Raw genomic sequence first — 44,019 nt, forward strand, 5'->3', positions numbered from 1 at the left:
CCCAGACCGCCCGCCATGCTGTCGGCGCCCAGACCGCCATCAAGTGTATCGTCACCGCCACCTCCGGCTAGCGTGTCGTTGCCCGCCATTCCTAGGATCGTATCATTACCGGCTAAACCATCTATGCTGTCGTTATTAGCGCTCCCAGCGAGGCTGTCATCCCCGCTGGTTGCTTGATTATCTTGATCATCGTTCGTGATGGTGCTCCAGGCGACATAGTTGGTGCCGCGGATGGCGCCGGTTGGTGGCTGCAGAACCACTGCAAACTCTTCATCAGTTTCCAGGACGGTGTCACCGGCCACATTGATCGTGATTGTCTTAGTGGTCTCTCCAGGGGCAAACTCCACAGTCCCTGAGGGCAGCCTGTTTTCGCTGAAATCAGATGCACTGGCTGCGTTTCCCCCAGTGCCGATTATGCTGTAAGAAACCGTCGATGTACCGGTGGTCGGGCCAGAACGTGTCACCGTGAAGGTGAACGGCGTCGTGCCGCTGTTGCCCTCCGCCTCGGCCGTGTAAGTTGCTGAAATGTTAATGACCGGTAATGTGCCAACTTCATCGTTCGTGATGGTGCTCCAGGCGACATAGTTGGTGCCGCGGATGGCGCCGGTTGGTGGCTGCAGAACCACTGCAAACTCTTCATCAGTTTCCAGGACGGTGTCACCGGCCACATTGATCGTGATTGTCTTAGTGGTCTCTCCAGGGGCAAACTCCACAGTCCCTGAGGGCAGCCTGTTTTCGCTGAAATCAGATGCACTGGCTGCGTTTCCCCCAGTGCCGATTATGCTGTAAGAAACCGTCGATGTACCGGTGGTCGGGCCAGAACGTGTCACCGTGAAGATGAACGGCGTCGTGCCGCTGTTGCCCTCCGCCTCGGCCGTGTCAGTTGCTGAAATGTTAATGACCGGTAATTGTTGGTCTGACATCGTTGTTTCCTGCAAATTATAAGGTTAGGACCGGCGATATATCTCATCATCGGTTAAAAATATGTGCCTATACACAGAGAAACGCTAAGAAACAGATGTCATAACGTTGACGTTCTTGTTGTTCTCCATGTTAACCATAAATCCTCCATACTACTAATGGCAAATATGATTAAATAATAGTAACGTGAAACCCGGCAACCTTAATCCTTAGCTCAAGACAGTGATAGTCATTGGACCTAAAGCAATTTCTCCAAACCTAATGGGTATGGTGACGACACAGCTGTACAAAACGGTTAGCTTCGCGACAAGCTTTGAGGAGTTGTTATTTCCGGCTTCAAGCCGAAAGGACTGTGAAATCACTAGACCTCTAGCTTACATTTGGAGTCGCTACCAATCAGGTTGGATAGTGCGAATGTCGGAAGAGGTTCCGGCACTCGGCTGGGCTGTAGAGCTTGGGCGGATTCAAGTTCCGTAGCGAACACCCTCCGCATTTGATGACGTGACGGCGTTGTCGGCGTTATCCACCAGCGCGGCGAACACCTCGTCGGGGGTCACGAAGCCGAGCGTCTTGCGCGGCCGACCATTGCGCCGGGCGGCGATCACGTCGAGTTAGGTCTGCGACCACACCGACAGGTTGGTGCCCTTGGGTAGGTACTGGCGCAATAGGCCGTTGGTGTTCTCGTTGGAGCCACGCTGCCAAGGGGCATGCGGGTCGGCGAAGTAAACGCGTAGGCCCGTGAGCGCGGCCAGTTCCTTGTGCCGCGCCATCTCCTTGCCCTGGTCGTAGGTCAGGGTGAGGCGCAGCGGTGTCGGCACCGCCAGCAGGCCGGCAGCGAAACCATTGCGTGCCGTCTCCGCCTTGGCGTCCGTCAGCTTGATCAGGACCAGCTTGCGGCTGGTGTGCTCGACCAGCGTACCGACCGAGGAACGGTTGCCGGCCCCCTTGATCACGTCGCCCTCCCAATACCCGGGCACCAGGCGTCCCTCCACCTCCGCCGGCCGTTCGCGGATGCTGGTCATGTCGCAGATCCGACCCCGCCGTTCACCATCCTTGGACCGCCGGCCGCGCTGCGGCTTGCCCTGACGCAGGCAGGCGAGCAACTCGCGCCGCAGCTCACCGCGCGGCACGGCGTAGATCGCCTCGTGCGACACTCGGAGTCCGGACGACACTTCCATTCCCTCCTCCAGGCGCTTGCGCCTCCCGGCGATCTGCTCCGGCGACCACTGCAGCCGCAGCAGATCGCCACCTCGGCAAACCGAGGGCTATCCAGTGCGAGCTTGGCCCGGCGTCTCGATCGGTCCCGCCGCGCTGCCGCCGCGATCTGCGCTGAGCCAGCAGCGTAGTTGCCGTCCTGTTCCCGGCCGCGCCCGATCGCCGTACTGATCACGCTGGGCGAGCGGCCAAGCTCCCGCGCGATTGCCCGCACGCCCCAGCCATCTTTCCGCCGCAGATCGATCGTCACCCGGTCTTCCATTGTCCAGCTTCCGTCGTTGCCTCTGCTCTCACCTCTCCTGCTCCCTGAGCAGAGGTGGTGTTCGCTATGATATTTGAATCCGCCCAGTTAGAGTGCACGGATCACAGCCACCTCGGTCAGCTTCTGACCTATGCCTCCGGTCTCGACCCGGTAACAATCGTCTGGATTGCCGCGCACTTTACTGAGGAGCACCGCGCAGCACTCGACTGGCTGAACAAGATCACCGATGAGAGCTTCCGCTTCTTCGGTCTGGAGGTCGAGTTGTGGCGGATCGGAGACTTGCCCGCCGCCCCAAAGTTCAACATCGTATCCAAGCAAACGACTGGTCACGCTCGGTCGCCCAGGCCGCGCGCGCGATTGACGACGCCGAGCTCTCCAAGACACGGATGACGCAACGGTCCTATTGGGGTGAGTACCATCTTGCGCTCGACAGAGCGGGCGGTCCGGTTTCGGGAAATCGCAAGCCGCAGCCGCAGCTTGGATGACCTATCCCATAGGCCGAAGCGGCTTCAACCTTGGAGCCGTGATGATCCGCCCAAAGAAACAGATCCAGGCGGAGCTACATATTTCGGGAGATTACGCGAAATCCTTCTTCGGTCTTCTGAGGCAGCAGAAAGAAACAGTCGAGCAGGAACTCGGCTATTGGTTAGAATGGGAGGAACTTACCTCCCGTCAAGGTAGTCGGATATCGGTATATCTGAATGACGTCGATCCCGAGGACGAGTCCGATTAGCCGCGCCAGCACGAATGGTTGGCCGTACGGCTGAATGACATGCATCGAGTTTTCGCATCTCGTGTCCGCGCTCTGAATGCAGATACCTGGCAGCCGGACAATGCCGAAAACATAACCATGCCTGTCGATCTTGTGCACGATCGCGGTGGATGACGATGGGAATCAACCTCGTCGCCGCCGTTGCCGATGGAGACTGCGCACCGGCTGCGGTCTCGGCTCAACAGGGGAAACCCATGGCAGAAGCAAAAAAAATGTGACTTTGCTTCTGGTGATTGCTACGTGATTGTTCTGCGATGCGATTGCAGCTAAACGCGCTGCTAAGTGCTTGAAAAAGTGGCGCGCCCGAAGAGATTCGAACTCCTAGCCTTCTGATCCGTAGTCAGATGCTCTATCCAGTTGAGCTACGGGCGCTTACCATTTTCTCGACACCCCTCGCGGGGCACCGCCTCTCGCGAGGCGTTGGACCGTGCGGTCCGTCGTGGAGCCGGAAACTAGCCAATGAGTTGGCGCCACGCAAGGCCCTTCTGCAAGAAATTTTGCCGCCTCCTCGGACAGGCCTCAGAACGCCGCGACCGCACCGTCGGAGCGGCAGTCGAAGGCGCCCTCGATCGTGCCGTTGGGGTGCAGCACCAAGGCGCCGGCGTGGCCCATCATGTCGCTGAAGGGGGCGACCACCTCAACGTCGTGGCCGGCGGCGCGTAGGGCCTCGATCACGGCGGGGTCGACGCGGGATTCCAGCTTCAGGTTGGTGCTGGCGGCTCCCCACGTCCGGCCCAGCAGCCAGCGCGGCGCCGTCACCGCCGTTTGCAGCGACTGGCCGAACAAGCCATAGCGGCTGAACACCGCCGCCTGGGTCTGCGGCTGCCCCTCGCCGCCCATCGTGCCATAGGGCATGACGCGGCCATCGTCGAACCGGGCCAGGGCCGGGTTCAGCGTGTGGAACGGGCGCATGCCGGGGACCAGCGCGTTGACGGCGGCCGGGTCGAGCGAGAAGCTGGAGCCGCGGTTCTGCCACAGCACGCCGGTGTCGCCCGCGATCACGCCGGAGCCGAATTCCCAGTAGGTGCTCTGGATGAAGCTGACCGCCCTGCCCTGTCCGTCGATCGCTCCCATCCAGATCGTGTCGGCCGGCGGGCCGGACTGGGGCCAGGGCAGCGCCCGCTCCGGGTCGATCCTGCCGGCCAGATCGGCCAGGGAGGCCTCCTCCAGGAAGTGGAAGGGATCGACCGCCATGCGCGCCGGATCGCTAACATGGCGGTCGCGCACCAGGAAGGCTTGCTTGGTCGCCTCGACCAAGCCGTGGACATGGGCGAAGCCCTCCGCCTCGGTCACGCCCAGCCGGTCGAACAGCGCCAGGATCATCAGCGAGGCCAGCCCCTGGGTCGGCGGCGTCATGTTGTACAGGCTGGCGTTCCGCAGGCGGACGCTCAGCGGCGTCACCTCGCGGGCGTGGTGGGCCTCCAGGTCGGCCAGCGCCACGGGGCTGCCGGCGGCCTGAAGCCCCGCCGCCAGGGCGCGGGCGAGATCGCCGCGGTAGAAGTCCTCGACGCCGGCGGCGGCGATCCGCTCCAGCGAGGCGGCCAAGGCCGGCTGGCGGAACCGGGCGCCTTGCGCCGGCACGGCGCCGCCGGGCAGGAAGATCGGCGCGAAGCCGGGCACGTCCTCCAGCTCGGGACGCTTGTCCGCCGTGAAGCGGGCTTGGCCGCCGGTCGCGGGCATGCCCTCGCGGGCGTAGTGGATGGCGTCCTCCAGCAGGCGGGACAGCGGCAACGCCGGCTTGCCGCCAGATCCCCCACCGGCCCAGCGCCGGCTGACCTCCAGGGCCTTGCCCCAGCCGGACACCGTGCCAGCGACCGTGTTGGCGGCCAGCGGGCCGCGGCTGGGGATGACCGCGTGGCCGTTGGCGCGGTAAAGCTCGGGAAGGGCCCCCGCCGCGGCGGCGCCGCAGGCGTCGATCGCGACGGGCGCTTGGCCGGGCTCGGCGATCAGCCAGAAGCCGTCGCCGCCGATGCCGTTCATGTGGGGATAGACCACCGCGACGGTGGAGGCCGCAGCGACCATCGCCTCGACCGCGTCACCGCCATCGCGCAGCACGGACAATCCCGCTTGCGCCGCCAGATGGTGGGGGGCCACAACCATGCCCCGGCGGGCGGACGACGTGTTCAGCATGCCTTGTTCTCCCAAGTCCTGCGCGGTGGAGCCGGTGTGCTGGCCGATCGCCCCGCGCGGCATAGTTCCCTGTGTGACCAATGCTTAGAAGGTTAAGGCATTGGGTGCAATCCCGCTTTGAAAACATGGGGAGCAGGTGGTCATGACGCGCTTACCGGTCGTTCTCGCCGTTCTGGTTCATCTGGTCCTGGTCCCCATCCTGGCCCCCATCTCGCCCTCCACCGCGGCCCTCGCGGCGGAGACGGCGCCGGCCAGCGCCGACGCGGCGGAGAAGCCGGCCATCGTCGCGGTGATCCAGGGACAGCTCGACGCGTTCCAGCGGGATGACGCCGATGCCGCCTTCGGCTACGCCAGCCCGATGATCCAGGGCATGTTCGGCTCGCCCGCCACCTTCATCGGCATGGTGCGGCAGGGCTATCCGCCGGTCTACCGGCCGCGCGGCGTCGATTTCCTGGATCTCGCGGTGGTCGACGGCCGGCTGACCCAGCGGGTGCTGCTGGTCGGGCCGGACGGGGCCGCCGTCGTGGCGCTCTATTTCATGGAGCGGCAGCCCGATGGCGCGTGGCGGATCGACGGCTGCGTGCTGCTCGAGGCTCCCGGCCGGAGCGCCTGATTGCCGCAGGGCGGCGGGTGCGTTATAAGCGGCCGATCACCTTGATCGGATCATCGCGATCAAGAAATCATGATCGACAGTCGTGCTGGAGAATGGCCGTGGCCGATAAGGACAGCGTCAAGCATTTCCCCGTGTCGTGGGAAGAGTTGCACCGCCACGCCAAGGCCTTGGCCTGGCGCATGGCCGAAAAGGGCCCCTGGCAGGGCATCGTCGCGGTCACCCGCGGCGGCTTGGTGCCGGCGGCGATCATCGCCCGCGAGCTGGATATCCGGCTGATCGACACCGTCTGCATCTCCAGCTACGACCACCAGAACCAGCGCGAGGCCCGCGTGCTCAAGGGCTTCGACGGCGATGGCGAGGGCTGGCTGATCATCGACGACCTGGTGGACACCGGCAAGACCGCCACCGTGCTGCGCAAGATGATCCCCAAGGCCCATTTCGCGACGATCTACGCCAAGCCCGCCGGGCGGCCGCTGGTCGACACCTTCATCACCGAGGTCAGCCAGGACACCTGGATCTACTTCCCCTGGGACGTCGAGCTTCAGTTCACCCAGCCGATCGCCCAGCAGCGCGGCGGCCTCTGAGCCACCGCGCCGAAGGCGTCCATCACTCGGCCATCGGTCGGGAAGGCGTCACGCGCTCTTCACGCGCGTGATGAACTCGCCGACTTCGCGGCGGAGCGTGTCGGCCTGATGGGCGACGCCCGCCGCGACCTCCAGCACCTGTGACGCCGTGCGGCCGGTCTCGCCGGCGGCGCCATGGACACCGTTGATGTTGGAGCTGACCTCGTCGGTGCCGCGCGACGCCTCCTGGATGTTGCGGGCGATCTCGCGGGTGGCGCTGCCCTGCTCCTCGACCGCCGCCGCGATCACGGTGACGATCTCGTCGATCCGGGTGATCGTGCCGCCGATCGCCTGGATGGCGCCGACCGCGCCCGACGTGGCGGCCTGCATGCCGGCGATCTGGGTCGCGATGTCCTCGGTCGCCTTGGCCGTCTGGTTGGCGAGGTTCTTGACCTCCGACGCGACGATGGCGAAGCCCTTGCCGGCCTCCCCCGCCCGCGCCGCCTCGATCGTCGCGTTCAGCGCCAGCAGGTTGGTCTGGCTGGCGATGTCGCTGATCAGGTTGACGACCTCGCCGATCTTGTCGGCCGCCGCCACCAGGCTGGCGACGCTGCCATTGGTGCGCGCCACCTCGGACACGGCGACGGTCGCCACCCGCGAGGATTCGCTGACCTGCCGGCTGATCTCGTTGATCGAGCTGCTCAGTTCCTCCGCCGCCGCGGCGACGGTCTGGACGTTGACGCGGGCCTGATCGGACGCGGCGGCCGCGGCGGAGGACTGGCGCGCGGTCTCCTCGGCGATGGCCGACATGGATTCCGACGACGACCGCATCTCGACCGCCTGGGCCGACACCGCCTTGACCACCTCGTCGATGCCGACGCCGAAGTCGTGGGTCAGCCTCTCCAGGCTCTGGCGGCGGCGCTCGCGGGCCTCCTCGTCGGTCCGGCGCTGGTCCTCCAGCGTGGCGGCCCGGATCATGTTGTCGCGGAAGACGCCGACGGTGCGGGCCATCTCGCCGATCTCGTCGCCACGCTCGACACCCTTGACCTCGACACCGCTGTTCCCCTCGGCCAAGCGCATCATGGTGCCGGTGATCTCGCCCAGCGGGCCGGTCACCGTCTTCCGCACGATCACGATGGCGAGCGCCGCGGCCGAGCCGACGCCCAGCACGGTCAGCAGCGCCAGCACCCTCAGCATGGTGGCGTAGAACTGGTCGAGTTCGGCCGACGCGGCGCCGATCATGGCGGCGTTCAACGCGGCGATCTCCTGAAGCTCCTTGTTGAGCGCCTGACGGTTCGACCGGTTGGCGTCGTTGTCGCCGAACAGCCTGGCGGCGGGGGCGCCGCTGGCGCGCCCGATCTCGACCAGCTTGGTCCGGAACGCCACGAAGTCGGCGGCGTTCTTCTCGGCCCGCGCGAACTGGGCCGCGTGCTCGGGCGGCACCAGCGCCTTCCATTCCGCCATCAGCGTCTCGATCGCCTTCAGGCTGCCCAGCAGCGGCTTGCCGAACTTGTCGATGCCCTCGGCGTTCTCGGCCATGTAGACGCCGCGCGAATCCATCACCACCGCGTTGACCAGCCCGTTGACGCGCTCGCCCAGCAGCGCCCGGGCCGATGCCGCCGTCATGGTTTCGACTTCGCTGTCATATGTCCGCATGGTCATGACGCCAGCCGTCCCGATCAGTGCGGCGACCAAGCCAAGGAACCCCACCAGGGCATATATCTTGGTCGAAATCTTCAACGCGTGGAGCCGTTTCATCGGATGTCCCCTCCGGTTTTCCTTCATTCCCGGCGCGTGGCGAGAGTGCTTTCAGGTTTGTCTCGAACCTTTGTAATCGACTTCACGCGCCTCAATCCGAGCCTAGAATTGACTCATCAGTGTTAATAATGATAAAATACTTTCTAAAGTATTTGTTCATATTGATTTCGCTAACACGCCAATCTGCGGCATATAACCTTTGGACGATCTTGGTTCTTCACCGCTTGGCTGACACCTTGCCAATACGCGGGTCGAGCAAGTCCCTGAGCCCGTCACCCAGCAGGTTCAGTCCCAGCACCGCCAGGGCGATGGCGGCTCCGGGAAAGATCGCCAGGGTCGGCCGCGGCGCCATGAAGGTCTGCGCCTCGTTCAGCATCTTGCCCCAGCTCGGCGCCGGCGGCTGGATGCCCAGGCCCAGATAGCTGAGCCCCGCCTCCGCCAGGATCGCCACCGCGAAGGAGATGGTCGCCTGCACCACCAGGGCACCGGCGACGTTGGGCAGGACATGGACCAGCGTGACCGACAGCGGGCCACGCCCCAACGCCGCGGCGGCCCGGACGAACGGCCGGGCCATCACGTGCAGGGCGGCGGCGCGGGTCACCCGGGCGAACACCGCGATGTTGAGGATGCCGATCGCCACGATGGCGTTGACGGCTCCCGGCCCCAGCAGCGCCGTGATCAGGATCGCCGACAGGATCGCGGGAAAGGCGAAGGTCAGGTCGGTCAGCCGGCCGACCGCCTCGTCCGTCCAGCCGCCCAGCGTGGCTGCCGCCAGCCCCAGCGGCACCCCCACCGCCATGCCCAGCCCGACCGCGACGGCACCGACCGAGATCGAGTTGCGGGCGCCGACCATGATCATCGACAGCATGTCCCGGCCGAAGTGATCGGTGCCGAGCCAATGCGCCCAAGTCGGTGGCTGGAGCCGCGCCGCGATCCGGATCGCGTCGGGCGGATAGGGTGTCCAGACCAGCGACAGCAGGGCCATCGCCGCGATCAGCAGCGTCAGCGTTCCGCCGATCAGGAGGCCCGGATGACCGAACCGGCTCATGCCATTCCCTTGGGCCGGGGGTCGATCGCGGCGTACAGGATGTCGACGATCAGGTTGACCGCCACCACCAGCGCCGCCAGCACCATCACCACGTCCTTGACCACGATCAGGTCGCGCTGGCTGATCGCCTGGAACAGCAGCCGCCCCAATCCCGGCAGGAAGAAGACGTTCTCGACCACGATGGCGCCTCCCAGCAGGAAGGCGAACTGAAGCCCGACGATGGTCGTGATCGGGATCAACGCGTTCCGCAGCACGTGCCGCCGCATCACCGCCCCGGCGCCCAGCCCCTTGGCCCGCGCGGTGCGGACGTAATCCTCGCCAAGGGTGTCGAGCACGGCGGCGCGGGTGATCCGCGCCAGGATCGCGGCCTCGGTCAGCCCCAGCGTGACGGCGGGCAGGATCAGCGACTTCAGTGCCGGTCCCAGCCCTTCGGACCAGCCGGGAAAGCCGCCCGCCTCGAACCAGCCCAGCCCGATCGACAGCCACAGCACCAGCAGGATGCCGAACCAGAAATTGGGGATCGCGACGCCGAGTTGGCTGAACGCCATGACGCCGTAATCCGCCACCCGGCCACGCCGCGACGCCGCCAGCACGCCCAGCGGCAGGGCCACCGCCGTGGACAGCAGGATCGCCAGCCCGGCCAGCGGCGCCGTCACCGCAAGCCGGTCGCGCACCAGATCGGCCACCGGCACCGCGTAGGTGTGGCTGATCCCCATGTCGCCGCTCAGCAACCCGCCGATCCAGCCGAGATAGCGGACCGGGACCGGCTGATCCAAGCCCATCTGCGCGCGCAGCGCCGCCAGCGTGTCGGGCCGGGCATCGACGCCCAGCATCAGCAGGGCGGGGTCGCCGGGAAGCACCTCCAGCACGACGAAGACGACCAAGGACGCCAGCCACAGCGTCAGCCCCAAGCCCAGCAGGCGCCGCGCGAGAAAGCCGATCATGAAAAGCGGATCATGGGCGCGGGGGACGGACGGCGATCGCCGTCACTTCCACGAGACCGCCGTCACGTCATTGGCCGGCACGGGGCTGTTCTCCCACAATCCCGTCAGGCCGGCGCGGTGGACGCCCGCCTTGGGCAGCTGGAACAGGAAGACATTGACGCTGTCCTCGGCGATGATCCGCTGGGCGTCGCCATACAGGGCGGCGCGGGCGTCAGGCTCGATCGCGCGGCTCAGCTTATCCATGACGGCCGCGAAACGGTCGCCGTGATAGCCGAAGTAATAGTCGGGCCGGTTGTAGATGTCGATGTCCAGCGGTTCGACATGGGAGATGATGGTCATGTCGAAGTCGCGGCCCTTGAACACCTGTTCCAGCCACGGAGCCCATTCCATCGGCTCGATCCTCAGCCGGACGCCGACCTCGGCCAGCTGCGCCGCGATGATCTCGCCGCCGCGCCGGGCGTAGATCGGCGGCGGCAGCTTGATCACCGCGTCGATGCCGTTGGGGTATCCCGCCTCCGCCAGCAGCGCCCGCGCCTTCGCGGGGTCGTGCGGGTACATCCCGGTCAGGTCGACATATCCGGCGCGGTGCGGGGCGAAATGGCTGCCGATCGGCGTGCCATAGCCGAACATGGCGCCGTCGATCACGTCCTGGCGGTTGACGGCGAAGGCGAGCGCCCGGCGCACCCGGACATCGTCGAACGGCTTGCGGGCGTTGTTCAGGGCCAACACCGTCTCGCCCTCGGTCGTGCCGACGGTGACGACGAAGTTCTTGTCTGCCTCCAGCACCGGCAGCGTCTCCGTGGCGCCGATGTTGGGGAAGGCGTCGACGTCGCCCGACCGCATGGCGTTGAGCTGGGCCGCCGGGTCGCTGATGAAGCGGAACACCACCTCCCTCAGCTTCGGCACCGTTGGATCGCGGAAATCGGGATTGCGCGCCAGCACGACCCGGTCACCCGACACCCAGCGGTCGAACTTGAACGGCCCGGTTCCGATCGGCTTCTGTTTGTTGGTCGCCGCCGATTCCGGCGCCACGATGGCGGCGTCATTGGAGCCCATGTTGAACAGGAACTGCCCGTCCGGCCGCGACAGGCCGACGATGACGGTCAGCGGATCGGGTGTCTCCACCGACGCGATGGCGGCGAAATAGGCCTTCTGGGCGTTGACCGAGTCGGGCCCCCGCGCGCGGTCCAGGGCGAACTTGACGTCGGCGGCATCGAAACCGGTGCCGTCGTGATACCTGACATTGGCGCGCAGCTTGAAGGTGTAGGTCAGGCCATCGGGCGAGACTTGCCAGCTTTCCGCCAGACCGGGGATCACCTCGCCCCGCGCGTCGATCCGGGTCAGGCTCTCGAACAGGTTGGCGTAGGTCACCTCGTCGATCGCGGCGGCCGCCCCGGCGGTCGGGTCCAGGTGCGGCGGCTCCAGATGCATGCCGATGACGAGGCGGTCGCGCGCTTGCGCCGAGGCCCCCGTCGGGGCCGGGACGCCCAGCGCCAGCAGGAGCGCGCCCACCGCCAGCGACAGGCGGGCGCCCAGCGCCAGCGACTGAGGGGCGAGCGACGGGGGTCGGAATATCATCGGCAAGTCTCCGCTGGCCTTGGTGCGGAGCGCATGATGGGGGGAGAGGGCGGCGGGATCAAGGTCGTGGTGCCAAAGGCGTTCCGCATGTTAAACACCGCTGGTGATCCGCTGGGAGAGATGGTCGATGTCGTTGAAGCGCCGCACCTATGTCGTCGGGGTCAGCCTGTCCCTGTCGTCCGAGGAGATCCAGGTCGAGGAGGAGATGTCGGTGGTCCATCTGGGCGACCCGCCGTTCACGCTGGCAGTGGCGGCACCCGGTGACCCGCGCGAGCCGATGCTGACGCTCAGCGATGGCAGCTTCCTGACCGACATCGCCTGGCTGACGCCGAAGCGCGCCAAGGGGCGCGTGCTGTTCAGCCTGCTCGAAGGGGCGGCCGAGGCGGTGGAGTTCCAGCTCGACATGACCGACGAGATGCTGAGCGAGCTGACCACCGAGGTCGATCGCGCCGAGAAACGGCTCTCGGGCAAGACGGGCGAGCCCGGTGAGACGGAGGCTGATGACGACGACGAGGTCGATCCGGTCGAGGACTTCATCGAGCGGGTCAACAACGGCGAGATCAGCGAGCTGGACGTGCTGGATTTCGACACGATCGAGGACTTCCGCCGCGTGCTCGGCGACGACATGACCGAGGATGATTTCCAATACCACCGCGCCACCATGGACGAGTTGGTCGAGGAGGCCCGGGTCAGGGGCCTGCCGGTGATCCGCACCACGGCGGACGCCCACGAGTTCCGCGACTGGCTGGCCCGGAACGAGGGGGTCGAGCCGGGACCGCACGCGATGATCGCCTTCGCCGAATATCTCCGGGCGCGGCAGTTGGAACGCGCCGCGTCGGCGGACGCCGCCGTCGACTCCTCAAACGACCCCTCCAACGATAACGCCGCGACCGGGAAGTGAGGACCGGCCCAGCGCCGGTCACGTCTTGTTAACCATGATTGGTCTAAACCGGCCTTTCATGAAATAGCCTCCTTTGCCAGATGGAGTTCCGCCCCCGTGGCCTCGTCGTCCTGGACCAGAGCCGCGTCGGTCTATCTGGACCGCCGTATCATCGCGATCATGTTCCTCGGCTTCTCCAGCGGGCTGCCGCTGGCGCTGACCGGGGCGACGCTCAGCGTCTGGCTGGTCGAGGGCGGGATCGCCAAGACCGCGATCGGCTTGTTCGCCCTGGTGGGACTGCCCTACACGCTCAAATTCGCCTGGGCTCCCCTGATCGACCGGCTGCGCCTGCCGCTGTTGACCGGGCTTCTGGGACGGCGGCGCGGTTGGGCGGTGCTGACCCAATTGGGGCTGATGCTGGCGTTGATCGGGCTGGGTTCGACCGATCCGGTGACCGAGCTGTGGTGGATGGCGCTGTTCGCGGTGCTGGTGTCCTTCTGCTCGGCCAGCCAGGACATCGTTCTGGACGCGTGGCGCGTCGAGATCCTGGACGAGGACCAGTATGGTGCCGGCGCCGCCGCCGTCGTGCTCGGCTACCGGATCGGCATGCTCACCTCGGGGGCCGGCGCCCTCTATCTGGCGAGCGCGCTGCCCTGGTCGATGGTCTACCTGATCATGGCGGGGCTGGTCGGCGTCGGGCTGATCACCATGCTGCTCAACCGCGAGCCGGACATCAGGGTCTCGCCCGAATCCGAACAGCGCGAGCGGGTGGTCGCCGAGTACCTGGAGCGGCGCCCCGGCCTGCGCGGCTGGCGCGCGGAGGCGCTGGCCTGGCTGTTCGGCGCCGTGGTGGCGCCCTTCGCCGATTTCATGACGCGGCGGTCCTGGCTGGCGGTCCTGCTGTTCATCGCGATCTACAAGCTGGGCGACGTCTACGCCGGCGCCATGGCGACGCCGTTCTACCTGGAGCTGGGCTTCACCAAGATCGAGATCGCCAACGTCACCAAGGCGTTCGGGCTGGGCGCCTCGATCATCGGCGGCTTGCTGGGCGGCGTCGTGGTCAGCCGGTTCGGCGTGACGCGCAGCCTGCTGGTCTGCGGCCTGCTCCAGATGGTGTCGAACCTGATGTTCGTCCTGCTAGCGCGGAGCGGCCACGACATTGGCATGATGACGGTCGTGATCGCGGTCGAGAACGTCACCGGCGGCATGGGCACCGCCGCGTTCGTGGCCTATCTCTCCAGCCTGTGCAACGTCGCCTACACCGCCACCCAATACGCCCTGCTGTCGTCCTTCTCGGCCCTGGGCCGCGACGTCCTGGCGGCGTCGAGCGGCTGGCTGGCTGACAGGATGGACTGGGTGTCGTACTACCTGCTCTCGACATCGGCGGCGCTGCCGGGGCTGCTGCTGCTGCTCTGGCTGATGCGCGGGACGGGCGCCCAGGCGCCGGCGCGGCGGCCGGCCGGCGAGGCGGAGCGGGCCTGAAGCCGCCTTCGATCGCATGAAGCGGGGCCGCCCGTTGCAACGGGCGGCCCGACGGGCGATATTCGCCCCATCATGATCCGGATCACCCACCGCATATCCCTCGACGACGACGAGATCGAGGAAACCTTCGTCCGCGCTTCCGGACCGGGAGGCCAGCACGTCAACAAGACCGAGACGGCGGTGCAGCTGCGCTTCAACGTGCGGCAATCGCCCAACCTGTCCGACGACGTCCGGCGGCGGCTGGAGCGGCTGGCGGGCAACCGGCTGACGCAGGACGGCGTGCTGATCCTGGTCGCCGACGGACACCGCAGCCAAAAGCGGAACCGGGAGGCGGTGCTGGAGCGGCTGATCGAGCTGATCCGCGAGGCGTCGATCCCGCCGACCCCCCGCCGCCCGACCAAGCCGACCTTCGGGTCCAAGCAGCGCCGGCTGGAGGCCAAGGGCCAGCGCTCCGACATCAAGCGCCTGCGGAGCGGCAAGCCGGATGTCTAGGGACGGGCGGCTGATATTGGTGCGGAAGCCGCGGCGGCTCCGTTGAGGCATCGCGGGAAACAAGGAAAGGGATCGACCCCATGGGGATGACGCTGACGGGCTTCGAGGCTGGCGAGGGTGAACCGCTGGTGGTGCTGCACGGGCTGTTCGGTTCGGCCCGGAACTGGAACACCGTCGCCAAGCGCCTGGGCGACAGCCACCGGGTCCACGCGCTCGACATGCGCAACCACGGCGGTTCGCCCTGGTCGTCCGACATGGGCTACGCCGACATGGCGGAGGACGTGGAGGACTACATCGAGGGCCGCCATCTCGGCCCGGTCTCGTTGCTCGGCCACAGCATGGGCGGCAAGGCGGCCATGGTGGTGGCTCTGACGCGGCCCGATCTGGTCGACAAGCTGATCGTCGCCGACATAGCGCCGGTGACATACCGGCACACGCTGATGCCCTATGTCGAGGCGATGCGGGCGGTCGACCTGTCGGGCGTCGGGCGGCGAGGCGAGGTCGACACCCAACTGGCGGCCTCGATCCCCGAGGCGCCGATCCGCGGCTTCCTGCTGCAAAACCTGGTGGCCGAGAACGGCGCCTTCTCCTGGCGGATCAACCTGGAGGCGCTGGGCGACAGGATGGACGAACTGACCGCCTTCCCGACCGCCGATCTGGCCGGCCTCCGTTTCGACAAGCCGACCCTGTTCCTGGCCGGCGAGCGCTCCGACTATGTCCGTCCCTCGGCCCACGACGAGATCAAGCGCCTGTTCCCCAACTCCCGCGTCGAAACCCTGGCCAACGCCGGCCATTGGCTGCACGCCGAACAACCCGACCGCTTCGTTGACAGCGTGCTGGCCTTCCTGGACGAGTAGAACGTTTCCCAAATGCCATCATCGACGCGCCAGCTTGTTGGGTGCCGCTTCGCTATGAAGAAACTGACCGGCGAAATACTGGCATAAACATAGCCGTAGGTCGGGTAGAGCGCAGCGGCACCCGACACCAACTCGCCTGCTTTGTCGGGTGCCGCTGCGCTCTACCCGACCTACGGTTGAGTGATCTGCGAATTAGTTTCATTCGCGGAGGATCGGCGCCCGGCGCCGGTGGCAACTCTACCCGACCTGCCACCCTAGAGAAGAAAACATGGAATATATTCTACCTTAGGTCTGCTATAGCGAAGCGGCAGCCGACGTGCATTCCGGCGGCTACCCACTCAAGCCGCTTCGGCGGTCAGGGTGAAGAAGCTGATCAGGCTGGTCAGTTCGCGGGCCTGGGACTCCAGCGACTCCGCGGCGGTCGAGCTTTCCTCGACCAGGGCGGCGTTTTGCTGCGCCATCGCGTCCATCGAAGCGATGGCTACGCCGACCTCGTCCAGGCCTTCCGCCTGTTTCGACGTGGCGCGGGCGATCACGCCGATCAGGTCGGCGACCTTGCCGACCGACGCGGTGATGTCGGTCAGCGCCGAACCGGCGGCGCGGACCAGCACGACGCCATCATGGACCTCCTCGCCGCTGGTATGGATCAGCCGCTTGATATCCTTCGGCGCGGCGGCCGAGCGCTGGGCCAGCGTGCGGACCTCGGTGGCGACCACCGCGAAGCCGCGTCCGGCGTCACCGGCCCGGGCGGCCTCGACGGCGGCGTTCAGCGCCAGCAGGTTGGTCTGGAAGGCGATCTCGTCGATCATGCTGACGATGTCGCCGATATGGGACGAGCTTTCCTCGATCCGCCGCATCGCGTCCACGGCGTCCTCGGCCACGCCGGCCCCCTTGTCGGCGGAACCATGGGCGGCGACCGCCGCCTCCTCGACCCGGACGGAGGTCCGCACATTGGCGCGGACGGTCCCGGTCAGCCCTTCCATGGTGGCGGTGGTCCGCCGCAGGCTGGACACCTGCTGCTCGGTCCGCTCCGCCAGATCGCGGCTTCCCGCCGAGATCCGGCCGACCACGTCCGCCAGCGTGTCGGCGGTGGCGTTGAAGTCGTTCCCGAGCCGCTGGAACACCCCGTCGTAATCCGTCCCGATCCGGCGCGTCAGATCGCCGGCGGCCAAACAGCCCAGCGCGTCCGCCAAGTCCTCCGACACGCCGGACACCGTCTCGGCCAGCCGGTTGATGCCTTCGCTGGTGGTCAGGAAGAAGCCGGCCTTGCCCGCCAGCGGTATGCGCGCCGACAGGTCGCCCCGCACCGCCGCCGCCACCATGCCGCTGATCTCCCCCTCGATCCGCAACTCGTCCGTCCGGTCGTTCCATTCCACCACGGTGCCGAGTGGCTGCCCGTGCCGGCCGGCGACGGGATGGGGAACCAGCAGGAAGGTCCTGCCGCCCAGATCGAGCCTGACTTCCGCCCCGCCCAGCAGGATGCGGCTCAGCGGACCGCCCCGATGCTCGCCGCCGGCGGCAACCGGAAAGCGGTCGATCGGCGTGCCGATCAGCCGCCCCGGCTCGAACCCCGGCACCGAGCGGCTGATTTCCGCCGACACCGAGGCGAACATCGCGGTGATCGCCTGATTGGCGTGGAACACCACGCCATCACCGTCGATCATCATGATCGGCGAACCGACCTGATCGAGCCCACTGCCCGAGCGCACCGCCGTCACGGCGACCTGCTTCAGGGCGTCGAGCGCGCGGGCCATGTCACCCAGCTCGTCGCCGGCTTCGGTGCCCGGCACGACGACGTCGAGGTGGCCGTCGGACAAATCCCCCATGGCCCGCCGCAAGGCCCGGACCGGCCGCACGATACCGCGGACGATGCGCGACGCCAGGACGACGGCCAGCGTGAAGATCACCGCCGCGATCCCGGCTGTGATGGTGGCTTGGCGGATGAAGATGGCATCCACGTCGTCGATGTAGATGCCCGATCCCACCACCCAGCCCCACGGCTGGTACCCCTTGACGTAGGAGAGCTTCGGCACCGGATCGGTGCCGCCCGGCTGCGGCCAGAGATAGTCGACGAAGCCGGCGCCGCCAGCCTCCACGGTCCGGACGAACTCGACGAACAGCGGTGTTCCCGCCGGATCCCGGGTGGTCGAGAGGTCCTGTCCCTCCAGATCGGGGCGGAGCGGATGCATCACCATCCTCGGCGCCATGTCGTTGATCCAGAAATACTCTTTCCCATCATAGCGCAGCCCGCGCAGCGTCTCCAGGGCGGCGGTCTGGGCGGCCTCGCGGCTCATGCCACCCCGCTCGGCGATGGCGCCGAACCGCTCGACGACGCCATGGGCGACCTCCACGAGGTTCCTCGTCTTGTCCTGCCGGTCGTGGAGCAGCGTCAGCCGCAGCTCGCGAAGGCCGAAACCGGCGATGCCGGCCGCCCCGATCACCATGATGACGATCAGGATGGTCAGTCTGGCGCCGATCGACGCGCCGGAATGGGGACGGGCGAAGGGAGGGTGGGGAGACATGGCGCGATCCGGCGAGAGCGGTGGATCGCTTCACCTATCACGAACGGCCTAGGCCACCAAAGCAAGCTTTGCGGTATTGCGATAAATTCATCTTAAATCCGAAGTTCGGTCCTAGCCGGGCCGATCCTCGCGGAGCCGATCACGCGCGACGCCGGCAAGCTGGCCGTCGCGGTGGTGCCGACGCCGACGCCGCTGTCCAGCTTCAGCGTCCCGCCATGCATCTCGACCAGCCGGCGGGCCAGCGGCAATCCCAGGCCGGTGCCCTGGTTCTGACGGTTGTAGGCGTTGTCGATCTGGCCGAACGGCAGCATCACCAAGGGCAGGTCGCTGGGCTGGATGCCACAGCCGGTATCTCGCACCACCAGTTCGACGCCACCCTCCGGCGGCACCCGCGTCACGATCGTCACGGAGCCGCCGGGGCGGGTGTACTTGATCGCGTTGGAAACTAGGTTCAGCAGCACCTGGAGCAGGCGGCGGTGCTCGCCCCGGACCAGCACGCCCTTGGGATCGACATGGGCCTCCAGCATCACGCCACCCTTGTCGGCCTGGGTCCGCGCCATCCGGACGCAGGCCGCCACGACGTCGTTCAGCTCGACCGTCTCCTCGTCCAATTCCATGTGGTCGGCCTCGATCTTGGACAGGTCGAGCACGTCGTTGATCAGGCTCAGCAGGTGATGCCCGCTGTCGTGGATGTCCTTGGCGTATTCGCGGTAGGTCGGGTTGCCGACCGGGCCCATGGTCTCGGTCCGGATCAGTTCGGCGAAGCCGATGATGGCGTTCAGCGGTGTCCTAAGCTCGTGGCTCATGTTGGCGAGGAAGCCGGATTTGGCCCGGTTGGCCGCCTCGGCCCGCGCGGTGGCGGCGGCGAGCCGCGCCTCCACCGCCTTCCGCTTGCTTATGTCGCGGGCGACGCTGACGACCTCGGCAAGGTCGTTCCACAAGGTGTCGGAGGAGGTCGCGGGGACCAGCCGGACCGTCACCTCGACCCAGACATGCCCGCCATCCGCGCGCCGCATCCGGCAGGTGAAGATCTGGCGCGGGGCGCCCGGCGTCAGCGTGGCCATGACGGCGGCGACCCCGTCCCTGTCATCCGGGTGGATCAGGGCGTCCATCAGGCTTCCGACCAGGTCGTCGGGGTCATGGCCAAGGATTTCGCGGCAGGCGGGGGAGACGAAGAGTTGCCGGCCCTGAAGGTCGGAGCGGATGATGATGTCGGTCGCGTAGGCCGCCAGCAGCCGCAGCTTGTCCTCTCCCAATTGGCGCCGCAGCTCGATCAGCAGCAGGCTGCCCAGCAGCATGATCCCGCCACCGGTCACGACCGCCAGGGGGAGCGCCGCCTCGGTCACGAAGGTCCAGAAGATCTCGCGCGTCGGCAGCAGCAGGACCGGCGCCTGACCGGCCACCGTCGCCACCAGCGCCAGCAGGACCAAATCGCCGAATCGCGCGCGCCGTCCACGCCGGGCGGCCAGCCACCACGCCGCGACGCCGCAGGACGCGCTGATCACGATGGCGGCGCACCCCGCGATCATGACCGGTCCCCCCAGCCAGATCCTGTAGGCCGCCGCGCCGATCGCCGCGATGATGGCGGAAACCGGTCCACCCAGCATGCCGGCCAGCGCCGTCATGACGTGGCGGCCATCCAGGATGATGGCCCCGGAGCCGGGGGCGGCCGTTCCGGGCGCGGCGATCGGGATGATCACCGGCATCATCATGCACAGGACGGCGAAGACGCCGAAGGTGGTTCCCAGCACGGCCGGCCGCCACCGGCTCCGGTGCAGGCGCGACGCGTGGATGATCCGCGAGAACGCCAAGGCCAGCAGCGCGAACAAACCCGTGTGCTGCGCCAGCTCGATCAGGATGTCACGCAGGGTGGGGTTGAGAACCAGCACTTGCTCATCGTGTCCGACGCCGGATGCCCGGCTGGGCGTCCTCATGACACCCTGCCTCACGCCGGGTTAAAATCACATTCAAAGCGAATATCGAGATCGCGCTACCGGCGGTTCAGTCGCGGCGCGTCGCCTCCAGGGCCACCGCGGCGGGCTCCAGCAGTTCGGCCGGGAAGTCGTCCTTCAGCCCGACACCCGACAGCTTCAGGCGCCGCGCCTCGGTCAGCAGGAAGGCCAGCTTGCGCGCCGCCAGCGGGATCGCCAAGCCATCGGGCCTGATGTTGGAGACGCAGTTGCGGTCGGCGTTCTGAAGGTTCGGGCGAGGCCGGAAGGTCAGATAGGCCCCCAGGCTGTCGGCGGCGCTCAGCCCCGGTCGCTCGCCGATCAGCATGACGACGGCGGCCGCCCCCAGGGTCATCGCGATGTCGTCGCCCAAGGCCACGCGGGCTTGGCGGGCCAGCACGACGGGGGCCACCCTCCAATCCGGCAGCAGGCCGAGCGTGGCGGTCAGCAGGGCCGCCGCGTGGTCGTGGACCGCCCGCGCCGACAACCCATCGGCCAGCACGAACACGACATCGTGCTCACCCCGCCGCAGCAGGGGCAGATCCTCCGGATCGAGCTTGCGGCCAAGATCGGGATACTGGAGATAGGCGGCGCGATCGCGCGCCCGGCTCCGCACGGTCACGCAGACGTGGCCCGGCAGGGCGGCGGCGATCGCCTCGGGCTCGAACGCGAGGTGGACGGCGTCCCGCGCGCGGGCATGGGCCAGTTGGAAGTCCAGCAGGTGCCGCGTCGGCAACCCATCACCGCTGCGCCCCAGCGCGATCCGCGCGGCGGTGTGGCGGCGCAGCGCGCTCCACGGATTGCCACCCGGATCCGCGGCGACGGCACCGTCCGGCTTGTCCTCGGTCCCGTCAGTCATGGCGGGCCGCCTCCGCGTGGCCCAGCAGCGCGCTGGCCCCGCTCCCCGCCAAGGCCGGCCGGACCCGGCCGGCACCGTCCAGGATCGACATGCGGATCAGCCACTCCTCGAACTCCGGTGCCGGCCGCAGCCCCAGAACCGAGCGGACGTAGAGCGCGTCGTGATAGGACGTGCTCTGGTAGTTCAGCATGATGTCGTCGGCGCCCGGTACCCCCATCACGAAATTGACCCCCGCCACCCCCAGCAGGGTCAGCAGGTTGTCCATGTCGTCCTGGTCGGCCTCGGCATGATTGGTGTGGCAGACGTCGACACCCATCGGCAGGCCGAGCAGCTTGCCGCAGAAGTGGTCCTCCAGCCCGGCGCGCAGGATCTGCTTGCCGTCGTACAGGTATTCCGGGCCGATGAAGCCCACGACGGTGTTGACCAGCAGCGGCTTGAACGGGCGGGCGACGGCGTAGGCCCTGCACTCCACGGTTTGCTGATCGACGCCGTGATGGGCGTCCGCCGACAGCGCGCTGCCCTGCCCCGTCTCGAAATACATCACGTTGTCGCCGACGGTGCCGCGCTTCAGCGCCAAGGTCGCGGCGTGGGCCTCGGCCAGCAGGTCGAGCGTGATGCCGAAGCTCTCGTTGGCCGCCTGGGTGCCGGCGATCGACTGGAACGCCAGATCGACCGGGGCACCGCGCCGGATCGCCTCCAGCGTGTTGGTGACATGGGCCAGGATGCAGGACTGCATGGGGATGTCGTGGCGGACGCGGAATTCATCCAGCATGTCGAGCAGCCGCATCGTCGTCGGGATGTTGTCGCTGGCCGGGTTGATGCCGACCACGGCGTCGCCGCAGCCATACAGCATGCCGTCGAGCATGGAGGCCGCGATCCCCTTGGCGTCGTCGTAGGGATGGTTCGGCTGGACCCGGATCGCCAGCCGCCCCGGCAGCCCGATCGTGGTCCGGAACGCGGTGACGACCCGGATCTTGCGGGCGACCGCGATCAGGTCCTGGTTCCGCATCAGCTTGGACACCGCCGCCGCCATCTCGGGCGTCACCCCGGGGGCCAGCGCCCTCAAGGTCTCGGTATCGGCCTCGTCGGACAGCAGCCAGTCGCGGAAACCTCCGACGGTCAGAGGGGCGATCCGCCGGAACGCGGCGGCGTCGTGGGTGTCGATGATCAGCCGGGTGACGTCATCCGATTCGTAGGGGACGACGGCCTCGGTCAGGAAGGTCGCCAGCGGCAGGTCCGCCAGCGCCAGACGCGCCGCGACCCGCTGTTCGGCGCTTTCCGCCGCCACCCCGGCCAGATGATCGCCCGAGCGCGCCGGCGAAGCCTTCGCCAGCAGATCCTTGAGGTCCGCGAAACGGTGCCGCGTGCCGCCGATGTCCTGATGATATGCCATGGCAGGCCCCATTTCCCAGCGATTGGCTCCTGAAGTCGATGGTGGTCAGCGTTGCAACAAATCACCGGTCTGGCAAGCCGTCGCGTCGGCCAACCAACTTGGAACCAGCCGACGAGCCCTGTTACCCCCGTCGCGTACTCCTGATAGACTTATCCGAAAGCGCACCCCAGCGGAGGAGATCCACGACCATGAACCACGCGATGACCCGTGCCGAACTGACCGAGAAGATCCTTCAGATCCGGCTTGACCGGGACCTGACCTGGAAGTGGATCGCCGAGAAGGCCGGACTCTCCAAGGAGTTCACGACCGCGGCGGTGCTGGGCCAGATGGCTCTGCCGGCCGAGGCGGCCCACAATGTCGGTGACGCGCTCGACCTCAACGACCACGAGGTCAAGCTGCTCCAGCAGATCCCGTCGCGCGGCTCGCTGGGACAGGCGGTCCCGACAGACCCGCTGATCTACCGCTTCTATGAGCTGGTGCAGGTCTACGGCACGACGTTCAAGGCGCTGATCGAGGAGGAGTTCGGCGACGGCATCATGAGCGCCATCGACTTCGACATGGATATCAGCCGACAGCCCGACCCGGCGGGCGACCGCGTCTCCATCACCCTCAGTGGCAAATTCCTGAAGTACCGCCAATATTGATCCGCATGAGACAGGCGGACGGAAGCGGAAAAGGCGGATTGCGGATCGGCGACCCGAACCTGCTGGCGATCAGCCAGCGGGGCCGGTGCTTCTATTGCGGCGAGGTGGTCGGGGCGAAAGCCACGGTCGACCACTTCATCCCCCAGTGCTACGGCGGCATCGACGACATCGCCAACACCGTGCTGGCCCACCGCCGCTGCAACATCGACAAAGGCGACCGCCTGCCCACCCCCGACGAGATCGAACGCCTGATCGAGATCCGGCGCCACGCCCGCCTACCCGTCTGGCCCCCCATCCTGGCGCTCAGGGACGCCGAGGACGGCGAGGAATGGATCGTCGTCGCCCGCGCGGTGGCGGCGCTACGCCCCAGCCAGTGACCGCGCCGTCTCGGCGCATGCCGCGCGGAGTTCCGGGACGGCGGTGATTTCCCAGAAGGTGCCGCGGGTCACCGGGCCCAGCGCGAACAAACCGTCGGTCGGGACGCCGTCGGCGCCGATCACCACGGCGTCGGGCGTCACGTCGAGGCCCAAGCCCAGCGGGTCGGGCCGCGCCAACCCGCCGTCGAGCAGACTGCGGACCAGGGGATGGCTGATGCGGGCGTAGTCGCAGGCCGGCCCCGAGCAGTTGATCACCCAGCCGGCCGGCAGCGGGATTTCCGCCGATCCTCCGCGCGGCGTCACGACAGCCGCCAAACCGTCGGTTTCCGGCGTCAGGGAACGCAGCCGGCCGGCCAGCACCGTCAGCCGCCCGCTGTCGCGCTCCCGCTCCAGGATGCCGGCGACCTGTGGCGCCATCCGATGGCGGTGGACGTCCCACCAGGGGCGGACGTGACGCAGGAAGCGGCGGCGCTCGTCGCGCGGCAGCCGGCTCCAGATCCGGCGCAGGTGCGGCCGCAAGGCGTCCAGGATGCTGCGCCAGTCGTAGCCATCCGCCGTGCCACGCCGGACCTCGTCGCGGATGCGCCGCGTCAGGGCGGTGATTCGGAGCGGGACCTCGGAATTGGCGGCGTCGTCGATGTAACTGGGATACGAGCGCGCCTCCTGGTGGACCGTCGGATGCAACCCGCGTCGGGACAGGGCGGTGATCGGGCCGCGATGGCCATTGTGGTTGAGCGAGATGATCAGGTCGGCGGTGGTCAGCCCCGTGCCCATGATCAGCACGGGGGCGTCCGGTGGGATCGCCGCCACGGCGGCGGCGTCCCAGGGGTCGGAGATGTGGAACGGGCTGGCCGCCGCCTCGGCGCCGACGCCAGACGCCGGGGCCGGTGGGAAATTGCCGATGCACAGGGCCACCGCGTCGACCTCGATCGCGCTGCCACAGGCGAGTCGCAGCGTGAACCCGCCGCCGTCGGTCCGCTTCAGGTCCACGACGTCATCGCCCAGGGTCGAGCAGGTGACGTGGTCGGCGGCCTCGCGCACCGCCTCGCCGAACTGCTCGTGGATGTAGCCGCCATAGAGCCCGCGCGAGACGAAGGCGTGGCCGCTGGGCGGGATCGCCTTGGCGGGGATGGACGGATCGTCGCGCGCCCACAGCCAGCGGATGAAGTGCTTCGGATCGTCCGGATAGGCGCTCATGTTGAACGCCCGGACGTTCAGCAGATGCGCGTCGTTACCGGTCGAATAGGCCACACCCCGGCCATAGTCGCCGCGCCGCTCCATCAGGAACAGGTGGGTCGGGGTCTTCGCCAGCCGCATCAGGTGGACCGCCAAGAGGGTGCCGGTGAACCCGGCCCCGATGATGCCGATGCGGCGTTCGCGTGGACCGGATGCCGTCGATGCTTCCATGGGCTCTGTTCCCGCGTCATGATGCCAGGATGTCCGCCACTTCCTCGTCATGACTGGCGCCGAGGGTTGGCGGGTCTTGGGATATCGGCGTCATGGTGCCCTGATTTTGTCCCGCCCGGCAAGCTCATGATGTCTATTGACGTAGTAGGAAATATCCGTGACGATCCGCTCCAGGCGCTGTTGAGCGACCTTGGATGGACGCGCGAAAGCGTCCACGACAATATTGGGGGAGGGATCAGAGCATGAATTCCGTGACTGAGACGGTCCGCCGTACCGCGATCTTCCTCTTCGGCGTCGGCGCCCTGTCCGCCGCCTTCATGATCGCCATGAGGATGGCTGGCTGAGGCTTGGCGGCTGATGGCTTGGAGGCCACCTAGACGGCGGCATTTCCCAGCCGAAACAAACCCTTGAACACCTTGAGGGTCGTGACGGCGGACAAGACGAGCCCGACCAACCCGATCACCGCCGAGGCGATCAAGGCCACCAGGGCCCAGACCGCCGCCACCGACCGGACGGCGACCTTCGAGACTGCGGTGAGAACCCGGCGGCCGGCCACCTTGAACAGGCCGGCCGTGGGTTTGCCCATCACCGCCGCGATACGCTCGGCCTTGGGCAGCTCATCGACATGGTCCAGGCTTCGGATCACCGTCAGGGCTCCGCGCGGCGAGGTCGCGCCGCCGATGGCCCCCACCGACCGCATGGCGTCCCGCAGCTTGGCGGTGTTCCCCAGCCGCGCCAATTCGACGATGGAGTGGGCGAACTCCTTGGACATCTTGCCGGTGCGGCGCGCCACCTTCGCGACCGAGACCCCCAGCTTGACCGGCAAGGCCACACCCGCGGTGGCGAGCGTCGCGGCGGTCAGGCCGATCCCGGCGGCGGACAGCGCCAGCATGACCTCGTCGACCTCCTCGCCCCTTAGATAGTGTCCGGTCTGGGCGGTCGCGTCGCGCAGGTCACCGATCACGGTCAGGTCGGACAGTACGGCCCCGACGGTCCCCGCCGTCCCCTCCCCGTCGCCCGTGACGAAGCCGCGGGTCCCCGCACCGGCCGAGCGCATCAATCCCGGCAGGAACGCCGTCTCCTCGGCGAACCGGTGCTTGAGGTCCGGGTCGATCTCCACGCCAGTCAGGTCGGCCAATTGGAAGTAGTCGGCGGCCCCCTCCGGATCGTCGCCCGCGAGACTCTCGGCGATCCGCCGCTCCAGCTCCACGCGGGGAGTCGTCTCGCGCGCCAGCGAGATAAGGCCTTCCCTGATCTCCGCGTCGGTCGGCTCGCGGTGTTCATCCGGATTGGCAACGAACACGGCGCCGGAGACGACCGCCACCACGACCGCCCCGCCAAACAGCCCGACGCCGATCCGCCTGATCAGTCCGACCGCCAAAGCCATCGCGATTTCCCCAGCTTGAAGACATGGTCATCCTAGCAGCACGGCCCACCGGCGCGGATAGTGGGAAAAAACAGGACAGTGTCTTCCGATTCGCACATCACGCTGGTTGATAACGCCGAGGCCACATACCATACGAGGAGTGCATGATAGGGAATGATGGTCGCGATATGGCGGAAATAACCGACAGCTTGGAACGGCGTGACGCGTTGCGCGCGATGGTCGCCGTCGTGCGGGGTGACGGCATCGAGGCGGATGTGGATGTCGTCCCGGCGCGTTGGTCGATCGCCGGAACCCACGACTTCGTCATTCCCGGCGCCGATGCCAAGCGGCGGCTCAAATCCCGTTTCCGCGCGACGGTCGGACCGGTCGAGGATGTCGAGCGCGAGCTGGTGGCCCTGCTGGAGACGCCGGAAGGCGTCGGCCGCAACGAGATCAAGGCGCTGGCCAGGCGGGTCAAGTCGGCGGTCAAGGAGTCCGGCCATGTCGCCGATGCCCAGGCCCGCATCGACGAATGGGTCGCCTCGGTCGCCGAGCGGGCCAAGGCGTTCGGCGGGACCTGGAAGCCGCAGGCGTTTTCCGACGATCTGGTCCGCGTGCTGGGCTTCGGCGGCCGGACCCCTCGGCTGGAGACGCTGCTCGACGCGTTGGAGGAATCCTTCGCCCAGACGGCGGGTAGGCTGGGTGTCCGCGTCCGCCGCGCCTCGCTGGAGACGGCATCGGGGCTGGGCGTCTATCTCGACAGCTTCGCCGCCGCCCGCGCCATGCTGCGGAAGCTCCGGCTGTTCGTCGGCCCGACCAATTCCGGCAAGACCCACGCCGCCATGGACCGGCTGGTCGAGGGCGGCAAGGGCGCCTACCTCGCCCCGCTCCGCCTGCTGGCGCTGGAGGGACAGGAGGCGATCGAGACGCGCGGCCGGGCGTGCAGCCTGATCACCGGCGAGGAGCGCGACGTGCGCCCCGGCGCCGACTTCGTCTCGTCCACCATCGAGATGGCCAACACCAGCCGCGTGATGGACACCGTCGTGATCGACGAGATCCAGATGATCGGTGACCATGACCGCGGCTGGGCCTGGACGGCGGCGGTCGCCGGCATGGCGGCGTCCGAGATCATCATGACCGGGTCCGCCGACGCCATCCCCTATATCCAGCGCCTCGCCGCCGCGACGGGGGAGGAGCTGGAGATCGTCGAGTTCACCCGCAAGTCGCCGCTCCGCGTCCAGGAGGGCGGCGTCACGCTGGACGACATCAAGCGCGCCGACGCCCTGGTGGCGTTCTCCCGCCGCGAGGTGCTGGGCCTGCGCGCCCAATTGCTGCAACGCGGCCATTCGGTCGCCGTGATCTATGGCGCCCTGTCGCCGGAGGTGCGCCGGGCCGAGGCCCGCCGGTTCCGCGAGGGCCAGGCCGACGTGCTGGTCGCGACCGACGCGATCGGCATGGGCCTGAACCTGCCGATCGCCCGCATCGTGCTGTCGACCACCCGGAAATACGATGGCCGCGAGGAGCGCGACCTGCTGCCGCCGGAGGTCCGCCAGATCGGCGGCCGGGCCGGCCGCTACGGCATGCACGAGGAGGGCCGGGTCGCCGTGCTGGAGGGCGAGAACATCAGCCCGGTGCGCCGGGCGCTGACCTCCAAGCCGGTCGATCCCGAGGATCCGCGTCCCTGGATCTCGCCCGCGACCTCCCACGTCAAGGCCATTGCCCAGGAACTGGCGACCGACAGCCTCGCCAAGGTGCTGCGCACGGCGGGCCAGGAACTGCTGCGCGCCCACCAGACCTTCCGCATGACCGACCTGGAGGGCCGCATCCAGGCGGCTCTGGCGGTCGATCACGCCAAGCTGCCGCTGGAGACCCGCGACTTGCTGTCGCGCTGCCCGATCGACGTGCGCGACCAGAACCAGCTGCGCCTGCTGCGCCAATGGGCGGTCAACCAGGGGCGCGGCGAGCCCAACCCCAGCCCTGGCGTGTCCGGGAAATACACCCACGACACCGGCACCGATGTCGAGCTGGAGGCGTCGGAGAAGGCGGTCAAGGACCTGACCTCCTATGCGTGGCTGGCCTACCGCTTCCCCGACGCCTATCCCGAGATGGACCTGTGCCTGGAGCGGCGGCAGGAGTTGAACGCCTTCATCGAGCGGACGTTGGCCGCCCGCAGCCTGCCGCGCGCCTGCCCCGTCTGCGGAACCACCCTGAAGGCGACCCACCGCTTCCGCATCTGCGACGCCTGCCACGCCGGCCAAGCGGCTGACCGCGCCGCCGGCCGCCCCGTCCAAGGCCAGCGGCACCGCTATCACCATCCCCAGCGCGGCGCCCAGGGGCCAGGCAAGGGACCGGGAACCAAAGGCCCGGCGCGAACCGGCGGCAAACCCCCGCGCCGGAAGGCAGCGGCCAAGACCTCCTAGGACTCACGTGGGCCGGACCTTCGGCGGGGCCGGCAGGATCATCAGCAGGCGGTCGCCGGGGCGGATGACGTAGCTGTCACGCTCGGCGAAGGGCACTTCCCGGTCACCGTCCGGACCGATGGCGTGGACATGCACGACCACGCCGCCCTTGATATCGGCCATGGTCTTGCCGATGTCGTCCGGCTCCGCCACCCGCTCGTCCATCACCATCTGGCCGCCGGTCGACATCAGGTCGCACAGGAACGGTGTCGCGTGCCGCGTCTCGACCGCGTCAGCCAATAGATAGCCGCCGATCCGGGTCGGCGTCACCACCAGATCGGCGCCGCTCAGCCGCGCCAGCTTGATGTTCTCGTCGTCCCGGATGCTGGCGACGATCTTGGTCTTGGGCGACAGGTGGCGCACGGTCAGGATCACCAGGATGTTGGTGTCGTCGCGCCGGGTGTTGACGATCACCGCCTTGGCGTTGCCGACGCAGGCCTTGCCCAGCAGCTCCTCGCTGGTGGCGTCGCCAAGCAAGCCGACGAAACCGCCCTCGGCCGCCGCCCGGACGCGGTCCTCCAGCAGGTCGATGGCGACCACCTTTTCACCCGGATGGCCCTTGGCGATCATCTCCTGGGCGGCGATCTGGGCGCTGTGGCCGAACCCGCACAGCACGACATGGCCGCGCAGGCTTTCCTGAAGCCGGTTCATGCGGAAATCCTCCACGATCTTCTGGATGACGAACTCGTAGGCGGTGCCGAGGAAGATGAACCAGATGAAGATCCGGATCGGCGTGACCGCGAAGGCGTCGATCATGCGCGCCGTGTCGGTCACCGGCACGATGTCGCCATAGCCGACCGTCGTGACGGTGACGGTCGCGAAATAGAGGATGTCGGTGAAGCTGATATGCCCGTCGATCTGGTCCTTCAGCCCATCCCGGTCGAACCAGAAGACGGCGATGACCGTTCCGATCAGGATGGCGATCAGAGCCGCCCGCACCACCAGCGTCCGCTCCGGCGACATGCCGGAATTCACGTGCAGGATCAGCTTGTGGGCCGCGGGCGGCCGTTTCCTTCCCCGCTTTGGAAGCCGCATCCTCATGGCTCGCGACGCGTCATCGCGCTCGCCAAGCCCGATCGGCGGAGAGGACGGCTGTGGGGTCGGTGGGCGTCACGAAGTCCATGGCGTCATTTCCAGTGGAGCGGTCGCGGGGGGCCTCCCCCGCGTGGGAGCGAGGATAGCGAAAACGCTCCAGAGGCGGCACACGGCGGCCCCGCGCAAAAGGATTACCCGATTCGTTGACGTCACGCCCGGCGTTTCCTAAAATGCCGCCATTCGGCCGTGACATGGTCCAGCGTTTCAGATCATCCGCTCAGATCATTTGCAGGGGCCGGCTACCGCATGGGCCTCATCGGGAACTGGGCGACGATATCGACATGGCTGACGCGGACCTGGACCTTCATTCCAAGATCATCCCACCCGGGATCCTTGACGCACCCTCGGCCAAGGACGGGGCGGCGGAGCGGGAGTCGCGAGAAACCCCGCGCGACGTGGCACCGCTCAAGGTCGCCCACGCCTTCAAGGTCTTCATCCCCGAGGTCAATGGCGGGATACCGGAGGTCATGCGCCTGCTGGCCCAGGGATTGGCCAAGCGCTGCCGCGCCGAGGTCCTGGTATCCCGCGTCCAGGGGTCCGGAGGGTCGGACATCGCCGAGGGCATCGAGGTCCACCGGACATCGGCTTTGCGCAGCGTCTGGTCGATGCCGATCTCCCCCGGCTATCCGCTGGCGTTCTGGCTGACCGCCCGCCGGGTCGACGTGATCGACCATCACGCCCCCTTTCCCCTGGTCGATCTGGCGGTCAGTCTGTGGTTCCCCAAAAAGACCGCGCTGATCGTCCATTGGCATTCGGAGATCGTGGCGCAGAAGCGGCTGTTGCCGCTGGTCGGGCCGTTCATCCGGCGCACGCTGCGGCGCGCCGACCGGATCATCGTCTCGACCCCCGCCATGATCGAGCGGTCGCCTTTCCTGAAGCCCTTCGCCGGCAAATGCGCCGTTATCCCCTACGGGATCGACATCGATGCCTGGACCCGGCTGACGGAGGGCCAGAGACGCCGGATCAAGGAGATCAAGGCGCTCCATCCCCGTCTGATCGTCGCCACCGGCAGGCTCGTGCCGTACAAGGGCTTCGGCGTGCTGATCGACGCGATGCGCGCGGTCGATGGGGACCTGATCATCGTCGGGACCGGTCCGTTGGAGGGCGCGTTGCGCCAGCGGATCGCCGAGGCCGGTCTGACCGACCGGGTGACCCTGGTGGGATACCTGGAGCGGCCGGAACTGCAATGCCTGCTCCACGCCTGCGATGTCTTCACCTTGCCGTCGGTGGAGGACAGCGAGACCTTCGGCATCGCCCAGGCCGAGGCGATGGCCTGCGGCAAGTCCATCGTCAACACGCGCCTGTCCACGGGGGTACCGTGGGTCGCCCGCGACGGCATCGAGGCGTTGACGGTCACTCCCGGTTCGGCTCCGGAACTGTCCCACGCGCTGGGTCACCTGCTGGACCATCCCGACGCGGCGGCGGCGATGGGACGGCGCGGGCGCGAGAGGGCGGAGGACCTGTTCGGCCTGAAGGGGTTCCTGGACCACACGTTCGACACGTACCGCAGGGCCCTGGAGGGCCGGCGGCATGGCGAACCGCGATGACTGGCGGGAAAAAACCCGCGACGAAACCCGCCTCGCGACTCATCGCCGGGAACATCCAGCGTGCTTGGCTGGCGACGCTGCCATCACTATCAACTTGACGCTGGGTTTGGGAGGCTGGCAAGGTCCGCGCGTTGACGCCAGACCCAGTCCGCTCAACCCAGATCGCTGGTGACCTGTTGTATCCGAGCATCCAACCCTGTGCGTCCAGACTTGAGCATCAAGCCATGCGTGCCGCCGCGCCGATCACCCGCGACGGAGCGGTGACTCCGATGCCGCGCCCCGCGCCACGCCAGATGGCATGCCAGATGCCATGCCCCACGCCATGAAGGTCATCCTCAACGTCGAGTCGATCGTCCCCCCGGTCACGGGCATAGGCCGCTACACCTCCGAGATCCTGGCCGGCCTGCTGGCCCGGGGCCACGGCGCCGAGGTGCATTGCTTCTCGCACTTCAATTGGGTGGACGCGCGGCGGGTGATCAACGCCTCCGGGGTGAGCGCGGGCGGCAACAGGGTCAGGCCGTTCCTGCGTTCCGTTCCCTACGCCTACGACCTGCGCTGCGTCGCGCGGAACGCGGTGTTCAAGCGGAGCGCCCGCAAGTTCACCGGCGCCGTCTATCACGAGCCCAACTACATCCTGAAGCCCTATGACGGCCCCTGCGTCGTCAACTGTCACGACCTGTCGTTCCTGCATTTTCCGGAGCATCACCCGGCCGAGCGCGTCCGCTACCTGGATCGCAACCTGGAAAAATCGCTGCGACGGGCCGACCGGATCATCACGCTCAGCGATTTTGTCCGCCGCGAGGTGATCGAGACCTTCTCCTTCGACCCCGCCACCGTGATCACGATACCTCTGGGGGTCGACGGCAGCTTCAGGCCCCAGGACGAGGACGAGACCCGGATCGTGATGGAGCGTCACGGGCTTCGCCATGGCCGCTATGTCCTGTCGGTCGCCACGATCGAGCCGCGCAAGAACCTCCATGGGCTGCTTCGAGCGTTCATGCGGCTGCCGGCCAGCCTCAGGAAGGAGTATCCGCTCGTACTGTGCGGGGCGGCCGGCTGGCGGGAGAGCAAGGTCGAGCAGTCGATCAACGAACTGGCGCGCGAGGGAAGCATCCTTCGCCTGGGCTACATTCCCGAAGCCGACCTGCCGCTCCTCTACGCCGGCGCCGCCGCCTTCGCCTTTCCCTCCTTCTACGAGGGCTTCGGGCTGCCGCCGCTGGAGGCGATGGCGAGTGGCACCCCCGTGCTGGCGTCGGCCACCGGCAGCATCCTGGAGGTGGTCGGCGACGCGGGACTGCTGGTCGATCCCCATGACGACGGCGCCATCACCGAGGGGTTGGAGCGGATCCTGACCGACGGGGCGCTCCGCCGATCCCGAATCGACGCCGGGATCGAACGGGCTGGTGGCTTCAGCTGGACAACCTGCGTCGACCGGACGGTGGCGCTCTATCGTGAGATGGTCAAGCCACACCATCGATGAATCGACGGTTCGTCGCCGGCCGAAATCTCCGCCAAACGCTTCCACCGAAGGATAGATGCCGATTTGCCATTGGACTCCGACTGGTTTCCTCCGTATCTTATCGATTGATTGTATTTTACGGATCTGGCGACGCCCATCCGGGCGCCGAGAGGTGTTAAGGTCACTTCGTCATGGCTGTCTCCGCTGTCGATACCTCCCTGATGCGGCCCGGGCCGAAGGTGGCGGCGCTTGTCCAGGAGATGAAGCGGAGCGTCCAGAAGTCGCAGGCGCTGATCGACCAGACAAACAACTCCACCAAGCCGGTTCCCAAGACGCAGGACCTCAGCAGCCAAGCCGCCGTGATCAGCCAGGGTTTCCGCCAGGCGATCGAGGAAGGCAAGCAGGCGGCCAAGCCCATCCCCAAGACACAGTCGCTGGTCAGCCAGGCCAGCGCCATCAGCCAGGCTTACCGCCAGTCGATCGAGGAGGGTAAGCAGGCCGCCAAGCCCATCCCCAAGACCGACGCGCTGACCCAGCAGGCCGGGGCGATCTCGCAGGGCTACAAGCAAGCGGTCCAGCAAGGCAACGACGCCAAGAAGCCGCTGGTCAAGACCGAGGCGCTCGCCAGCCAGGCGGCGGTGATCAGCCAGAACTACCGTCAGGCGGTCGAGCAGACCAAGAATTCCATGAAGGCGATCCCGAAGACAGAGGCGCTGACCCAGCAGACCGGCGCCGCCGTCGACAAGATCCAGCAGCAAGCCAAGCAGAGCGCCCAAGCCGCGGCGGCGGCGGGTGACAAGGCGCGGCCCTCGGCACCGCCCGGCGGCCACGTCAACATGAAGGCTTGAACGGGCCTATCGGGGAACATGACGGCCTGAATGGGCCTTCCGGGAACATAGGGGTTTCCAAGCGGTTTCAGGATGACCGGGGTGCGGCGCGCTCCGTCTGACAAGAAGGCGTTCCTTGAAAAAAAGCCACTCCACGACCCTGATCGTTTTTCTGGTGCTCGTCATCCTGATCGCCATGTTCGGCTTTTGGGACACGTTGAGCGCCCTGCTGGGCAGCTTGCTGATGATCGTGCTGTTCGCCGCCGTGACGGCGGGCCTCGTGGTCCTCGTCGGGTCGCTGGCGTGGCGCTGGTTCAAAGGGCGCGCCTGACACGGGTTTGTCACGCGGATTCCCGATCTGAACCCGATCCCGGGGACCACGGCTTTTCAACGCGGCCATCTCGCACCATATCCTCCTCTCGGGCCGATCAACGGCCTTGGAGCGATCCCTTGTTGAACCGAAGAAATCTGATTGGAGGCACCATGGCGATCCTTGGCGCGGGCGGACTGTTCAAATCGATCACCGGCGGCGGCGTCAAAGAGGCGTCGGCCAGCCAGTTTCCCGTCCAGAAAACGGACGCCGAGTGGCGCCAGCAGTTGACGGCGGAGCAGTATCACGTGTTGCGCGAGCATGGCACCGAGCGTGCCGGCACCAGCCCGCTCAACGCCGAGAAGCGTTCCGGCACCTTCATCTGCGCGGCCTGCGCCCAGGACCTGTTCCCCTCCGAGACCAAGTTCGAGAGCGGCACAGGTTGGCCCAGCTTCTACAAGCCGCTCGATGGCGCCATCGAAACCACCGAGGACCGGTCGTTCTTCATGACCCGCACGGAGGTTCATTGCTCCAATTGCGGTGGCCATCTGGGTCACGTGTTCGACGACGGACCGAAGCCGACCGGGCTCCGGTACTGCATGAATGGCGCCGCCATGGACTTCAAGCCAGAGTGACTGGCCCAAAGTGATGGTTCCAGGGTGTCAGGCGTGACACCCTGGATATGACGAGATTAACCATAATTAAATACAACATATGATACTAATCCAAGCCTCATGTCCCCGCCGCGGGACCTCCGGCTTGGGTTCGTTTCATGCGCCTCCGGCTATCCCACCCCTCCCATATTCCGCTCCTGGGCCTCGTCCTCATGGCGCTGACCGGCTGCGCCGGCGGTGCCGTGACCAGCGGAACGGCGGTGGCACCTCCCGCGGCGAAGCATCCGCGCGACATCCTGGTCTCCGGCATGATCACGCAGGCGACCGCCGATCGGGTGCTGGGAGAACTGGAGGCCTTCGACGGTCCCGCCGTCACGATCCGACTCGACAGTCCGGGCGGCGACGTCTCGGCGGCGCTCCAGATCCACGAGCGGCTGAGGTCGGGGGGCTGGGGGGTGGTCACCAGCGTCGCCGACGAATCGCGGTGCATGTCGGCCTGTACCCTGATCTTCGCGGCGGGTGACGACAGGGTGGCGGGACCACGCGCCCGGTTCCAGTTCCACGCGCCACGATATGTCGGGCGCGTGCCCCTACCCGGCCCGATCGTCGACCTGATCGAGGCGGTGACCCGCCGCGGCATCGCCAACACCTACGCGGCGGTGGCGCCCGACTTCGCCCGCCATCTGGCCGAACCCGGAGTGGACGCCTTGAACTCGCGGCGGGGACTGGCGCTCAGCGGCGCCCAGCTGGCGGAACGTGGTGACGGCTTCGTCACCGGGATCGAGCGCCCGGTCGCCCTTGGGCCGCCGATCGCGGTGGCCGAAGCGGATACGGTCAATCGTCGTCCATCACCCGCGCCACCGTGACGGCGTCCGATACCGAGACGCCCTTGCGGATGATGTTGTCGATGATGCGGCCCTGGACCAGATGGATGCCGACCCGGTGGGCGAACATCAAGCCGGCGACCGAACCGCACCGCGCCATGATGAACCGGCATTTGGCCTGATTGTTGATCCTCGTCTCCAGGCTGTCGTATTCGTCCCGCGGCATGTCCAGCATGCCGGGCGACCAAAACAGCTTGGCGTAGTCGCAATCCATGTATTCCAGGTCCATATGCGTGACCCAGAAGGGATTGAGGCCGTCGATGCAGATGGAATAGCCCCTGCTTCGGGCGAACTCGACAACTTCCTTGTAAAGGGTCTCGTTCTCGACCAGATCGGCCTTGTTGATCTCCAAGACCACTTTCCTCCGCAACTCATCCGTCAGGCGCTCATCGAACTTCACGAACGCCGATGACATCACGGTGGTCAGGTTGAGGTTCAATCCAATCTTGTGTCCCCGGATGAAATCGATGCCATAGTTCAGCGTCTTGAGGATCGAATTGTCGAGATTGGACGTGAAATAATTGAACAGCCATCGGTTGGCCGTGATGTCGAAATCGGGGCTCAGCCGGTCCTCGACGTTCTTGACCGCTATGTACAGCTCGAAATACTCGCGCTGGTTCTGCGCCGTTGGCCGGATATCCATGACCGGCTGGTTCAACATGAAGGGGGAGAGATCGAACACAGGCATCTGGCGCTCGATCTTGGCCAATTCCTCCAGCGTGATCGCCGGCTTCGTCCTGGCCTTGACGCCATCCGGTCCGCCGGTGGTGTCCAGGCTCTCGATGAATCGCATCACGTTGACGAAGTTGAGCGACAGCTCCATGATCGAGTAAAGGCTGTCCTCGCGATAGGGGTTGAGCCCGGTCATCTTGGTGCGGGACAACATCAGCCGTTCGATGCTTTGGCAGATATCCGTGATCGACGAGAACTTGATCCCCTTGTAGAGGATGATCATGTCGTCGTTCGACAGGTTGAACATCTGGAGAAACGCGGAATTCTCCGAAATCTCCTGAACCGTGCGCCGGATCGCCGATATGTCGTTGGCGTTCTTGTCCTTCAATAAGGACAAGTGCAGGTGGACGAGGCGCAATCCGTTCAGCTCGCGCTTGGCCGAATGCAGCAGGGACAGCAGCCTCGCGTCGTCATCGGGAGGCCTCACGGATGGGGCAGGCCTTTCGCCGACCTTCGGCCGGCTGGGATCCCGGGCGGGATTTTCCACCTTGGCGCGGTTCATCATGTCCCAAGCCCAAGCGCCGTCAGCGGCTGGATTCGGGATCGCGTCCCTATGGGGATGGAACCGAACAGGCACCGTTTCAACAAAACGCCTCCCAGCCGTGGCTCGCTCCGAAAGCCGCCGGGTCTCCCCAACGCCCTAGGCCATTAGAGTTAGCACCATAGCACGCGATCGGGGAATATCAGTCGGTTTCCGTCACGGTGGGATTCGAAATCCCACCGCGCTCACTCCCCATCGAGATGATCGGCCACGATCCGCTCGACCCGGTCGACCGTGAGCCCGGCCAGATCGGGGACCTCGACGCAGGTGACCCAGGGACGGTCGATGCCGGTCAGGCGCGCCGCCATGTGGCTGCCGAACAGGGCCACCGTCGGACGGCCGAGATGGGCGGCCAGATGCGTCGGGCCGCTGTCGTTGCCGATCACCAGCCGCGCCCCGGCCAGCACGCCGGCCAATTGGGTGAAGTTCAGCCAGCGGCCGGCGGTCAGCGTCTTGCCGGGGATCGTCCGGCACAGATCCAGTTCCTCCGGCCCGGGAACCGTGACGACCTCGACGCCGCGGGCGATCAGGCGCTCCGCCAGGGCGGCGTAGCCGGGCCAGCGCTTTTGGGGCAGGCGCGCCGAGGATCCCGGCAGCAGCACGACATAGGGCGCCACCACATCGGCGTCTGCGAGGATGCCCGAGACGTCCTCCGCCACCCAGCCAAGATCGGGCGCTGGCGTGTGGACCACGGGCACATCGGCGTCGGCCAATTGGCCGGCCAGGCGTTCCAGGCTGGGGATCCGCTTGGGGTTCGGCGCGCGGTGCGGGTGGCTGCACCCGGGTGCCGTCCCGGACCAGGGCGTTCGGGGCAGGAACCAGCGGCGATAGAAGGCGGTGCGCGCCACGTTCTGGAGATCGTAGACCATGGCGAACGGCACCGAGCGCAGCCGGTGCCGCAGGTCGAGCATCTTGTCCAGACGCCAGCGCGGCGCCCGCGGATCTGTCTCGATCCGGTCGATCCAGGGGCAGCGCTCCATCAGCCTCCGGTACGCCGGTCCTGTCAGCAGGGTGATCCTGGCGTCGGGATGGCGCAGCCGGATGTCGTGGATGGCGCCTTCGGCCTGGAAGAGATCCCCCAGCGCGCCCAGCTTGATGATCAGGATCTCTTCGGCCACCGTCACTCCCGCGCGTCCCCTCGTTCGGACCGGAAGCGGCGGCATCCGTCCCGGTCGAACGGGCGCACCATAGCGCCCGCCTTCCGGCGGCTCCAGGCTTGAAGTGGGTTCCGGCTGGCTCATCCCCTCATGTCGACGGCCATCGACAGCATGGGATCCTCCTGCCTGTGCAGCCGACCGCTCGCCGTCAGGGCCAGCCGCAGCACCACGGCGCGGCGGCGCGCGGCGTTCAGCTTGACCAGGGGTGCCTCGCGCGTCACCACCGCCCCGAAACCGTCGGCCACCATCAGGCCGCACTCCGGCGGGATCAGGTCGGCCGGGAAATCGGCGCCGACCGCGAAGTAGAAGGTGTCGCAGAACGCCTGGTACTCGGGCCATTTCTGGTCGGCCCGGAAATCCGCGACCGAACTCTTGACCTCGACGATGACGACCTCGCCGGCCTCGTTGACCGCGACCACGTCGGCCCGGCGTCCCGAGGCCAGCCGGAACTCCGTGAGGCTGTTGAAGCCACGCTCCGCCAGCGCCCGCCGCACGCCCCGCGTCAGCATCGCCGCCACGCCGGCGACGCCCGTCCGGGCGGCCTCCTCCAAAATCGGCCCGCCCAAATCCCGCCCGTCCAAATCTGGCCCGCCGTCCTCGTCATCCCCGTCGACCGTCCGCATCCAACCGCCCGTCACCAAATGTTCTCCGTCCAACTGGTACGGATCATGAACAACTTATGCCCTTTGGCCAAGTGTCAATTCGCCACTGGCGCCCCTTCCCGATCTCGACTTAAGTTGTGTGGTCGCCACCCAATTTCTCGCGTCACCTTCGCCGGACAGGTCTCCGATGGAACACGCCAATCCTTTTCCATGCGCCATGGCCAGGGCGGCGGGTCGGTGCGCCCCGGCCGGTCTATCCTGGGCCAGCGTATCGACCGAGCCATCCCGGCGTTACCCCATGGGTGAGTCATGGCTCTCCCTTCGTTCCTTTTCCGGTAATACTGGCGAATGCCGCCACCTCGCGCATCGTGACGACGAATCCGATTCCCAAGATCCGATGTGGCTAACGCAGGCCTTTTACTTGACGCGCGCGCGTACCGCGAAAATGTCGCCGTTTCCTCGTTCCACCGCTTTTCGTTTCGATTGAAAATGAATACGCTCTTCCTGTCCCTTACAGGTTGACCATGCCAGACCAGAACCGAACCGCCTTAGACACATCGGGCCTTTGGCCCCTCCTTGACCCGGAACCCCGCGCCGATCCGGTGCGCGGCCCGGGCATCGTCGCGGTCGACGGGCGCGGCCTGATCGCGTCGTGGAACGGCGCCGCCTCCACGCTGCTGAGCAACGCCGGCCCGCTGCTGGCGCTGGAACAGCCGTTCGGCCAGTTGGAGATGGAGGCGCGCCGATCCTGCGGCGTCAGCTTCATCCGTCATCCGATGGCCGACGGCGGTCTCGTCTGCCTGTGCGAGCCGATGCCCGTGGTGGCGGCACCCTTTCCCAACCTCGGCCCCAATCTCGCCCCCACCGTCAGCGCCCAGGCGGCGGCGTCCCTGCCGTTCACGTCCGGCGCCGGCCACGCGACCGGGCAGGACGCGCTGGCCCGGATCACGAGTTCCTTCGCGTTCCTCCGCAACCCGCTGCCCTTGTGGATCTTCGATCGCGGGACCTTGGCCTTCGTGGCCGTCAACGACGCGGCGCTGGCCCGCTACGGGTACTCCCGGGACCGTTTCCTGGACATGCGGATCTCCGACATCCGGCCTTCCGAGGACGTGCCCCGCCTGCTGGAAAGCCTGACCGAGCGCGGCGACCATGGCGAAACGGGACAGTGGCGCCACCGGAAGGCGGATGGCGGCGTGATCGACGTGCTGGTCACGTCGGAGTGGTTCACGATGGACGGCCGCTCGCTGTGCATGACGGCGGCACAGGACATCACCAATCATTGCCGGCTGGAGGACAGCCTGCTGGAGGCGCGGATCGAGGCCGAGCGCGCCAACCGGGCACGCAGCCGGTTCTTCGCGGTCGCCAACCACGACCTGCGCCAGCCCCTGGCGGCGCTGTCGCTGTTCGTCGGCGCCCTGGAGAACAGGCTCAAGGACCCGACCAGCCGCGACATCCTGCGCGCCATGAACACGGCCCTCGCCACCATCAAGAACCTGGTCGACGCCCATCTCGACATCGCCCGGATCGACGCCGGCACGCTGCGGGTCGAACCGGTCGGCCACTCGGTCAATGGGCTGCTGACCCGCATGGCGCTGGAGTTCGCCGGACCGGCGCGGCAGAAGGGCCTGACCCTCCACGTCGCCCCCTGCTCCGCCGTGATCCGGAGCGACCGCGACCTGCTGGAGCGCATCCTGCGCAACCTATTGTCCAACGCCGTGCGCTACACCAGTTCCGGCCGCATCCTGGTGGGATGCCGGCGGCAGGGCGATCGGCTGCGGATCGAGGTCTGGGACACCGGTCCCGGCATCCCGGCCGACCAGCTCGACATCATCTTCGAGGAATTCTATCGGGGCAACACGCCCAGCACGTCCGATCAGGCGGGCTTCGGCCTGGGGCTCTCCATCGTGGACCGGCTGTCCCGGCTGCTCGACCACTCCATGAGCGTGCGGTCGCGGGAAGGCAAGGGCTCGGTCTTCGCCATCACCGTCCCGATGGAGGGGGAGTCTGAACTTCGCCCCGATCCGGTGCGGCTCCCGGCGCGTCCGAACGACACCAGCCGCCCGCGTGTCCTGGTGATCGAGGACGACGTGATCGTGCTCCAGGCGCTGGAATTGCTGCTGGACCAGTGGGGATGCGATGTCACGGCCGCGTCGGGCTATGACGAGGCGGTGAAGGAGGTGGCTTCCGACACCGGACCGCTCGACTTGGTGATCGCCGATTTCAGGTTGTCGGGTCCGGCCAGCGGCATCGTCGCGATCCGCCAGATCGCCAAGATGCTCGACACCGATCTTCCCGGGCTGATCATCACCGGCGACACCGATCCGCGCTGTCTGAAGGAAGCCCGCCTGAGCGGTTATTCCCTGCTGCACAAGCCCGTTTCGGCGCTGGCGCTGCGGGCGGCGGTGGCGAACTTGCTGGGCCGCGAGCGGCTCCGCGACGGCGTGGCCTGATCCTCGCGGATCTCATCGCCCCAGCCTCGTGGGGGACCCTCGGGGGGAGACCGAAGAAGGGCACGGCCACGCGTGTGACCGTGCCCCGCCCCACCAGCCCGGCTCCCTTCTGGAGCCGGGCGGCGTCATTCAGGAATTGATCGTCACCGATCCGATCGACGTGTTGTCGCTGATGTCGCCACCCAGCGCGCCGAAGGCCGACGAGTCCGACGTGGCGGCGCCACCGCTGGCGCCACCGCCCGTCGCGAAGCCGCCACCCAGACCCGGGTTGCCGCCGCCGCCGGTCGTGGCGGCGCCGCCGAAGGCTCCCGACGCGCTGGTCGAGCTGCCGAGGGCCTCGCCGCCGCTCTTGCCGCTTTGCTCGATGCCGATCGACGAACTGCCCGGAAATCCACTCATCGCCATGAAGACTCTCCTGATATCCGATGTTTTCGGGGCGCCGGCCGATCCGCCGGCGTCATCCCTTCACCGATCGGGAACTGCAACGGCCATGCCACTTTCGGATTAACCCGAATATCCAAGCGCCGCGCGGGCTTTTGGGCCGCCATGGCGGATTGGCCGGGACGCGGCCGCCCCCGCCAGTCCAGTTAGTCGGACACAGTCAAACAAAGGTGGATATCAGTCCCGGCGCTGGCCATCCGCCGGTTCGCGGAAGATGAAGAGGTCGCGGTCGAGTTGGCCACCGACCTGCGGGTTGAGCAGCGCCACCTCGGTGGTCAGCCCCTGCGGATCGTTCACCCGCCACTTGCGGAGGCGCAGCGGAGCGTCCTCGAACACCAGGGTCAGGGTGCCAGCCCCAGGCTCGCTGGTCTGGACCACCGAGATCTCGATGACGTTGGCCGCCCGTTCGAAGCCGGTGACCGTGATGTCGCCACCAAACCTGATGGTGTCGCGCAGGATGATGTCGGCCATGGTCGAACCGATCGGAGCACTGCTCTGCTGCCTCAGCTCGCCGTCCCAGTAGAAGACGAACCAGCCGTCGGCCACGATGAAGTCCTTGATCGGCGGATCGTATTCCAGCCGCATCTTGTTGGGCCGGGACAGCCAAATGGTGCCCTTGACCAGCGAACCGTCGCCGCCGGCCTGGATGAATTCCGATTTCAGCGTCTTGACACCTGCCAGATACTGCTCGATCCGGGCGATGTCGGACTTCTGCGCTTGGGTCAGGGCCGCGGCGGCGGGCGCGGCGTGGACGAGGGTGGGAGCGGCCAGCGGAGCGAGCGCGATACCGGCGGCGAGGGCCAGGGAGCGTAGCGAGATTTTCATGTTCCCCAATATGCTCATCCGCCGTGACCGAAAAAGGGCGCGGCACCGCTTTTTCGCGACGCGTCCCCGCGGCCAAATCTCCCCGGAAACGCTTCCGTCCCGCCACCGGGTCGGAAGCCTCACTCCTCCATCTCGTCGGAGCGGCCCAGCACCTCGCGCTTGCCGACATGGTTGGCTTGGCTGACGACGCCCTCCAGTTCCATGCGCTCGACCAGGCGGGCGGCCTTGTTGTAGCCGATCTGGAGATGGCGCTGGACGAAGCTGGTCGAGCATTTGCGCTCCCGCAGCACCAGCGCCACCGCCTTGTCGTACAGCTCGTCGCCCGAGCCGGGCCGGCCACCGCCGCCCTCCTCGTCGCCCAGGCCGCCGGCGCCGGAAAGCTCCTCCTCGTCCTCGGTGATCGACTCCATGTAGTTCGGCTCGCCCTGGCTCCGCAGGAAGCTGACGACATGCTCGACCTCGTCGTCCTGGACGAACGGGCCGTGGACGCGGGTGATGCGGCCGCCGCCGGCCATGTAGAGCATGTCGCCCTGGCCCAGCAGCTGTTCGGCGCCCTGTTCGCCCAGGATGGTGCGGCTGTCGATCTTGCTGGTGACCTGGAAGCTGATGCGGGTCGGGAAGTTGGCCTTGATGGTGCCGGTGATGACGTCGACCGACGGCCGCTGGGTCGCCATGATCAGGTGGATGCCGGCGGCGCGCGCCATCTGCGCCAGCCGCTGGATCGCCGCCTCGATGTCCTTGCCCGCCACCAGCATCAGGTCGGCCATCTCGTCGACCACCACCACGATGTAGGGCAGTTCGGTCAGGTCGATCGGCTGGTCCTCGAAGATCGGCTTGCCGGTGTCGGGGTCGAAGCCGGTCTGCACCCGCCGGGTCAGCACCTCGTTGGCGTTCCTGGCCTCGCGCAGGCGGGCGTTGTAGCCCTCGATGTTGCGGACACCGAGCTTCGACATGGCGCGGTAGCGGTTCTCCATCTCGCGGACGGTCCACTTGAGCGCCACCACCGCCTTCTTCGGATCGGTCACCACGGGGGTCAGCAGATGGGGAATGCCCTCGTAGATCGACAGCTCCAGCATCTTGGGATCGATCATGATGAAGCGGCACTTGTCCGGCGGCAGGCGATAGAGCAGCGATAGGATCATGGTGTTGATCGCGACCGACTTGCCCGATCCGGTGGTGCCGGCGACCAGCAGGTGCGGGAAGCGGGCGAGGTCGGCGATCACCGGGGCGCCGCCGATGTCCTTGCCCAGCACCAGCGCCAGCTTGGCGGCCGACCGCTCGTAGCTCTCCGCCGCCAGCAGTTCGCGCAGCAGCACCATCTCGCGCCGGGCGTTGGGCAGCTCGATGCCGATCACGTTGCGGCCGGGCACCACCGCGACGCGGACCGACACGGCGCTCATGGACCGTGCGATGTCGTCGGCCAGACCGATGACGCGGGACGACTTGGTGCCGGGAGCGGGCTCCAGCTCGTACAGGGTCACGACCGGACCGGGATGGACCTTCTGGATCTCGCCCCGGACGCCGAAATCGGCCAGCACGCCTTCCAGCATCACGGCGTTCCGGCGCAGCGCGTCGTCGTCCAGCGTAGTGGGCTTGATCGACGGATCCGGCTCCTGCAGCAGATCGAGCGGCGGCAACTCGTAGTCGGTCTCCGGAAGCAGCTCCAGCATCGCCTCGCGCGCGGCGGCGGGCGCCGCCGGCTTCGCCTGGGGGCCGGAGGTTGGCTTGATCACCGACACCTCCTTGGGCACCGCCTTGGGCGTAGGCGCCTTGACGAATTCGGGAGCCTCGTCACCGGCCTCCGCCACGGCCTCGCTCTCCTGGTCGCCGAAGCGCGGCTGCTTGCGGTCGGCCCGGACCTGCCTTGGTCTTGGTGGACGGGGCGGTGCGTCGATGTCCTCGACGGCGTCGCCGTTCTCCGGATTGCCCCGGAATTTGGCCATGATGCCAAGGCCGCCCAGGCTGGGTGCGCCGCGCCACAGGTCGGAAGCGCCGCGGGCCGCCTGCCCGGCCATGTCGCCAGCCTCGCGGGCGCCGCGCCCCG

General features: G+C 67.2%; 36 protein-coding genes, 1 tRNA gene and 2 pseudogenes. 17 read left to right on the forward strand and 22 right to left on the reverse strand.

All coding sequences use genetic code 11. The annotated features are described in order from the left end of the window. The 3 genes and pseudogenes from N825_RS31570 to N825_RS39950 form a co-directional block, all read right to left on the reverse strand. Positions 1-923, reverse strand: a 923-nt coding sequence (locus N825_RS31570) for a Calx-beta domain-containing protein (RefSeq protein WP_198038989.1), incomplete at its 3' end; no start/stop codon positions are given. 462 nt (positions 924-1,385) lie between these two features. Then, positions 1,386-2,398: pseudogene (locus tag N825_RS31575) on the reverse strand (IS30 family transposase). 87 nt (positions 2,399-2,485) lie between these two features. After that, complete coding sequence (locus tag N825_RS39950; protein WP_198038990.1) at positions 2,486-2,728, reverse strand: hypothetical protein; 243 nt, start codon at positions 2,726-2,728, stop codon at positions 2,486-2,488. Between the two features lie 130 nt (positions 2,729-2,858). Here N825_RS39950 and N825_RS41090 point away from each other — a divergent pair. Then, positions 2,859-3,131: pseudogene (locus N825_RS41090) on the forward strand (DUF4268 domain-containing protein); the annotation flags it as partial. 334 nt (positions 3,132-3,465) lie between these two features. Here the strand turns inward: N825_RS41090 and N825_RS31585 are convergent. Both N825_RS31585 and N825_RS31590 read right to left on the reverse strand, forming a co-directional pair. Continuing rightward, positions 3,466-3,542, reverse strand: a tRNA-Arg gene (locus N825_RS31585). 147 nt (positions 3,543-3,689) lie between these two features. Further along, complete coding sequence (locus N825_RS31590) at positions 3,690-5,363, reverse strand: gamma-glutamyltransferase family protein (protein ID WP_425423762.1); 1,674 nt, start codon at positions 5,361-5,363, stop codon at positions 3,690-3,692. 79 nt (positions 5,364-5,442) lie between these two features. Here N825_RS31590 and N825_RS31595 point away from each other — a divergent pair, with 79 nt between their 5' ends. Next, entirely contained in the window at positions 5,443-5,913 is a 471-nt protein-coding gene (locus tag N825_RS31595) for a DUF4864 domain-containing protein (protein WP_084165240.1), read from the forward strand. Positions 5,914-6,011: 98 nt separating this feature from the next. After that, positions 6,012-6,497, forward strand: a complete 486-nt coding sequence (gpt, locus tag N825_RS31600) for a xanthine phosphoribosyltransferase (RefSeq protein ID WP_245613290.1) — start codon at positions 6,012-6,014, stop codon at positions 6,495-6,497. A 48-nt stretch (positions 6,498-6,545) separates the two neighbouring features. On the opposite strand, the gene N825_RS31605 is transcribed toward gpt, so the two are convergent. The 4 genes from N825_RS31605 to N825_RS31620 form a co-directional block, all read right to left on the reverse strand. Beyond that, positions 6,546-8,234: a methyl-accepting chemotaxis protein gene (locus N825_RS31605; RefSeq protein WP_051513747.1), complete on the reverse strand. Its 1,689-nt coding sequence runs from the start codon at positions 8,232-8,234 to the stop codon at positions 6,546-6,548. 217 nt (positions 8,235-8,451) lie between these two features. Beyond that, a complete protein-coding gene (locus tag N825_RS31610) occupies positions 8,452-9,282 on the reverse strand; it encodes an ABC transporter permease (protein WP_037460542.1) in 831 nt (276 codons plus the stop codon). Next, positions 9,279-10,226, reverse strand: a complete 948-nt coding sequence (locus N825_RS31615; protein WP_037460543.1) for an ABC transporter permease — start codon at positions 10,224-10,226, stop codon at positions 9,279-9,281. The genes N825_RS31610 and N825_RS31615 overlap by 4 nt, the downstream gene beginning before the upstream one ends. A 42-nt stretch (positions 10,227-10,268) precedes the next feature. Then, positions 10,269-11,804 (reverse strand): ABC transporter substrate-binding protein, encoded by a 1,536-nt coding sequence (locus N825_RS31620; protein WP_051513749.1) that lies wholly within the window; start codon positions 11,802-11,804, stop codon positions 10,269-10,271. Positions 11,805-11,931: 127 nt separating this feature from the next. On the opposite strand from N825_RS31620, the gene N825_RS31625 reads away from it, so the two are divergent. The 4 genes from N825_RS31625 (at position 11,932) to N825_RS31640 (ending at position 15,515) form a co-directional block, all read left to right on the forward strand. Then, on the forward strand, positions 11,932-12,705 hold the full coding sequence (locus N825_RS31625) for a hypothetical protein (RefSeq protein WP_037460546.1): 774 nt from the start codon (positions 11,932-11,934) through the stop codon (positions 12,703-12,705). A 96-nt stretch (positions 12,706-12,801) separates the two neighbouring features. Next, complete coding sequence (locus N825_RS31630) at positions 12,802-14,166, forward strand: AmpG family muropeptide MFS transporter (protein WP_245613291.1); 1,365 nt, start codon at positions 12,802-12,804, stop codon at positions 14,164-14,166. A 72-nt stretch (positions 14,167-14,238) separates the two neighbouring features. Beyond that, the gene (arfB, locus tag N825_RS31635) at positions 14,239-14,658 is read left to right on the forward strand and encodes an alternative ribosome rescue aminoacyl-tRNA hydrolase ArfB (protein ID WP_037460548.1); all 420 of its coding nucleotides are present in this window, start codon (positions 14,239-14,241) and stop codon (positions 14,656-14,658) included. Between the two features lie 80 nt (positions 14,659-14,738). Next, positions 14,739-15,515: an alpha/beta fold hydrolase gene (locus N825_RS31640; RefSeq protein ID WP_037460550.1), complete on the forward strand. Its 777-nt coding sequence runs from the start codon at positions 14,739-14,741 to the stop codon at positions 15,513-15,515. A 338-nt stretch (positions 15,516-15,853) separates the two neighbouring features. Here the strand turns inward: N825_RS31640 and N825_RS31645 are convergent, their stop codons facing one another. From N825_RS31645 to N825_RS31660, 4 genes are all read right to left on the reverse strand, one after another. Beyond that, positions 15,854-18,037 (reverse strand): methyl-accepting chemotaxis protein, encoded by a 2,184-nt coding sequence (locus N825_RS31645; RefSeq protein WP_051513752.1) that lies wholly within the window; start codon positions 18,035-18,037, stop codon positions 15,854-15,856. 92 nt (positions 18,038-18,129) lie between these two features. Then, on the reverse strand, positions 18,130-19,971 hold the full coding sequence (locus N825_RS37295; RefSeq protein ID WP_051513754.1) for an ATP-binding protein: 1,842 nt from the start codon (positions 19,969-19,971) through the stop codon (positions 18,130-18,132). Positions 19,972-20,038: 67 nt separating this feature from the next. Continuing rightward, the gene (eutC, locus tag N825_RS31655) at positions 20,039-20,845 is read right to left on the reverse strand and encodes an ethanolamine ammonia-lyase subunit EutC (RefSeq protein WP_051513773.1); all 807 of its coding nucleotides are present in this window, start codon (positions 20,843-20,845) and stop codon (positions 20,039-20,041) included. Further along, entirely contained in the window at positions 20,838-22,238 is a 1,401-nt protein-coding gene (locus N825_RS31660; RefSeq protein WP_037460552.1) for an ethanolamine ammonia-lyase subunit EutB, read from the reverse strand. Before N825_RS31660 ends, eutC begins: the two co-directional genes overlap by 8 nt. 188 nt (positions 22,239-22,426) lie before the next feature. Between N825_RS31660 and cynS the strand changes: the two genes are divergently transcribed. After that, positions 22,427-22,882: a cyanase gene (gene cynS, locus N825_RS31665; protein ID WP_245613292.1), complete on the forward strand. Its 456-nt coding sequence runs from the start codon at positions 22,427-22,429 to the stop codon at positions 22,880-22,882. 38 nt (positions 22,883-22,920) lie between these two features. Continuing rightward, positions 22,921-23,259, forward strand: coding sequence for an HNH endonuclease (locus N825_RS31670; RefSeq protein WP_037460593.1), 339 nt, complete (start codon positions 22,921-22,923; stop codon positions 23,257-23,259). Here N825_RS31670 and N825_RS31675 read toward each other — a convergent pair. Together N825_RS31675 and N825_RS31680 are read right to left on the reverse strand one after the other, a co-directional pair. Then, entirely contained in the window at positions 23,242-24,666 is a 1,425-nt protein-coding gene (locus N825_RS31675) for an FAD/NAD(P)-binding protein (protein ID WP_051513757.1), read from the reverse strand. The two genes, N825_RS31670 and N825_RS31675, sit on opposite strands and share 18 nt — an antisense overlap. 373 nt (positions 24,667-25,039) lie before the next feature. Continuing rightward, entirely contained in the window at positions 25,040-26,053 is a 1,014-nt protein-coding gene (locus tag N825_RS31680) for a hypothetical protein (protein ID WP_037460555.1), read from the reverse strand. 167 nt (positions 26,054-26,220) lie between these two features. Between N825_RS31680 and N825_RS31685 the strand changes: the two genes are divergently transcribed. Continuing rightward, a complete protein-coding gene (locus N825_RS31685; protein WP_245613293.1) occupies positions 26,221-28,452 on the forward strand; it encodes a helicase-related protein in 2,232 nt (743 codons plus the stop codon). Between the two features lie 3 nt (positions 28,453-28,455). Here the strand turns inward: N825_RS31685 and N825_RS31690 are convergent, their stop codons facing one another. After that, the gene (locus N825_RS31690) at positions 28,456-29,526 is read right to left on the reverse strand and encodes a potassium channel family protein (protein WP_063833971.1); all 1,071 of its coding nucleotides are present in this window, start codon (positions 29,524-29,526) and stop codon (positions 28,456-28,458) included. A gap of 341 nt (positions 29,527-29,867) precedes the next feature. Here N825_RS31690 and N825_RS31695 point away from each other — a divergent pair, with 341 nt between their 5' ends. The 6 genes from N825_RS31695 to N825_RS31715 all read left to right on the forward strand — a co-directional run bounded on the left by N825_RS31695 (position 29,868) and on the right by N825_RS31715 (position 35,209). Continuing rightward, entirely contained in the window at positions 29,868-31,133 is a 1,266-nt protein-coding gene (locus N825_RS31695) for a glycosyltransferase (protein ID WP_051513763.1), read from the forward strand. A 310-nt stretch (positions 31,134-31,443) separates the two neighbouring features. Next, positions 31,444-32,613, forward strand: a complete 1,170-nt coding sequence (locus N825_RS31700; RefSeq protein ID WP_211098432.1) for a glycosyltransferase family 4 protein — start codon at positions 31,444-31,446, stop codon at positions 32,611-32,613. A 170-nt stretch (positions 32,614-32,783) separates the two neighbouring features. Continuing rightward, positions 32,784-33,440 (forward strand): hypothetical protein, encoded by a 657-nt coding sequence (locus N825_RS31705; protein WP_037460559.1) that lies wholly within the window; start codon positions 32,784-32,786, stop codon positions 33,438-33,440. Positions 33,441-33,555: 115 nt separating this feature from the next. Continuing rightward, positions 33,556-33,750 (forward strand): hypothetical protein, encoded by a 195-nt coding sequence (locus N825_RS39340; protein ID WP_157619667.1) that lies wholly within the window; start codon positions 33,556-33,558, stop codon positions 33,748-33,750. Between the two features lie 152 nt (positions 33,751-33,902). After that, on the forward strand, positions 33,903-34,364 hold the full coding sequence (gene msrB / locus N825_RS31710) for a peptide-methionine (R)-S-oxide reductase MsrB (RefSeq protein WP_051513765.1): 462 nt from the start codon (positions 33,903-33,905) through the stop codon (positions 34,362-34,364). A gap of 137 nt (positions 34,365-34,501) precedes the next feature. Next, the gene (locus N825_RS31715; protein WP_084165244.1) at positions 34,502-35,209 is read left to right on the forward strand and encodes an ATP-dependent Clp protease proteolytic subunit; all 708 of its coding nucleotides are present in this window, start codon (positions 34,502-34,504) and stop codon (positions 35,207-35,209) included. Here the strand turns inward: N825_RS31715 and N825_RS31720 are convergent. From N825_RS31720 to N825_RS31730, 3 genes are all read right to left on the reverse strand, one after another. Then, positions 35,178-36,386 carry an EAL domain-containing protein gene (locus tag N825_RS31720; RefSeq protein ID WP_245613294.1) on the reverse strand — a complete coding sequence of 403 codons (1,209 nt, stop codon included), beginning with the start codon at positions 36,384-36,386 and terminating at the stop codon, positions 35,178-35,180. The genes N825_RS31715 and N825_RS31720 overlap by 32 nt on opposite strands. A 299-nt stretch (positions 36,387-36,685) precedes the next feature. Next, positions 36,686-37,624, reverse strand: a complete 939-nt coding sequence (locus N825_RS31725) for a glycosyltransferase family 9 protein (RefSeq protein ID WP_198038991.1) — start codon at positions 37,622-37,624, stop codon at positions 36,686-36,688. A 113-nt stretch (positions 37,625-37,737) separates the two neighbouring features. Then, complete coding sequence (locus tag N825_RS31730; RefSeq protein ID WP_281174390.1) at positions 37,738-38,295, reverse strand: MmcB family DNA repair protein; 558 nt, start codon at positions 38,293-38,295, stop codon at positions 37,738-37,740. Between the two features lie 488 nt (positions 38,296-38,783). On the opposite strand from N825_RS31730, the gene N825_RS31735 reads away from it, so the two are divergent. Beyond that, the gene (locus N825_RS31735; RefSeq protein ID WP_084165245.1) at positions 38,784-40,709 is read left to right on the forward strand and encodes an ATP-binding response regulator; all 1,926 of its coding nucleotides are present in this window, start codon (positions 38,784-38,786) and stop codon (positions 40,707-40,709) included. Positions 40,710-40,838: 129 nt separating this feature from the next. Here N825_RS31735 and N825_RS31740 read toward each other — a convergent pair whose 3' ends face one another. The 3 genes from N825_RS31740 to N825_RS31750 all read right to left on the reverse strand — a co-directional run bounded on the left by N825_RS31740 (position 40,839) and on the right by N825_RS31750 (position 43,918). Continuing rightward, positions 40,839-41,114, reverse strand: a complete 276-nt coding sequence (locus N825_RS31740) for a hypothetical protein (protein WP_037460568.1) — start codon at positions 41,112-41,114, stop codon at positions 40,839-40,841. Positions 41,115-41,327: 213 nt separating this feature from the next. Then, a complete protein-coding gene (locus N825_RS31745; protein ID WP_051513771.1) occupies positions 41,328-41,975 on the reverse strand; it encodes a LolA family protein in 648 nt (215 codons plus the stop codon). Between the two features lie 119 nt (positions 41,976-42,094). After that, positions 42,095-43,918, reverse strand: a complete 1,824-nt coding sequence (locus tag N825_RS31750; RefSeq protein ID WP_425423763.1) for a DNA translocase FtsK — start codon at positions 43,916-43,918, stop codon at positions 42,095-42,097. Between the last annotated feature and the right edge of the window lie 101 nt (positions 43,919-44,019).

It is taken from the genome of Skermanella stibiiresistens SB22 (assembly GCF_000576635.1).
GTDB classification, from domain to species: Bacteria; Pseudomonadota; Alphaproteobacteria; order Azospirillales; family Azospirillaceae; genus Skermanella; species Skermanella stibiiresistens.

Bases quoted from the DNA above. Each gene is read 5' to 3' on its own strand.
- N825_RS31590 (WP_425423762.1), bottom strand. From the start codon at position 5,363: ATGCCGCGCGGGGCGATCGGCCAGCACACCGGCTCCACCGCGCAGGAC.
- N825_RS31595 (WP_084165240.1), top strand. From the start codon at position 5,443: ATGACGCGCTTACCGGTCGTTCTCGCCGTTCTGGTTCATCTGGTCCTG.
- N825_RS31605 (WP_051513747.1), bottom strand. From the start codon at position 8,234: ATGAAACGGCTCCACGCGTTGAAGATTTCGACCAAGATATATGCCCTG.
- N825_RS31610 (WP_037460542.1), bottom strand. From the start codon at position 9,282: ATGAGCCGGTTCGGTCATCCGGGCCTCCTGATCGGCGGAACGCTGACG.
- N825_RS31615 (WP_037460543.1), bottom strand. From the start codon at position 10,226: ATGATCGGCTTTCTCGCGCGGCGCCTGCTGGGCTTGGGGCTGACGCTG.
- N825_RS31620 (WP_051513749.1), bottom strand. From the start codon at position 11,804: ATGATATTCCGACCCCCGTCGCTCGCCCCTCAGTCGCTGGCGCTGGGC.
- N825_RS31625 (WP_037460546.1), top strand. From the start codon at position 11,932: ATGTCGTTGAAGCGCCGCACCTATGTCGTCGGGGTCAGCCTGTCCCTG.
- arfB (WP_037460548.1), top strand. From the start codon at position 14,239: ATGATCCGGATCACCCACCGCATATCCCTCGACGACGACGAGATCGAG.
- N825_RS31640 (WP_037460550.1), top strand. From the start codon at position 14,739: ATGGGGATGACGCTGACGGGCTTCGAGGCTGGCGAGGGTGAACCGCTG.
- N825_RS31645 (WP_051513752.1), bottom strand. From the start codon at position 18,037: ATGTCTCCCCACCCTCCCTTCGCCCGTCCCCATTCCGGCGCGTCGATC.
- N825_RS37295 (WP_051513754.1), bottom strand. From the start codon at position 19,971: ATGAGGACGCCCAGCCGGGCATCCGGCGTCGGACACGATGAGCAAGTG.
- eutC (WP_051513773.1), bottom strand. From the start codon at position 20,845: ATGACTGACGGGACCGAGGACAAGCCGGACGGTGCCGTCGCCGCGGAT.
- N825_RS31660 (WP_037460552.1), bottom strand. From the start codon at position 22,238: ATGGCATATCATCAGGACATCGGCGGCACGCGGCACCGTTTCGCGGAC.
- cynS (WP_245613292.1), top strand. From the start codon at position 22,427: ATGAACCACGCGATGACCCGTGCCGAACTGACCGAGAAGATCCTTCAG.
- N825_RS31675 (WP_051513757.1), bottom strand. From the start codon at position 24,666: ATGGAAGCATCGACGGCATCCGGTCCACGCGAACGCCGCATCGGCATC.
- N825_RS31680 (WP_037460555.1), bottom strand. From the start codon at position 26,053: ATGGCTTTGGCGGTCGGACTGATCAGGCGGATCGGCGTCGGGCTGTTT.
- N825_RS31685 (WP_245613293.1), top strand. From the start codon at position 26,221: ATGGCGGAAATAACCGACAGCTTGGAACGGCGTGACGCGTTGCGCGCG.
- N825_RS31690 (WP_063833971.1), bottom strand. From the start codon at position 29,526: ATGCGGCTTCCAAAGCGGGGAAGGAAACGGCCGCCCGCGGCCCACAAG.
- N825_RS31695 (WP_051513763.1), top strand. From the start codon at position 29,868: ATGGCTGACGCGGACCTGGACCTTCATTCCAAGATCATCCCACCCGGG.
- N825_RS31700 (WP_211098432.1), top strand. From the start codon at position 31,444: ATGCCCCACGCCATGAAGGTCATCCTCAACGTCGAGTCGATCGTCCCC.
- N825_RS31705 (WP_037460559.1), top strand. From the start codon at position 32,784: ATGGCTGTCTCCGCTGTCGATACCTCCCTGATGCGGCCCGGGCCGAAG.
- msrB (WP_051513765.1), top strand. From the start codon at position 33,903: ATGGCGATCCTTGGCGCGGGCGGACTGTTCAAATCGATCACCGGCGGC.
- N825_RS31715 (WP_084165244.1), top strand. From the start codon at position 34,502: ATGCGCCTCCGGCTATCCCACCCCTCCCATATTCCGCTCCTGGGCCTC.
- N825_RS31735 (WP_084165245.1), top strand. From the start codon at position 38,784: ATGCCAGACCAGAACCGAACCGCCTTAGACACATCGGGCCTTTGGCCC.
- N825_RS31740 (WP_037460568.1), bottom strand. From the start codon at position 41,114: ATGGCGATGAGTGGATTTCCGGGCAGTTCGTCGATCGGCATCGAGCAA.
- N825_RS31745 (WP_051513771.1), bottom strand. From the start codon at position 41,975: ATGAAAATCTCGCTACGCTCCCTGGCCCTCGCCGCCGGTATCGCGCTC.
- N825_RS31750 (WP_425423763.1), bottom strand. From the start codon at position 43,918: ATGGCCAAATTCCGGGGCAATCCGGAGAACGGCGACGCCGTCGAGGAC.